The 55,695-nt window shown below is 62.8% G+C and carries 49 protein-coding genes (1 of these 49 only partly in view); 21 read left to right on the forward strand and 28 right to left on the reverse strand.

The genetic code is table 11. The features are described 5' to 3' along the window. Positions 1 to 886, reverse strand: partial view of an ornithine cyclodeaminase gene (locus FYB76_RS16885; RefSeq protein ID WP_154134352.1) — the 5' portion only. 158 nt of this gene lie to the left of the window's left edge; the window shows 886 of its 1,044 coding nt (coding positions 1-886); it begins with the start codon at positions 884 to 886; its stop codon lies off the left edge, out of view. A gap of 139 nt (positions 887 to 1,025) precedes the next feature. Here FYB76_RS16885 and FYB76_RS16890 point away from each other — a divergent pair, with 139 nt between their 5' ends. Next, positions 1,026 to 1,493: an Lrp/AsnC family transcriptional regulator gene (locus FYB76_RS16890; RefSeq protein WP_083859554.1), complete on the forward strand. Its 468-nt coding sequence runs from the start codon at positions 1,026 to 1,028 to the stop codon at positions 1,491 to 1,493. Positions 1,494 to 1,573: 80 nt separating this feature from the next. On the opposite strand, the gene FYB76_RS16895 is transcribed toward FYB76_RS16890, so the two are convergent. Then, positions 1,574 to 3,475, reverse strand: coding sequence for a potassium transporter Kup (locus tag FYB76_RS16895; protein ID WP_088757175.1), 1,902 nt, complete (start codon positions 3,473 to 3,475; stop codon positions 1,574 to 1,576). Positions 3,476 to 3,935: 460 nt separating this feature from the next. Between FYB76_RS16895 and FYB76_RS16900 the strand changes: the two genes are divergently transcribed. Genes FYB76_RS16900 through FYB76_RS16910 form a run of 3 tightly spaced genes read left to right on the forward strand, consistent with a single transcriptional unit; the run spans position 3,936 to position 6,696 of the window. Beyond that, positions 3,936 to 4,961: an ABC transporter substrate-binding protein gene (locus FYB76_RS16900; RefSeq protein WP_154134353.1), complete on the forward strand. Its 1,026-nt coding sequence runs from the start codon at positions 3,936 to 3,938 to the stop codon at positions 4,959 to 4,961. Beyond that, a complete protein-coding gene (locus tag FYB76_RS16905; RefSeq protein WP_154134354.1) occupies positions 4,942 to 5,814 on the forward strand; it encodes an ABC transporter ATP-binding protein in 873 nt (290 codons plus the stop codon). Before FYB76_RS16900 ends, FYB76_RS16905 begins: the two co-directional genes overlap by 20 nt. 15 nt (positions 5,815 to 5,829) lie before the next feature. Further along, positions 5,830 to 6,696: an ABC transporter permease gene (locus FYB76_RS16910; RefSeq protein WP_088757172.1), complete on the forward strand. Its 867-nt coding sequence runs from the start codon at positions 5,830 to 5,832 to the stop codon at positions 6,694 to 6,696. A gap of 54 nt (positions 6,697 to 6,750) precedes the next feature. On the opposite strand, the gene FYB76_RS16915 is transcribed toward FYB76_RS16910, so the two are convergent. Both FYB76_RS16915 and FYB76_RS16920 read right to left on the reverse strand, forming a co-directional pair. Next, on the reverse strand, positions 6,751 to 7,323 hold the full coding sequence (locus FYB76_RS16915) for a methylated-DNA--[protein]-cysteine S-methyltransferase (RefSeq protein WP_154134355.1): 573 nt from the start codon (positions 7,321 to 7,323) through the stop codon (positions 6,751 to 6,753). A gap of 316 nt (positions 7,324 to 7,639) precedes the next feature. After that, the gene (locus FYB76_RS16920) at positions 7,640 to 7,996 is read right to left on the reverse strand and encodes a hypothetical protein (RefSeq protein ID WP_088757170.1); all 357 of its coding nucleotides are present in this window, start codon (positions 7,994 to 7,996) and stop codon (positions 7,640 to 7,642) included. A gap of 360 nt (positions 7,997 to 8,356) precedes the next feature. Between FYB76_RS16920 and FYB76_RS16925 the strand changes: the two genes are divergently transcribed. Next, complete coding sequence (locus FYB76_RS16925) at positions 8,357 to 9,562, forward strand: threonine ammonia-lyase (RefSeq protein WP_088757169.1); 1,206 nt, start codon at positions 8,357 to 8,359, stop codon at positions 9,560 to 9,562. A gap of 33 nt (positions 9,563 to 9,595) precedes the next feature. On the opposite strand, the gene FYB76_RS16930 is transcribed toward FYB76_RS16925, so the two are convergent. Genes FYB76_RS16930 through FYB76_RS16940 form a run of 3 tightly spaced genes read right to left on the reverse strand, consistent with a single transcriptional unit; the run spans position 9,596 to position 11,948 of the window. Beyond that, positions 9,596 to 9,883 (reverse strand): DUF6587 family protein, encoded by a 288-nt coding sequence (locus tag FYB76_RS16930; protein WP_154134356.1) that lies wholly within the window; start codon positions 9,881 to 9,883, stop codon positions 9,596 to 9,598. Continuing rightward, positions 9,880 to 11,706 (reverse strand): ferrous iron transporter B, encoded by a 1,827-nt coding sequence (locus tag FYB76_RS16935; protein WP_154134357.1) that lies wholly within the window; start codon positions 11,704 to 11,706, stop codon positions 9,880 to 9,882. The genes FYB76_RS16930 and FYB76_RS16935 overlap by 4 nt, the downstream gene beginning before the upstream one ends. Further along, positions 11,703 to 11,948, reverse strand: coding sequence for a FeoA family protein (locus tag FYB76_RS16940; RefSeq protein ID WP_154134358.1), 246 nt, complete (start codon positions 11,946 to 11,948; stop codon positions 11,703 to 11,705). The genes FYB76_RS16935 and FYB76_RS16940 overlap by 4 nt, the downstream gene beginning before the upstream one ends. Before the next feature lie 492 nt (positions 11,949 to 12,440). On the opposite strand from FYB76_RS16940, the gene FYB76_RS16945 reads away from it, so the two are divergent. After that, positions 12,441 to 12,911 carry a hypothetical protein gene (locus FYB76_RS16945; protein ID WP_088757165.1) on the forward strand — a complete coding sequence of 157 codons (471 nt, stop codon included), beginning with the start codon at positions 12,441 to 12,443 and terminating at the stop codon, positions 12,909 to 12,911. 14 nt (positions 12,912 to 12,925) lie between these two features. Here FYB76_RS16945 and FYB76_RS16950 read toward each other — a convergent pair whose 3' ends face one another. Further along, on the reverse strand, positions 12,926 to 13,825 hold the full coding sequence (locus tag FYB76_RS16950; protein ID WP_088757164.1) for a LysR family transcriptional regulator: 900 nt from the start codon (positions 13,823 to 13,825) through the stop codon (positions 12,926 to 12,928). Positions 13,826 to 13,973: 148 nt separating this feature from the next. Here FYB76_RS16950 and FYB76_RS16955 point away from each other — a divergent pair, with 148 nt between their 5' ends. Together FYB76_RS16955 and FYB76_RS16960 are read left to right on the forward strand one after the other, a co-directional pair. Beyond that, complete coding sequence (locus tag FYB76_RS16955) at positions 13,974 to 15,248, forward strand: MFS transporter (RefSeq protein WP_154134359.1); 1,275 nt, start codon at positions 13,974 to 13,976, stop codon at positions 15,246 to 15,248. Positions 15,249 to 15,318: 70 nt separating this feature from the next. Next, positions 15,319 to 16,080, forward strand: coding sequence for a hypothetical protein (locus FYB76_RS16960; protein WP_154134360.1), 762 nt, complete (start codon positions 15,319 to 15,321; stop codon positions 16,078 to 16,080). Positions 16,081 to 16,123: 43 nt separating this feature from the next. Here FYB76_RS16960 and FYB76_RS16965 read toward each other — a convergent pair whose 3' ends face one another. After that, positions 16,124 to 16,873: an SDR family oxidoreductase gene (locus tag FYB76_RS16965; protein WP_154134361.1), complete on the reverse strand. Its 750-nt coding sequence runs from the start codon at positions 16,871 to 16,873 to the stop codon at positions 16,124 to 16,126. A gap of 209 nt (positions 16,874 to 17,082) precedes the next feature. On the opposite strand from FYB76_RS16965, the gene FYB76_RS16970 reads away from it, so the two are divergent. Next, positions 17,083 to 18,030 carry a LysR family transcriptional regulator gene (locus tag FYB76_RS16970; RefSeq protein WP_154134362.1) on the forward strand — a complete coding sequence of 316 codons (948 nt, stop codon included), beginning with the start codon at positions 17,083 to 17,085 and terminating at the stop codon, positions 18,028 to 18,030. Between the two features lie 66 nt (positions 18,031 to 18,096). Here the strand turns inward: FYB76_RS16970 and FYB76_RS16975 are convergent, their stop codons facing one another. After that, the gene (locus tag FYB76_RS16975; RefSeq protein WP_154134363.1) at positions 18,097 to 18,453 is read right to left on the reverse strand and encodes a hypothetical protein; all 357 of its coding nucleotides are present in this window, start codon (positions 18,451 to 18,453) and stop codon (positions 18,097 to 18,099) included. Between the two features lie 803 nt (positions 18,454 to 19,256). On the opposite strand from FYB76_RS16975, the gene FYB76_RS16980 reads away from it, so the two are divergent. The 3 genes from FYB76_RS16980 to FYB76_RS16990 all read left to right on the forward strand — a co-directional run bounded on the left by FYB76_RS16980 (position 19,257) and on the right by FYB76_RS16990 (position 21,288). Then, positions 19,257 to 19,661 (forward strand): DUF4148 domain-containing protein, encoded by a 405-nt coding sequence (locus tag FYB76_RS16980; protein ID WP_088757159.1) that lies wholly within the window; start codon positions 19,257 to 19,259, stop codon positions 19,659 to 19,661. 559 nt (positions 19,662 to 20,220) lie between these two features. Continuing rightward, positions 20,221 to 20,511 carry a DUF4148 domain-containing protein gene (locus tag FYB76_RS16985; protein WP_154134364.1) on the forward strand — a complete coding sequence of 97 codons (291 nt, stop codon included), beginning with the start codon at positions 20,221 to 20,223 and terminating at the stop codon, positions 20,509 to 20,511. Positions 20,512 to 20,997: 486 nt separating this feature from the next. Beyond that, entirely contained in the window at positions 20,998 to 21,288 is a 291-nt protein-coding gene (locus FYB76_RS16990) for a DUF4148 domain-containing protein (protein ID WP_154134365.1), read from the forward strand. A gap of 91 nt (positions 21,289 to 21,379) precedes the next feature. On the opposite strand, the gene FYB76_RS16995 is transcribed toward FYB76_RS16990, so the two are convergent. From FYB76_RS16995 to FYB76_RS17010, 3 genes are all read right to left on the reverse strand, one after another. Then, the gene (locus FYB76_RS16995) at positions 21,380 to 22,507 is read right to left on the reverse strand and encodes a mechanosensitive ion channel family protein (protein WP_154134366.1); all 1,128 of its coding nucleotides are present in this window, start codon (positions 22,505 to 22,507) and stop codon (positions 21,380 to 21,382) included. An 86-nt stretch (positions 22,508 to 22,593) separates the two neighbouring features. Further along, the gene (locus FYB76_RS17000) at positions 22,594 to 24,753 is read right to left on the reverse strand and encodes an FUSC family protein (protein WP_154134367.1); all 2,160 of its coding nucleotides are present in this window, start codon (positions 24,751 to 24,753) and stop codon (positions 22,594 to 22,596) included. Positions 24,754 to 25,000: 247 nt separating this feature from the next. Further along, positions 25,001 to 25,900 carry a LysR substrate-binding domain-containing protein gene (locus FYB76_RS17010; protein WP_154134369.1) on the reverse strand — a complete coding sequence of 300 codons (900 nt, stop codon included), beginning with the start codon at positions 25,898 to 25,900 and terminating at the stop codon, positions 25,001 to 25,003. A 183-nt stretch (positions 25,901 to 26,083) separates the two neighbouring features. Here FYB76_RS17010 and FYB76_RS17015 point away from each other — a divergent pair, with 183 nt between their 5' ends. Next, complete coding sequence (locus FYB76_RS17015; RefSeq protein WP_154134370.1) at positions 26,084 to 27,574, forward strand: acetyl-CoA hydrolase/transferase family protein; 1,491 nt, start codon at positions 26,084 to 26,086, stop codon at positions 27,572 to 27,574. A 19-nt stretch (positions 27,575 to 27,593) separates the two neighbouring features. On the opposite strand, the gene FYB76_RS17020 is transcribed toward FYB76_RS17015, so the two are convergent. Further along, positions 27,594 to 28,568, reverse strand: a complete 975-nt coding sequence (locus FYB76_RS17020; protein WP_154134371.1) for a LysR family transcriptional regulator — start codon at positions 28,566 to 28,568, stop codon at positions 27,594 to 27,596. A gap of 134 nt (positions 28,569 to 28,702) precedes the next feature. Between FYB76_RS17020 and FYB76_RS17025 the strand changes: the two genes are divergently transcribed. The 4 genes from FYB76_RS17025 to FYB76_RS17040 all read left to right on the forward strand — a co-directional run bounded on the left by FYB76_RS17025 (position 28,703) and on the right by FYB76_RS17040 (position 31,996). Continuing rightward, positions 28,703 to 29,944, forward strand: coding sequence for an MFS transporter (locus FYB76_RS17025; protein WP_154134372.1), 1,242 nt, complete (start codon positions 28,703 to 28,705; stop codon positions 29,942 to 29,944). 254 nt (positions 29,945 to 30,198) lie between these two features. After that, on the forward strand, positions 30,199 to 30,450 hold the full coding sequence (locus FYB76_RS17030; RefSeq protein ID WP_154134373.1) for a hypothetical protein: 252 nt from the start codon (positions 30,199 to 30,201) through the stop codon (positions 30,448 to 30,450). A gap of 45 nt (positions 30,451 to 30,495) precedes the next feature. Beyond that, entirely contained in the window at positions 30,496 to 31,134 is a 639-nt protein-coding gene (locus tag FYB76_RS17035) for an ATP-binding cassette domain-containing protein (RefSeq protein WP_154134374.1), read from the forward strand. A gap of 31 nt (positions 31,135 to 31,165) precedes the next feature. Next, positions 31,166 to 31,996, forward strand: a complete 831-nt coding sequence (locus FYB76_RS17040; protein ID WP_154134375.1) for a nucleotidyltransferase domain-containing protein — start codon at positions 31,166 to 31,168, stop codon at positions 31,994 to 31,996. Between the two features lie 36 nt (positions 31,997 to 32,032). Here the strand turns inward: FYB76_RS17040 and FYB76_RS17045 are convergent, their stop codons facing one another. Beyond that, positions 32,033 to 32,551: a GNAT family N-acetyltransferase gene (locus FYB76_RS17045; RefSeq protein ID WP_229296997.1), complete on the reverse strand. Its 519-nt coding sequence runs from the start codon at positions 32,549 to 32,551 to the stop codon at positions 32,033 to 32,035. Positions 32,552 to 32,802: 251 nt separating this feature from the next. Here FYB76_RS17045 and FYB76_RS17050 point away from each other — a divergent pair, with 251 nt between their 5' ends. After that, positions 32,803 to 34,407 (forward strand): methyl-accepting chemotaxis protein, encoded by a 1,605-nt coding sequence (locus FYB76_RS17050; protein WP_154134376.1) that lies wholly within the window; start codon positions 32,803 to 32,805, stop codon positions 34,405 to 34,407. Positions 34,408 to 34,445: 38 nt separating this feature from the next. Here the strand turns inward: FYB76_RS17050 and FYB76_RS17055 are convergent, their stop codons facing one another. The 8 genes from FYB76_RS17055 to FYB76_RS17090 are packed head-to-tail and all read right to left on the reverse strand — an operon-like array spanning position 34,446 to position 45,929. Then, on the reverse strand, positions 34,446 to 34,712 hold the full coding sequence (locus FYB76_RS17055) for a PAAR domain-containing protein (protein WP_088757147.1): 267 nt from the start codon (positions 34,710 to 34,712) through the stop codon (positions 34,446 to 34,448). 59 nt (positions 34,713 to 34,771) lie between these two features. Then, a complete protein-coding gene (locus FYB76_RS17060; RefSeq protein ID WP_229296998.1) occupies positions 34,772 to 35,845 on the reverse strand; it encodes a T6SS immunity protein Tli4 family protein in 1,074 nt (357 codons plus the stop codon). Next, positions 35,842 to 37,584 (reverse strand): triacylglycerol lipase, encoded by a 1,743-nt coding sequence (locus tag FYB76_RS17065; RefSeq protein WP_154134378.1) that lies wholly within the window; start codon positions 37,582 to 37,584, stop codon positions 35,842 to 35,844. Before FYB76_RS17065 ends, FYB76_RS17060 begins: the two co-directional genes overlap by 4 nt. After that, positions 37,581 to 38,648 carry a T6SS immunity protein Tli4 family protein gene (locus tag FYB76_RS17070; RefSeq protein WP_229296999.1) on the reverse strand — a complete coding sequence of 356 codons (1,068 nt, stop codon included), beginning with the start codon at positions 38,646 to 38,648 and terminating at the stop codon, positions 37,581 to 37,583. Before FYB76_RS17070 ends, FYB76_RS17065 begins: the two co-directional genes overlap by 4 nt. Beyond that, complete coding sequence (locus tag FYB76_RS17075; RefSeq protein WP_154134379.1) at positions 38,645 to 40,387, reverse strand: triacylglycerol lipase; 1,743 nt, start codon at positions 40,385 to 40,387, stop codon at positions 38,645 to 38,647. The genes FYB76_RS17070 and FYB76_RS17075 overlap by 4 nt, the downstream gene beginning before the upstream one ends. Then, positions 40,384 to 41,451 (reverse strand): T6SS immunity protein Tli4 family protein, encoded by a 1,068-nt coding sequence (locus FYB76_RS17080; RefSeq protein WP_195724659.1) that lies wholly within the window; start codon positions 41,449 to 41,451, stop codon positions 40,384 to 40,386. Before FYB76_RS17080 ends, FYB76_RS17075 begins: the two co-directional genes overlap by 4 nt. 8 nt (positions 41,452 to 41,459) lie before the next feature. Then, positions 41,460 to 43,184 (reverse strand): triacylglycerol lipase, encoded by a 1,725-nt coding sequence (locus tag FYB76_RS17085; RefSeq protein ID WP_154134380.1) that lies wholly within the window; start codon positions 43,182 to 43,184, stop codon positions 41,460 to 41,462. Positions 43,185 to 43,187: 3 nt separating this feature from the next. Continuing rightward, complete coding sequence (locus FYB76_RS17090) at positions 43,188 to 45,929, reverse strand: type VI secretion system Vgr family protein (protein WP_154134381.1); 2,742 nt, start codon at positions 45,927 to 45,929, stop codon at positions 43,188 to 43,190. 337 nt (positions 45,930 to 46,266) lie between these two features. Here FYB76_RS17090 and FYB76_RS17095 point away from each other — a divergent pair, with 337 nt between their 5' ends. Then, complete coding sequence (locus tag FYB76_RS17095) at positions 46,267 to 47,895, forward strand: acyl-CoA synthetase (RefSeq protein ID WP_370516368.1); 1,629 nt, start codon at positions 46,267 to 46,269, stop codon at positions 47,893 to 47,895. Positions 47,896 to 47,904: 9 nt separating this feature from the next. On the opposite strand, the gene FYB76_RS17100 is transcribed toward FYB76_RS17095, so the two are convergent. Further along, entirely contained in the window at positions 47,905 to 49,182 is a 1,278-nt protein-coding gene (locus FYB76_RS17100) for a DUF445 domain-containing protein (RefSeq protein ID WP_154134382.1), read from the reverse strand. 258 nt (positions 49,183 to 49,440) lie between these two features. On the opposite strand from FYB76_RS17100, the gene FYB76_RS17105 reads away from it, so the two are divergent. Beyond that, the gene (locus FYB76_RS17105; RefSeq protein ID WP_088757141.1) at positions 49,441 to 49,701 is read left to right on the forward strand and encodes a helix-turn-helix domain-containing protein; all 261 of its coding nucleotides are present in this window, start codon (positions 49,441 to 49,443) and stop codon (positions 49,699 to 49,701) included. A gap of 267 nt (positions 49,702 to 49,968) precedes the next feature. On the opposite strand, the gene FYB76_RS17110 is transcribed toward FYB76_RS17105, so the two are convergent. Together FYB76_RS17110 and FYB76_RS17115 are read right to left on the reverse strand one after the other, a co-directional pair. After that, positions 49,969 to 51,384, reverse strand: coding sequence for a heavy metal sensor histidine kinase (locus FYB76_RS17110; protein WP_088757140.1), 1,416 nt, complete (start codon positions 51,382 to 51,384; stop codon positions 49,969 to 49,971). Next, complete coding sequence (locus tag FYB76_RS17115; protein WP_088757139.1) at positions 51,381 to 52,052, reverse strand: heavy metal response regulator transcription factor; 672 nt, start codon at positions 52,050 to 52,052, stop codon at positions 51,381 to 51,383. Before FYB76_RS17115 ends, FYB76_RS17110 begins: the two co-directional genes overlap by 4 nt. A 218-nt stretch (positions 52,053 to 52,270) precedes the next feature. Between FYB76_RS17115 and FYB76_RS17120 the strand changes: the two genes are divergently transcribed. After that, complete coding sequence (locus FYB76_RS17120) at positions 52,271 to 52,561, forward strand: DUF4148 domain-containing protein (RefSeq protein ID WP_088757138.1); 291 nt, start codon at positions 52,271 to 52,273, stop codon at positions 52,559 to 52,561. 5 nt (positions 52,562 to 52,566) lie between these two features. Here the strand turns inward: FYB76_RS17120 and FYB76_RS17125 are convergent, their stop codons facing one another. Both FYB76_RS17125 and FYB76_RS17130 read right to left on the reverse strand, forming a co-directional pair. Next, positions 52,567 to 54,900, reverse strand: a complete 2,334-nt coding sequence (locus FYB76_RS17125; protein ID WP_154134383.1) for a bifunctional diguanylate cyclase/phosphodiesterase — start codon at positions 54,898 to 54,900, stop codon at positions 52,567 to 52,569. Positions 54,901 to 54,945: 45 nt separating this feature from the next. Further along, entirely contained in the window at positions 54,946 to 55,536 is a 591-nt protein-coding gene (locus tag FYB76_RS17130) for a hypothetical protein (protein ID WP_229297001.1), read from the reverse strand. Positions 55,537 to 55,695 lie beyond the last annotated feature (159 nt).

A 55,695-nucleotide genomic window follows, 5' to 3' on the forward strand; every position in this document is an offset into this window, starting at 1 on the left:
AACCGACCGAATCGAAGACCGTCACCTCATGGGCATCGCGGCGGCCAGGCCACTTGCCGGCCAGCACTTCCCACAATTCGGTCACGGCAAAGTCCGGCGGCATCTGCTGCACTTCCCCTTCGATACGCGATTGCGGTGCGAATTCCACGACCACGCGCGCTTTCTCCAGCACGCCCCGATGCAATTCGGTCTTGCCGGGGCAATCGCCACCGACGGCATTGATGTGCATGCCGGCTTCGATCATGTCCGGATGCACGATCACGGCACGGCGCTTGTCGGCCGTGACCGTCGTGACGATGTCGGCCCCGGCCACCGCCTCGGCCGTGCTGCGTGCGCGGACCAGCCGCAGCGCAGGCCAGTTCCGCAGGTTGCGTACCAGCTTGTCGGTGGCAGCCGGGTCGACATCAAAGAGCCGCAACTCCGTGATACCCAGCTGGGTATGGAAAGCAATGGCCTGGAAGTCCGCCTGCGCACCATTGCCGATGAGTGCCATGCTGCGGCTGTTCGGGCGCGCCATGTGCTGCGCCGCCAGCACCGAGGTCGCCGCCGTGCGCAAGGCCGTGGTCAGGGTCAGTTCCGACAGCAGGCGCGGATAGCCGCTGGCCACCTCGGCCAGCACGCCGAAGGCGGTGACCGTCAGCAAACCCTGCGCCGTATTGGCGGGATGGCCGTTGACGTACTTGAAGGCATACCAGCGTCCATCCGAAATGGGCATCAGCTCGATCACCCCGCGCGCCGAGTGGCTGGCCACGCGTGCGCTCTTGTCGAACTGCGGCCAGCGCAGGAAGTCTTCGCGCAGGTACTGCACCATGCCGCCAATCACCTCCGGCAAGCAATGCCTGGCCAGATGGGCTTGCAGGTCCGACGTTCCGATGTACTTGACCATGATGCATCAGCCTTTTGTGCAGGGGCTGCCTCGGCAGTGGCGATGGATGAAATCTTATCGACAACGGAGCGAAACAGGCTTTCGTTTTTCGTCATGATTTGCCATGATGACGAAATATTATTTCTCCGCGATGAATCATATGGACAAGATCGACATCAAGATCCTGGAACTGCTGCAAGCCGACGGCCAGATCAGCAACGTCGACCTGGCCGAGCGCATCCACCTTTCGCCGCCGCAGTGCATGCGACGCGTGCGTGCGCTGGAGGAGCAGGGCGTGATCCGCCGCTATGCCGCCCTGGTAGCGCCGGCTGAGGTCGGGCTCAATGTCACGGCCTTCGTGTCGCTCTCGCTGGACCGGGCGCAATTCAAGCAGGTGCGCGCAGTGGAAAAGGTGATCAAGGCCTTTCCCGAAATCGTCGAGTGCTACACCATCTCGGGTGACTTCGATTACCTGCTCAAGGTGGTCTCGCAGGATCTCAAGAGCCTGTCGCACTTCCTCACCGACCGGCTGATGCAGGTCCCCGGTGTGGCCGGGCTGCGCTCCATGATCTGCCTGGAAGAGGTCAAGCCAACCTCACCGCTGCCCATCACGCTGCCGCCACGATAATTCCCGGCGCCTCCGCAAAAAAACAGGGCCGCCCCGAAGGACGGCCCTGCCTTTGTCTCACGCGGCCAGTGCTGTGCCGCTCAGATTTCCACCTTGGTGCCCAGCTCCACCACGCGGTTGGCCGGGATGTGGAAGAAGTCCGAAGGCTTGGCGCCGTTCTGGTACATCCATGCGAACAGGCGCTCGCGCCACAGCGACATGCCCAGCAGCTTGCTCGGCACCACCGTGTCGCGCGCCAGGAAGAAGGAAGTATCCATCAGGTCGAAGTGATGGCCGAACTGCTGTTCGGTCAGCGTCATGACCTTCTGCACTTCCGGCGCTTCCTTGAAACCGAAGGCCGCGCGCAGCAGGTAGACGTCGCCGCCCAGCTCCTTCATGGTCAGGCGCTCGCTGTCGGCCACGTAGGGCACGTCCCAGATGCTGATCTTCAGGAAGAACACGCGCTCATGCAGGATGCGGTTGTGTTTCAGGTTGTGCAGCAGGGCGACCGGGACGGTAGCGATGTTGCCGGTCATGAAGACGGCGGTACCGCCCACGCGATGCGGCGGATGCGCCAGCAGGCCTTCGATGAAGGGCTCGATGGGAATGCCGTCATCCTTGATGCGCATGCGCAGCAGCATGCGGCCCGAGTACCAGGTCATCAACAGGAAGAAGGCCGCGCCGCCGATGACCAGCGGGAACCAGCCACCCTCGGTGAGTTTGAGCAGGTTGGCCGCGAAGAAGGCCACGTCGACCACCAGGAAGCAGCCGATGGCCACGACCACGGCCGGCATGCGCCACTTCCAGATGTGGCGCATCACCACGCCCAGCAGCATGGTGGTGATCACCATGGTGGTGGTCACGGCCACCCCGTAGGCGGCGGCCAGGTTGTCGGATTTCTTGAAGGCCAGCACCACCGCCACCACCACCACCAGCAGCATCCAGTTGATCAGGGGGATGTAGATCTGGCCCTGTTCATCCTCGGAGGTATGCAGGATGCGCATGCGCGGCACGAAGCCCAGCAGGATGGCCTGGCTGGTCAGCGAGAAGGCACCCGAGATCACCGCCTGCGAGGCAATCACGGTGGCGCAGGTGGCCAGCACCACCATGGGCAGCACCAGCGGCTCGGGGATCATCAGGTAGAAGGGGTTGGTGATGGCCTTGGGATTGGCGATCAGGTTGGCCCCCTGGCCGAAGTAATTGATCAGCAGCGAGGGCATGACCGTAAACAGCCACGCGTAGCGGATCGGCTTGATGCCGAAGTGGCCCATGTCGGCATACAGCGCCTCGGCCCCGGTCAGCACCAGCACCACCGAACCCAGCACGATGAAGGCCTGCAGCGAGTGCTCGGCCATGAAGTGCACGGCGTAATACGGGTTGATCGCCACCAGCACTTCCGGCGCCTTGACGATGTTGTAGAGGCCCAGCAGCGCCAGCGACAAGAACCACAGGAACATCACCGGACCGAAGAAGCGGCCCACCACGCTGGTGCCATGCCGCTGGATCAGGAACAGGACCACCACGATCGCCAAGGTGAGCGGTATGACCGCATGCGCCGTACTCGGCGCGGCGATCTCCAGCCCTTCCACCGCCGAGAGCACGGAGATGGCCGGCGTGATGACGACGTCGCCATAGAACATGCAGGCACCGAAGACACCCAGCATCATCAAGAGCTTGGCGCGCGGCGATCCTGAGATGGCTGACCGCAGCGACAGCGCCATCAGCGCCAGCACGCCGCCTTCGCCGTTGTTGTCGGCGCGCAGCACGAACATGACGTACTTGATGGTGACCACGATGGAGATCGACCAGAACAGCATCGAGATGATGCCCAGCACCGCGCCCGGGGAAAAGGCGATGCCATGGTCGGGGCTGAAACATTCCTTCAATGCGTACAGCGGGCTGGTACCGATATCGCCAAACACCACACCCAGCGCCGCCAGGGTAATCAGGTGGAATTTGGTCGACCGGAGGGAAAGGCCTGAATTGGTATGAGATGAACCCATCTTGCTCCCTTTGCTTCTTCAAATAGAGTGCCGGCGGACAGGTTCTGGGGGCAGACGCCACCCTCGGCGGGGAGGGCTGGCCACTGTCCGGGCAGGACGCGTACTTTAGCGCACTCTACCCGTGGTGCGCTCAAAATGCCGCTGACGACCTCCTGGCGTTGCGCGCGCGCCTCTCGCCTGGCTTGCGGAACTTGACAGCCGCGCACGGACGCGGTTCCGGAATTGCACTGCCGAAAAAATCTTCATATCGCCTGGAAGCCGCGCCGGACAAGGGCTTGCGGCCTATACCCCGGCCGCATATCGATATGCGGTAATCGAGTTTTTCTTTCTCCCCTGCCCTTTATATACTCCGAACGAATAAAGAACCGCGTTTTACCAGCATGACGGTTCTAAGCCGACACCGCACATCCACTGCCGGATTCTCCACCGAAGCCGGCCGGACTCCACAGTACAGGACACCATGACTACACGACTCTCTTCCAAGGGGCGCCTGCGGCGTCTGTTCACCACCACCCTGGCGCTGTCGCTGCTGGGCGCGCCGCTGATGGCGCGCGCCGAAGGCAGCATCCGCATCGCCCAGCAATTCGGTATCGGCTACCTGATCCTCGACGTCGTGCAGGACCAGAAGCTGATCGAAAAATACGGCAAGCAGGAAGGCGTGGACATCAAGGTCGAGTGGACCAGCCTGTCGGGCGCCACCGGCATGAACGAAGCCCTGCTGGCCGGGGCCCTGGACGTGGTCTCGGCCGGTGCGCCGCCGGCCCTGGTGCTGTGGGACCGCACGCGCGGCCGCCAGAACGTCAAGGCGATTGCCTCGCTGGGATCCATGCCCAACTACCTGTTGAGCAACAATCCCAATGTCAGGACCATCAAGGACTTCAGCGACAAGGATCGCATCGCCGTCCCGGCGGCAGGTGTGGGCTTCCAGTCGCGCACGCTGCAGATCGAGACCGCCAGGGTATTCGGCAAGGAAGATTTCAAGCGCTTCGACAGCATCAGCGTGAGCCTCTCCCATCCGGATGCCACGGCGGCCCTGATCGCGGGCGGCTCGGAAATCAATGCGCACTTCTCCAGCCCGCCCTTCCAGTACCAGGCGCTGGAAAACAAGAAGGTGCACAAGGTCATCAGCTCTTACGACATCATGGGTGGACCGGCGACCTTCAACGTGCTCTACACCACCCAGAAATTCCACGACGAAAACCCCAAGACCTACCGTGCCTTCTACAAGGCGCTGGTGGAAGCGGCCGAGTTCGTGCGCAACAACAAGGCCAAGGCAGCCGATACCTTCATCCGCGTGCAGAAGTCCAAGCTCGCGCCGGAGTTCGTGCGCAGGATCGTGGAAGACCCGGAAATCAACTTCACCGTCTCGCCCGAGCGCACCTTCGTCTATGCCGAGCAGCTGCATGCGCTGGGCGTGCTGAAGAATCGCGCCAGCAGCTGGAAGGATTACTTCTTCGAGGAAGCGTATGCACAACCCGGCAGCTGAAACCGCCAGCGTGAGCGCCGCCGCCAGTCTGCAGCCGCTGCTGCAGGTGGACCGCGTGAGCCTGCAATACCGCAGCGCCACGGCCGTGGTGCAGGCCACGCATGAAGTCAGTTTCGACGTGCATCCGGCGGATCGCTTCGTGCTCCTGGGCCCCTCGGGCTGCGGCAAGTCCAGCCTGCTCAAATCGGTCGCGGGCTTCCTGCCGCCGGCCGGTGGCGAGATCCGTCTCGATGGCCAGGTGGTGCATCAACCGGGGCCGGACCGCATCGTGGTGTTCCAGGAATTCGACCAGCTGCCGCCGTGGAAGACGGTGCTGCAGAACGTGATGTTCCCGCTCCTGGCCTCGCGCACGCTGGGCAAGCGCGAAGCCGCCGAGCGCGCCCGCCATTACTTGGAGAAGGTCGGCCTGGCGCGCTTTGCTGATGCCTATCCGCATACGCTCTCGGGCGGCATGAAGGCGCGCGTGGCCATTGCCCGCGCGCTGGCGATGCAACCCAAGATGCTGCTGATGGATGAGCCCTTCGCCGCCCTCGATGCGCTGACCCGCCGCAAGATGCAGGAAGAATTGCTGGCGCTGTGGGATGAGGTGCGCTTCACCCTGCTCTTCGTGACGCACTCCATCGAAGAGGCACTGGTGGTGGGCAACCGCATCCTGCTGCTCTCGCAGCATCCGGGCCGCGTGCGCGCCGAGATCAACAGCCACCAGTACGATCTGTCCAGCCTGGGTGGCGTGGGCTTCCAGCAGACCGCCCAGCGCATCCATCGCCTGCTCTTCGATGAAGGCGGCGAAACCGGCTCGGCCAGCGCAGCGGCACCGGTCATCAATTTCAGCGATGTCCGCTTTTCTTACTAAAGACCGAAATACGCCATGCCCCAGACTCCCCCGATCCGCGACGAATACGAACTGCCGCTGACTCCCCTGCCCGGCCTGGTGCTGCAGCGCCAGTTCTCGCTGCCCCAGCGCATCTGGCAACAGGGCTGGGTGCGCAAGGGCGCCATCCTGCTGCTGCTGGCGCTGGTGTGGGAAGGCATCGCGCGCTGGCAGAACAATGACCTGCTGCTGCCGACCTTCCTGCAGACGGCGCAGGCCTTCCTCGACGGTCTCAAGACGGGCGAGCTGTTCGGCAAGACCTGGCTGTCGCTGCAGGTGCTGCTGAAGGCCTATCTGCTGGGCATCGTGGCGGCCTTCGTGCTGACCACGCTGGCGGTATCGACGCAATTCGGGCGCGACCTGCTGGGCACCCTCACCTCGATGTTCAACCCGCTGCCGGCCATTGCGCTCCTGCCCATCGCCCTGCTGTGGTTCGGGCTGGGCCAAGGCAGCCTGATCTTCGTGCTGGTGCATTCGGTGCTGTGGGCGCTGGCGGTCAATACCTATGCGGGCTTCCTGGGGGTCTCGGAGACCCTGCGCATGGCCGGCCGCAACTATGGCCTGCGCGGCCTGGGCTTCGTGCTGCAGGTGCTGGTGCCGGCCGCCCTGCCCTCCATCCTGGCGGGACTGCGCATCGGCTGGGCGTTTGCATGGCGCACGCTGATCGCTGCCGAGCTGGTCTTCGGTGCCACCAGCGGCAAAGGCGGACTGGGCTGGTACATCTTCCAGAATCGCAACGAACTCTATACCGACAAGGTCTTCGCCGGCCTGGCCATGGTGATCCTCATCGGTCTGCTGGTAGAAAACCTGGTCTTCAATACGCTGGAACGCGTGACCGTGAAGAGGTGGGGCATGCAGCGCTGAGCACGCTGCACGGCCAGGCTGGCTGTTGCAGGGAAGTTAGTTGCGTTTTCGGACTTACAGCAGCGACAGCTGGTTGGGATCTTCGCGTCGCCGCGATTGCGCCTTGCGGCGCGGATCGATGACCTGGCCGATATCGCAGCCCTCGGTGGAAATCCCCTCGACGGCCAGCAGCAGTTTCTTGACGTGCAGCCCGCCGGCAAAGCCGGTCAGTTCGCCTCCGGCGCCGATGACGCGGTGGCAGGGCGCGATGATGGAAATGGGATTGCGGCCATTGGCCGCCCCCACGGCGCGCACCGCCTTCTCGTTGCCGAGCTGGCGCGCGATATCGAGATAGGTGCGGGTCTGGCCATAAGGGATGTCGAGCAGGGCCGACCACACCTGGCGCTGGAACTCGGTGCCTTCGAAATGCAGCGGGATGTCGAAGCTGTCGCGTTCGCCGGCAAAGTATTCGCGCAGCTGATGTTCGGTTTCGATCAGGACCGGACGGTCTTCATCCTCCACCATCTCACCCAGGCGCACGCGCAGGGCGTCGTCGTCCTCCCACAGGATAGCTGCCAGGTGATCCCCCTTGGCCACCAACTTGAGCAAACCGGCCGGGGAGGCCATCAGCTTGTACGCATATTCCATTGGCATCTCTTTTGTTGCGTTGAGGGGGCTGATTCTACTGTGTTACCGCTTGAGGTCGTCAAGAATGTTCCAGAAACTTCGATGGCGAAATGGATGCTGGCAGGGGAACATCGCATCCTCATATCGCAATCGACACTACGCTCATGGACAAACCCCACAGGCCCGTGCCCGACCCGTTCGGCATATGGAAATTGCTTCCAACCAAAAATGGCGATTATCAACAAACCCTACGCAGGGAATGGGATGACCGGAGCTTGCTGCAAGCAAAAAAAAAGCGCCGATAACATCGACGCTTGCTTCACGCTATTGAACGGCTTCACACCGTCAACACCGAATGCCCGCTCTCGTTGAACGCGTCATACACGCGCGTGCATACGCGGCAGAACAGATGGCTGCGCTTGACATGGTGATGCCGCAACACCAGCTGCAGCGCCACGCCTTCACAATGCGGGCAAGCCTCGCGCATCGGGCCCACCGGCGTCACGTCAGCGGCCAGGAAGCCGTTGGGGGTCATGATGCCGTCCACGACTTCGCGCGGATCCAGTTCCACCAGTTTCAACAGCAGCGGTGTGGTGCGCTGGTGGTAGCGCGCGCGTTCGCGCGGGGGAACGAGGGGACTGAAGGGCAGGGGCGGGGACGATCGGACATCCGGTTGCCGGGTGGCCATGCTCATGGGTATCTCCTGGGTGAGAACTGCTGAGACTGTTCGGATCTGCGTGAGAAGGAAGGGCGCGCGCCACTTCCGGGTGCCGCATCCGGGCTGGCTGTTGTCTCCTGGTGGAAGCAGCTGGCGGCGCGACGAGTCTTTACTGTAGTCGGCACTGCGGCGGACTTCAATGGCCACTTGCAAAGAAATTTTGTGTTGTCTGGACTGCAATTGCCCAGGTACTGGTTATCACCGAGCAGGCAAAAAGTTACGCGATGGATTTTCGAATTTGCAAGCGGAACGGCCCATGACTTTGCTTTCGGCGCGTTCTTGGTGGCGGTATGCCCGAACTGCTACAAATCACCCCATTGGCTCTACAATCTCGGCATGACAACGCTCAACGACATCGAAGCCGCCGCCCAGCGGCTGCAAGGCCAGATCCTGGAGACACCCTGTGTGGAATCGCGCACGCTGTCCCAGATCGTCGGCGCCCAGGTCTTCCTGAAATTCGAAAACCTGCAATTCACCGCCTCCTTCAAGGAGCGCGGCGCCTGCAACAAGATGGTCGACGTCGCCGCCAGCGAAGGCGGTGCGCGCGGCGTGGTGGCCATGTCGGCCGGCAACCATGCACAGGGTGTGGCTTATCACGCGCAGCGCCTGGGCTTGCCGGCCACCATCGTCATGCCGCGCTTCACGCCCGGCGTGAAGATCGAACGCACCCGCGGCTTCGGTGCCAACGTGGTGCTGCATGGCGACACCCTGGAAGCGGCCCGCACCCATGCCTATGAACTGGCCGAGAAAGAGGGCCTGACTTTCGTCCATCCCTATGACGACGAAGCCATCATCGCCGGCCAGGGGACGGTCGCGCTGGAGATGATGAAGGCCGTGCCGGACCTCGATTGCCTGGTGGTCTCCATCGGCGGCGGCGGCCTGCTGGCCGGCATGGCCGTGGCCGCACGCGCCATCAAGCCGGAGATCGAGATCGTGGGCGTGCAGACACGCCGCTTCCCGACCATGGTCAATGCCGTCAAGGGGACCGAACACCCGGTCGGCGCCAGCACCATCGCCGAGGGTATCGCCGTGGGCACGCCCGGCACGCTGACCCGCGCCATCATCGCGCGCGAAGCCGACGAGCTGCTGCTGGTCGATGAAGGCGATATCGAACAGGCCGTGCTGATGCTGCTGGAAATCGAAAAGACGCTGGTGGAAGGGGCTGGTGCGGCGGGACTGGCTGCGCTGGTGCGCTATCCGGACCGCTTCCGCGGCAAGCGCGTGGGACTGGTGCTGTCGGGCGGCAACATCGATCCGCTGTTGCTCACCGCCATCATCGAACGCGGCATGGTACGTGCCGGACGCCTGGCCCGCGTCAAGGTCAGTTCACGCGACGTGCCCGGCACGCTGGCGCGCATCACCGGCATCGTCGCCGAAGCCGGTGCCAACATCGATGAAGTGCACCACCAGCGCGCCTTTACGCTCCTGGCCGCACAAAACGTGGATATCGAACTGGTGCTGCAAACCCGTGGTCGCCCGCACTTGGCCCAGGTGCTGCAAGCCTTGCGCGCGGCCGGGTTCGAAGCCGAAGAGCTGCACTGAGCACAAGCCTCGCCGCCGCGCCGGATCCGGGATTCAGCGGCGGCGATGGAACTGGATCTTCTGTTCCAGCGGCGGCAGGGCATCACCGCTATCGCCACAGCCATCACACGCACCGCCACCACAGCCACCGCTTTTGGCGGGCGGCAACCAGCGCCGGCCCAGGGCCTGCCACATCCCCGCACGACGACGAATCAGCCAGCTCGCCAGCCGCGCCTGCCAGCGCCAGCTCATCGAAGGCGCCAGCTTGCGCAGCATGTAGAGCGCACTGGCCATCACCAGCGCGGCAATGACCGCGTATTGCCACCACAGCGCGTGATTCATGCCAGCCACCTTGCGATGTTGTAGGTCAGGAAGGAAGCGGCATACGCCAGCAAGAACATGTAGCCGAAGGACAGCGCCACCATGCGCCAGGATTGCGTCTCGCGGCGGATGATGGCCAGCGTGGACATGCACTGCGGCGCAAAGGCGAACCACACCATCAGCGACAGCGCACTGGCCAGCGAGATGTGCGCAGCCAGCGCGCTTTGCAGCGCCGCGCCTTCTTCACCGCCCACCGCATAGACGGTCGCCAGCGTGGCCACGGCGGTCTCCCGCGCGGCGAAGGCGGGGATCAGCGACAGGCTGATCTGCCAGTTGAAGCCCAGCGGAGCGAACAGCATTTGCAGGCTGTGGCCGATGTAACCGGCGATGGAATAGTCGATGGCGGCGCGGGTCGCGCCCTCCGGTGCCGAGGGGAAGGTGCAGATGGCCCACATCAGCACCGTCAGCGCCAGCATCACGCCGGTCAAGCGCTTGAGGAAGATGGCACCGCGTTCCCACAGGCCCAGCGCGATATCGCGCCAGTGCGGCAGACGATAGGAGGGCAGCTCCATCAACAGCGCCCGTTCCTGGCGCGAGCGGCCGATGCGCTTGGCCACCCAGGCCACCAGCATGGCGGCGGCAATGCCCGCCACATAGAGACAGAACAGCGCCAGCCCTTGCAGGTTGAAGATGCCCAGCACCGGACGATGCGGGATGAAAGCGCCAATGAGCAGGGCATACACCGGCAGGCGCGCCGAACAGGTCATCAGCGGGGCGACCAGGATGGTGGCCAGGCGGTCACGCGGATCGGTGATGCTGCGCGTGCCCATGATGCCGGGAATGGCGCAGGCGAAGCTGGAAAGCAGGGGGATGAAGGATCGGCCCGACAGGCCCACCGAGACCATGAGCTTGTCCAGCACGAAGGCCGCGCGGGGCAGGTAGCCGGATTCCTCCAGCAGCAGGATGAAGAAAAACAGCACCAGGATCTGCGGCAGGAAGCCCAGCACCGTGCCCAGCCCGGCCAGCAGGCCATCGGTGACCAGCCCGCGCAAAGGGCCCTCCGGCAGCCACTCACCGACCACGCCGCCGAGCGTGCCGAAGCCATCGGCGATGGCATCGGTCATCGGCTTGCCGATGGCATACACCGCCTGGAACACCAGGAACATGGTCAGCGCCAGCAACAGCACCCCGAAGACCGGATGCAGGGCGATGCGGTCGATCGCATCATCACGGCGATCGGTCGGGGCCGGCATCACCACGGTGTCGGCCAGCAGCGCGCGCACTTCCGCGTGGAGGTCGTCGGGCTCTTGGACCGCCGCCGAGGGGACCGGCGCCTGCGTATCGATGGCCGCCACCAGCGCGCGCGTGCCCCCGCGCTTGACGGCAATGGTCTCGATGACCGGCATGCCCAGGCGCTGCGACAGCGCCGCCACGTCGATGCGGATGCCGCGCCGGGCGGCCGCATCCATCATGTTCAGCGCCAGCACCATGGGCCGGCCCAGGCGGCGCACTTCCAGCACGAAGCGCAGGTGCAGGCGCAAATTGGTGGCATCGGCCACACAGACGATCAGGTCCGGAACGGCTTCGCCAGGATAGCGTCCCTGCAGCACCGCCTGCGTCACGCGTTCATCGGGGCTCACCGATTGCAGGCTGTAGGCGCCGGGCAGGTCGACCACCCGCACGTGGCGACCGGAAGGGGCGGTGAAGGCACCGGACTTGCGTTCCACCGTCACGCCGGCATAGTTGGCGACCTTCTGGCGCGCCCCGGTCAGCTGGTTGAAGAGGGCGGTCTTGCCGCAGTTGGGATTGCCCACCAGGGCGATGTTGAGGGAGCCGCTACTCATGCTGCGGCTCCCGTTGCCAGCCTGACGCGCTCGGCTTCGGCGCGGCGCAGGGCAAAGCGCGTCGAACCGATCTGCACCACGATGGGGTCACCGCCAAAGGGGGCGCTGGCCACCACCCGCACCGGCTCACCGCGCACGAAGCCAAGATCGCGCAGGCGGGCGGCGACCGCGTCGGCGGCGTGCAGGTCGGTCACTTGGTCGACGATGGCGCCGACCCCCTTGGCTAATTCAGTAAGACGCATGGATTTTCTTCTGATCGGGATTCAGGAACGATTCTCATTATATTGCTTCACCCTGAGAAACGCCTGACGAACGGTGACGCGGGTCAGCCCGCCAAGCCGCATCCTGCGGGCTTGCCGGTTCTGCTGCGGCGATATGCCGCAGCAGAACCGGTGCAATCCGCATCAAAGTGTTGGATTACAGATAATGAAAGAAACGCAACTCCGTCATTTTCTTTTATCATTCAAGCAATATTCACGGCATTGGTGTCGCTTCTTCGCCGAATTCCGTTGAAATTTCCATGCGTAAATTTTTGCAGCGCACTATACTTATTTTTGTTTCCGCATGGAAATGAATGACCGGCTGCGCAGGCCGGATGACTGGGAGCCAGCAGGGCCGCGTGGGGGTGGCCAGGTTGGCGCGATCGATTCAAGCAGCTTGCACGGGACCGGGCCTGTGGCCTGAGTGACAACAACAAGATGATTCCACATCCAGCAGGGCCAGCCGGAGCAGACATGCCGCAGCAGATGCCGCTGCGCACCTTGCTCGCGGAGATCAGCGCACTGACGCTGCACGTGCAGCAACTAAGCCGCATGGCCGGGGAAGCCAGCGCACTCATTGAGAACAGCCAGATGCCGGCGCCGATCGATCCCGCACTCTTGGAGAAGCAGCGCCACGAAGCCGAAGCAGAAGCGGATCAGCGCGCGCAGTGGGTGGAGCTGGAAGAGGCCATCCTGCGCATCTTCGACGAGACCTTCGGTCCGCGCACCGATACCCTGGAACGCCAGATGAGCATGAGCCTGATCGCCGAGATCGGCCCGGCGGCCTTCGTGCAGAAGGTGCTGTGGGGCGAGGAGATCAGCGACATCGCCCTGACCATCGCCCTGGAGCGCATGCTGCCCGCGCTGGAACTGCTGGTGGAAGCGCATCCGCGCGCCTTCCTGCGGCAGGCCAACTCGGTCTTGGGGCGCTTCAAGTCCAACTAAGGCTTGTATTCCATTCACTTGTCAGGCGCGCTGCGCTTGAGCGAACGCTGCAAGTGCGCCGCAAAGCGCGAGGCCGCGATCGACTGCCGGTGATAGGCCAGCGACAGTTGCGCGCGCGGTGCCGGCTCGCGGATGTCGATGTAGCGCACCTGGGCCAGCTGCACCTGTTCAATCGCCTCGGGCACGATGGAAATGCCCAGGCCGGCCGCGACCAGGTTGATGGCCGAGGTCAACTGCGGGGCCAGCTGGATCACCTGCGGATCGAAGCCGGCGGCCTGGCAGGCGCTGAAGATATTGTCATAGAGCGCCGACCCCTTGCCGCGCGGGACCATGATGAAATTCTCCCCGGCCAGGTCCTGCAGGTGCAGCGACTTGCGCCGCGCCAGCGGGTGCGAGCGCGGCAGCGCCACCTTCAGTTTTTCCGCCGGCAGTTCGACCACGCCCAGCTCCGCCGAGGGCGTGGTGACGATGCGCACGAAGGCCGCGTCCAGCTGTGAGGCGGCGATATCGGCCAGCAACTGTTCGGTGATGCCTTCGCTCAGGGAGATCTCCAGCTTGCGGTGACGCTCGCGAAACTGCTGAAGGGCATGCGACACCACCGGATGAAACACCGCCGATGAAGTAAATCCCATCCGCAACAAACCCACTTCACCGCTGGCAGCCTGCTGGGCCGCGCGCAGCGCCTGCTCGGCGTCGTCGACCGCCTTCTGCGCGTGCGGCAGGAAGACGCGGCCCACCTCCGACAACTCGACCCCGTGCGAGGTACGCAGGAACAGGGCGCCACCGATCTCGGCTTCCAGGTCCTTGATCTGCATCGACAGGGGAGGCTGGCCGATGCCGACCTTCTCGGCTGCGCGGGTGAAGCTGCGCTGTTCGGCCACGGCGAGGAAATAGCGAAGGTGTCGGAGTTCCATGATGATGAGAGGGCAGGTCTTGTGATATCTGTTTCATAGATGGGCAGGGTGTCTGCCATATATTGGACAATATAGCGGATTTATTCCAGACTGCCTTCCTCCACAACACACCCCGTGCACCGGCCACCTTCCCGGTGCGCACATTGCCATGCAATCCCTCTCGGATTCTCCCAAGGCCGGCACCGCTGCCGGCCACAGCGCCGCCGCTCCCGCCAGGAAACCTGCAGCCAGCCTGCCGCGCGGGGCCGTGCGCGGCTCGGCCGCCTACCGCAACATCGTGCTGGCACTGTTCTGCTCAGGATTCGCCACTTTCTCGCTGCTGTATTGCGTGCAACCGCTGCTGCCGGCCTTTGCCCGTGAATTCCATATCGGAGCGGCCAGCGCTTCGCTGGCGCTGTCGCTGTCGACCGGTTTCCTGGCGGTGTCGATCCTGTTGGCGGGCATGGTCTCGGAACGTTATGGCCGCAAGGAACTGATGTTCGCCTCGCTGGCCACGGCCGCCTGCTGCAACCTGCTGGCCGGCGTGGCCCCGAACTGGGAAATGATCCTGGTGGCCCGTGCCCTCGAAGGCATGGCCCTGGGCGGCGTGCCGGCGGTGGCCATGGCCTACCTCGCCGAAGAAATCGATGCCGGGGGACTGGGTTATGCGATGGGTCTCTACGTGGGCGGCAATGCCTTTGGCGGGATGGTCGGGCGGGTGGCGATGAGTACGCTTTCCGAGCACATCGGCTGGCGTCACGCCATGCTGGCCATCGGTGCGCTCGATCTCGCGCTGGCGGTGGCCTTCGTGATGATGCTGCCGGCCTCGCGCAACTTCGTGCGCAACGGCACGATGCAGCTGCGCGATCACCTGGCCCTGTGGAGGCGCCATCTCGGCCATGCGCGCCTGCCGCTGACCTTCGGCATCGCCGCGCTGAACATGGGCATCTTCGCCACCTCGTACAACTATGCGGGCTTCCGTTTGATGAGCCCGCCGTTCTCGCTCTCGGCCACGCTCACCGGGCTGATCTTCAGCGCCTACATCTTCGGCATCGTGTCTTCTTCATGGGCCGGCTCGCTGGCCGACCGTTATGGACGCGCACCGCTGGTGGCTGCGGGCATCGCCACCTCGTGCGCCGGACTGTTCCTGACCTGCACCTCCTCGCTGGCGCTGGTGATCACGGGTATCGTGCTGCTGACCATCGGCTTCTTCACCACCCATTCGGCTGCCAGCAGCTGGGTCGGGCGCATGGCCAGCAGCGGCCGCGGGCATGCGGCCTCGCTCTACCTGCTGTCCTACTACCTGGGCGGCAGCATCCTCGGTTCGGCCGGGGGCTGGTTCTGGGAACACTCGGGCTGGAATGCGGTGGCGGCCTTCATGCTGTTGCAGGTGGTGACGGCGGCCTGGCTGGCGCGGCGCTTGTGGCGGCAGGGACGTCTCTAGAGGCTTCGTCCTCGCTCACCCTTCGCTTGATCGGCTAACATAATTCCTCATCAGAACAAGAGGGGGAGCAATGGAAGAGCAGATCACCAAATTCCTTGGGGCAATGATCTTGTATGCGGGAGGACCTGCGGCCATCGCATTTGTCCTTTTCAAAACGCTGGGAGAGAAATGGCTGGACAGTAAATTTAGCGAGCGACTCAAATCAGTCGAATATCGATATCAATTTGAACTGTCCGAGCTAAAGCAAAGACTAGATACTGCGGCAAGTGGGTTAAATCGAATTCACCAAAAGGAGTTTGAGGTACTGCCGGAGGCATGGGGGCTTCTAGACGAAGCAATGAACACTCTCAAATGGGTGATCTCACCGCTTCAGTCTTATGTAGATGTAGGCCGTTTGCAGGAGGAGGAGTGGGTAGAGTTTGTTGAAGAACTCACACACTTAAGCAATAGCGAAAAAAAATATCTAAAAAGTATTTATATTTCGCGCGAGCGACAAAAGGCTTATAACAAGATATCTGACAACCACAGAGGAGCACTGGCGCAAAAAGCGATTCGAGAGTTCCAAAACTACTCGGCAAGAAACAGCATCTTTTTGCCAGAAAACCTGCGTGACCAATTCGATCGCATAAGAGAACTGCTATGGTCTGCAAGCGTCACCAAATCAATGGGCCGTGAGATCGAAGATTGGGAAATGCAACAGAAAGCATGGAAAGAGCTCGACGAGAAAGTCGAGCCACTTTTCCATGAAATAAGAAAGTCAATTCAAGACCGAATTGCGCATCAGAGCAAACTCAATATCGACGGGTTGAATATAGACGGCATCCGTCGATAGTCGTCGATATTCGGGGAAGCCTACTTGCGTGCTTTGGGGCATATCACACCTGCGCCATGCCGCCATCCACGAACAGCTCGATGCCATTGACGAAGCTGGCTGCGTCGGAGGCCAGGAAGGCCACTGCCTTGCCGATTTCCTGCGGCTCACCCAGGCGACCCAGCGGCACCTGTGCGGCGAGGAAATCGAACAGGCCCTGGCGCGCTTCATCGGGCACCAGCCCACCGAGGCCAGGCGTACGTACCGGACCCGGGCTGACGACGTTGACGCGGATGCCACGGTCCTTCAGGTCCAGCGCCCAGGAGCGGGCGAAGTTGCGCACGGCGGCCTTGCTGGCGCTGTAGACGCTGAAATTGGCGGTGCCCTGGATCGATACGGTGGACGCCGTCAACACCACCGAAGCGCCATCGACCAGCAATGGCAAGGCCTTCTGCACGGTAAAGAGCACGCCGCGCACATTGGTACCGAAGATACGATCGAAGTGCTCCTCGGTAATCGCACCCAGCGGCATCATGTCGCCACCGCCGGCATTGGCGAAGAGGATGTCGAGCTTGCCTGCGCTTTTGGCGATCTGCGCATAGACCTGGTCGAGCTCGGACAACACCGAGGCATCCGCCCGGATGCCGGTCGCAGCTGCGCCGATGCTGGCCACGGCCGCATCGAGTTCGGCCTGGCGGCGGCCGGTGATGAAGACGCGCGCCCCTTGGGCGGCCAGTTCCTGGGCGGTGGCCAGGCCGATGCCGGTGGTGCCGCCGGTGACGAGTGCGATCTTGCCGTCGAGTTGCTTGTTCATGGTGATGCTCCTTGAAAATGTTTGCTGCCATTGGGAAGAGGGTTGATGCCTGTGCCGCTTCGGCCGGGCCGTCTTGCGGTGAAGGCATGCCTGCACTTTAGCGAGGCGGGCTTTGTGGATAAAGTGTGTAAAATCGAAATGACTATCTACATCGGTGGATAATCAATTCGACTCTTTCCCCACAGCCAAGCTGAAAGGACCCGGGCAACATGGATCAACTGATGGCCATTCGTGGCTTCGTGCGCGTGGTGGAGGCGGGCAGCTTCACGCGCGCCGCTGATTCGCTGGACATGCCCAATGCAACCTTGAGCAAACAGGTGCAGGAGCTGGAGGCGCACCTTGGGGTGCGGCTGCTGCAGCGGACCACCCGCCGCGTGACCGTCACGCCGGAAGGGCGCGACTACTACGAGAAGACCACCCGCATCCTGCGCGACCTGGAGGATATCGACACCTCCTTCAACGTCGCCCGCAGCAAGCCGCGCGGCCACCTGCGCGTTGACGTGGGCGGCTCCACTGCGCGTGACGTGCTGGTCCCGGCGCTGCCCGGCTTCACGGCACGCTATCCGGATATCCGCATCGACCTGGGCGTGTCGGACCGCTCCGCCGATCTCATCAGCGACAACATCGACTGCGTCATCCGTGGCGGTGCGCTGGACAGTTCCTCGCTGGTGGCGCGCCACATCGGCGATGCCGCGCTGTTGACCTGTGCCGCGCCGGCTTACCTGAAGCAGTTCGGCACACCTGCCTACCCGGAGGAATTGAAGAACGGCCACCGGCTGGTGAGCTACCTGTCGCCGCAGAACGGGCGCGCGTTTCCCTTCCGCTTCGCGCGCGGCGCGGAAAAACTGGAGATCAAGGTGGAACACCGCGTGGGCGTCAATGAGAGCAACGCCCACCTGGCCGCAGCCGTGGCCGGGCTGGGGATCGTGCAGACCTTCGGTTATGCCGCACGTGCGGCGCTGGAGAGCGGGGCGCTGGTGGAGATCCTGCGAGCCTGGCGACCACCGGCTTATCCTTTCCATGTGGTCTATCCGCAGAACCGGCATGTGAGCCAGCGCCTGCGGGTCTTCATCGACTGGTTGATGGAAACCCTGCCCGCCCGCATCGCGGCCGAGCCGGAGGTGTCGGTCGGCCACACGCGCAAGCGCCGCAGCTGAGACGCGCGGACAAAAAAAATCCCCGGCCGCAGCCGGGGATAATCCTCAAGACCTCAGATGGTCAAATCAGGGAGTCTTGTCAGTCGGGGTGGCCGGGGATGCGGCCAGGGCTTCATTGCGCTGGGCAGTGGAGTCCTTCTTTTCCTGCTTCAGCTGCGCCTTGGCAGCCTTCTTGTCGGCCTTGTATTCTTGCTTGGCAGCCTTCTTCTGTGCCTTGTACTCGGCCTTGGCGTCGGCATCAGCCTGGCGCTTCTGGACGAACGGGTCGTTGGAAGGCGCTGCCGAAGGCGTGGTCGCAGTCGCGCTCATGGGAGCGGCCGGTGCTGCACCAACAACGTTGCCGCTGGTCGGTGCATTTTGAGCCATAGCGCTGCCGGCCAGGGCCATGAACAGGGACGAAATCAGGATGTGACGAGTCTTCATGCTTACCTCCTTGCGTTGTGTTTATCAAAAAGCCCGAGGCTTCAACAATCAGGAATGTCGGGACGCCGGATCAGTGATCCATGTCCATCACTATAGGCAAGCTTGCTGTTGCGCTATGTCGGACAAGGCCTGATTCTCAGCTTCCCCGATGCCGCAAATTGATGAGCGGTTTCGCGTACCACCGCACAGCTCCACTTGCGTCATGCGTGAAGCTCTGAGCACGCCCTGCGCCGCAAGGTTCGGGCGAAAGTGCAAGCGTCGGTGAGCGATGCAAGCAATCGTAACAAGCAGGAACTGCCAGCCCGGCAAACGCCCCGGGACTGCCGTTTTTCATCATCAGCCGCGAATGAACAAGGGTGAAAAGGCCTGCACGCCGGGCTTCACGCTGGCTCCTCATCTGCCTGAAAAACTTGCTCAAATTTCTTGAACAAGTCATTGGCATTCACTATCCCCTCGATAGAAAAATCTATGTGGCAGCGCAATACTGGAAATGGTTTCAATCGGGCCGATATGAGTGCTTTCGGGACTTATCCCATATAAATCAATAAGTTATCTATTCCCTTAGGTTGGTCGATATGCAGTTTATTGTCAGAACGCCATGTGCAGTTGCAAGACAAAATCCCCGATACAGCCTCGAAAAAACTGATTGTTCGCATATCTGGAATGATGTATTCCGCTTTGTCCGCTTTTTCCGGACGGCTTGAATCCCTAAACTTGGTTCCACGATGACAGCACACAACGACTGAACCACAAGGGTAGTCACAGGTTGAAGTGCTCATCCTCTTACTCACAAAGGAACGATCATGAACACCAAGAATATTGCGAAGAACCTGTTTGCCGGTCTGCTGCTCACCTCCGCCGTTGGCGCCGCCATGGCCGAAGCACCGTATCCCGCCGAAACCCGTATCGTCTCGACCAAGACCCGCGCCGAAGTGATCGCCGACCTGCAACAGGCCCGCGCCAACGGCGAAGTCCTGGTCACCGACCAGTATCCGGCCGACAAGCCTTTCGTCTCCACCAAGACCCGCGCCGACGTGCGTGCCGAATTGAAGGAAGCCCGCGCCAATGGCGAACTGCTGGTGAGCGAACAGTATCCCGTGGACAAGACCTTCCACTCGACCCTGACCCGCGCCCAAGTGCAGCAGGAACTGCAACAAGCCCGCCGCGACGGCAGCGCCATCAGCAACACCCAGGCACCCTCGCTGTAATCGGCAACTGCTGGACCCTATCGCCCCGGCCGGGCACACCCACCCGGTCCAGGCAGCAGCATGCGTAGCGGCGACCCCGCTGCGACAGTCTCTCCCCAGGCGGGCCCCATGAAAGCGACGTTCTCTCCCCTCGGTCGCCGGTAGTGTGGCCCGCCTGCCTTTCCTGCGTCCCGCGTATATCGGCACAGCTGCATCCAGCCGCTTCCACCCTCTGCAGATCGATGCATTTCATCCCTCCCATTTTCTAAGTTTTCTGAAGGACAAGTGCTGTCCATTTTTATCTCGTTTCTCCTCTGTGGAGAGAGGAAATGGCTGTGCTCCTTCCACACTTAAAACCTTAAATTTCGAATTTCACGTTTATTAGTTTTGGTGATATCGAGTTATAAGTTTTTGGCGATGAGCTTGTTCTGAATTCCGGAATGATGAATTCCGGTTTGGCTTCTTTATCCGGACGCCGTGTAACTCTACACTTGAACCCAAGATGACAGCACACAACGACTGAACCACCAACGTCGGCCCAGGTTGACGTGCTCATCTCCTCACTCACAAAGGAACGATCATGAACACCAAGAACATTGCAAAGAACCTTTTCGCTGGCCTGCTGTTGACTACCGCTGTTGGCGCCGCCATGGCTGAAGCCTCCTACGTGCCGGAAACCAAGTTTGTCTCCACCAAGACCCGCGCCGAAGTCATCGCTGAACTCCAGCAAGCCCGCGCCACCGGCCAGCTCCTGGTGAGCGACCGTGACCAGGACGTCAAGGCCGTGGCCTCGACCAAGTCCCGCGATGAAGTGCGCGCCGAACTGGTCCAGGCACGCAACAATGGCGAACTGGCCATCTCCAACCAGTAATTGCTGACGCACCAGCATCACACCGCGCCGGCACGGCCGGCGACAGCGTTTCTCCCCAGGCGGGCCCACGAAAGCGACACTCTCTCACTCTGTCGCCGGTAGTGTGGCCCGCCTGCCATTTGGACGCAATGCAGGATGATTTTCCCTGTATTGCGACCATCCCTGCGGCAAACCTGCCGATCGCGTTTTCCTAAGTTTTTGTGTTCCTTCATTCTTAGAAACGATCGATAGACGTTCTAAGTTTTTTCTTCGTGATCTCTGCGCGGAGGAAGCTGCGAATCTCCTCACGGCGAGGCCGGTCGGCGGCGGCATCCGGCAATCCTGAATTGTTAGTGTTTTACGGAACAATGAATTCCGGTTTTGCGGCTTTTTCTTTGAGGTGGGACTCTCTAAACTTGGTTTCACGATGACAGCACGCGATGACTGATCCAACACCTCCGGAACGGGTTGACGTGCGCATCCTCTCTCACTGAAAAGGAACCCATCATGAACACCATGAACATTGCCAAGAACCTGTTTGCCGGCCTGCTGCTGACCACCGCCGTTGGCGCTGCCATGGCTGAAGCCCAGTACCCCGCTGAAACCCGCTTCGTCTCCACCAAGACCCGCGCCGATGTCGTCGCCGAGCTGCAACAAGCCCGCGCCAATGGCCAGCTGCTGGTGAGCGATCGCGACCAGAACGTCAAGGTCGTGGCCTCCACCAAGAGCCGTGACGAAGTGCGCGCCGAACTGGCCCAAGCCCGCGCCAATGGCGAGCTCTCCATCTCGAATCAATAAGTTGCGGTCGCAAAAAAGGCGCCCGGACCAGCCGGCGCGCCAGATTCCCCTCCAGGCGGGCCCCACGAAAGTGCGGCCCGCTTTGTTTTGTTCAGCTGCTTTTCTCTCCCGGCGCGCCATCGATGATGGTGTCGAGCGCCTCCGGCTGGTTGCGCGGCGACACCTCGGCACGCAGGCGGGGCAGGGCATCCGGATAGTTGCTGGCGATGAAGCCGATCATGTGTTCACGGATCTGGCAGCGCAGGTCGAAGGCCGAGCCCGAATCCCTGGCCGAGACCAGCAGGCGGACCTGCATGTTGCGCTCACTGGTATCGGTCACGTGCATCACGCAGACCCGTTTGTCCCACAGCGGCAGGGTCTGGCAGACACGCTCGAATTCGGCGCGGATGGCCGCCGTCGGCACCGTGAAATCCAGCCACAGGAACACCGTGCCCAGGATGGTGGAGGAGGTGTGGGTCCAGTTCTCGAAGGGATTTTCGATGAACCATTGCAGCGGCACGATCATGCGCCGCTCATCCCAGATCCTGACCACGACGAAGGTGCCGGTGATCTCTTCCACGCGTCCCCATTCGCCCTTGACGATGAGCACGTCATCGATGCGGATCGGTTGCGAAAACGCAATCTGCAGGCCCGCAAAGAAATTGCCCAGCACCGGCTTGGCCGCAATACCGGCGACGATGCCGGCCACCCCGGCCGACGCCAGCAGGCTGGCACCGAACTGGCGCGCGCCGGGCAGGGTCAGCAGCACGAAGGCCAGACCCAGCAAGGCGATGATGAAATAGGCGCTGCGCGAAAGCACGCGGGTCTGGGTCAGGATGCGGCGGGCCTTGAGGTTGTCGGCCACATCATAGGGATTGAGGTTGATGACCGTGGTGCTGACCGACTTCACGCAGCGCATGAGGAACCAGGTCAGCGCCAGGATGAAGGCCACCGAAGTCAGGTAGGAGATGCGGGTGAGGCCCGGCGTGTTGTCCGGCGCCCCGGCCAGCACCAGGCGCAGCATGAAGAGGATCACGCAGGTACGGCTGGCATTGAAGGTGACCTGGGTGGCCGTCGTGGTGAAGGGCCGCCCGCGTGCCAGGCGCCGCACCAGCGCCACCCCCATGCGGTGCAGGAGAATGGCCACCAGCACCGAAACCAGGGCCACGCCCAGCACGATCAGGCCGGAGCGCAATGGCCCCTCGTTCATGTTGTACAGAAAATCGAGATCCAGGCTCATCCGTTCCCTTCCATCCAGAGTGTTGTCGATCCGCTACGTGCGGGGCGCTTTTCCGGTTCGAACAGGGAAGGGGGATTTTGTTTCCGCTAATTGGCCGCAGAGGACGCAGCACCGGCCTCCAGCGCCGCCACCAGCAGGCAGGCCGTCTCCACCGCCGCCGCCTGCGCCAGCTGTACCGGCGCCGGGCGGCTGCGCGTGAGGGCGTGCAGGGTGGCCGTGTCCTGGTCCTGCAGGGCCTGGGCCAGGGCGCGCAGCCACTCCAGCAAGACCGCTTCGGCCGGTTGCGGATGCGCCCACAGGTGGCTGGCGGCAGCGGCCAGCCGGCGCGACAGGGCCACGGCGGTACGTCCGCGCCCCTGGTCGCGCTCCAGCCAGCCGCGTTCGCGCGCCTGGCGCTGCAGCAGCAGGCCGGCTTCCACATTGGCCACGCACGCCGCACGCCGATGCGCGTGCAGTTGCGCCAGGCGGGCCTTGTCGTGCAGCGCATCGCGTCCGGCCAGCGCGTCCGTCAGATAGGCCAGGTTGAGCTGGGCCATGGCCCGCAATTGATGCTGCGGGTCCGCCTGCTGGCGGCGCGGCCAGAACAGATAGCTGGCGGCCACCGCCACCAGCGCACCGATGACATTGTTGCCGGCGCGCAGCGCGGCATTGGCCAGCTCATGCGCCGGATCGCCGCCCACATCGGCCACCAGCACGAACACCGGCGTGAGGAAGGTCGCATACAGGCCATAGCTGACCGGGCGCAGCGCCATGGTCAGCACCGTCAGCGGGAACACCAGCAGCGCCAGCCCCAGCGGCGAATGCACCACCAGGCAGACGGCCACGGCCAGCGCACCGCCGACCACGCTGCCGATGGCGCGCTCCATGCTGCGCGACCAGCTCTCGGCAATGCTGGGCTGCATGACCAGCATGGTGGCCATGGTGGCCCAGTAGCCGAAGGGCAATTCCAGCAGATGCACGATGAGGTAGGTCGCGCCCGCTGCGGCCGCGCAACGCCAGGCGTGGTGCCACTCGGCCGACCCGGCCCGCACGTGCAGCGCGGCCTTGCGGGCCAGTGCACGCAGCCGGTGCAGCAGGGCCGCCAGGCCACGGCGTTCTTCGCGTGCGGTGCGGGCGGCCTGCTTCAGGCGCGCCGGGTCATCGGCGCCCAGCGCCAGCGGGGTATCGAGCTGCTGCAGCAGCCGCCCGGTACCGCTGGGCAGGCGGGCCACCAGTTGGCGCAAGCGCAGCATGATGCGCGCATCTTCATCGGCGGCGATGGCCTCGCCGCGCTGCATCTCGCGCTGCATGGCCTGCAGCTGGCGGGCGATCGCGCCCAGCACGCGGGCACTGCGCTGGCGTGCGCGCAGCGGCTGGTAATGGGTCAGCTGCAGGTCGGCCAGTACGGTGATGCCATCGAGCAGGGCATCGGCCCGCGCCAGGCGCACCAGCAGGTTTTCGTACAGGCGGCGCGACTCGGTGCGTTCGATGGCCACGGCTTCCAGCGCGCGATGGGCGGCGGCCAGGTCGAAGCGCGCATGGCGGCGGGTGTGCGCGGCCAGTTCGGCGGCGTGGACGGCATAGGCGGCATCGTCCAGGTCAGTGGCCGCGGCCAGGCCGGCCAGCTCGGCCAGCGTGCCATAGGCCCGCGCCACCGCCTGGCGCGCCGGGGCGAAGGGGTGGATGCGCCAGACCGTCAGCCCCAGCAGCAGCGCCCACAGGCAGCCGGCGAAATAGATCAGGACGTGGCTTTGTGCCAGCGGCCACAGCACTACCGGGGCATCGGCCATGATGGCCGACACGCCTGCGGCCAGCATCAGTACCAGGCCGGCGGCGGCGCCGTAGATGCGGGAGAACCCGGCCACGCCGGCGCAGGCCATGATGGCCAGCAAACCCGCCTCCACGCTCCAGCCGGCGGCGGTGGCAGCGACCATGCCACCGAGCGTCGAGGCCAGGGCAAACCCGCCCATCGAGGCCAGGCGCGCGCGGTTGGAACCGGCACTGTCGGCCAGGCTGGTGAGGAAGGCACCGATGGCCGCCCACGAGAACAGGGGATTGCCCAGCCACTCGCCCAGCAGCAGCATGGCGGCCGCCCCGCAGGCCGCGCGCAGGCCCTCGGAGAGGTTGGCGTGGCGTAGCGGGAACTGCAGGCGCCAGCGCTCCACCCGGGTGCGGCAGCGGCGGCAGTAGTGCAGCAGCAGGAAACGATAAAGGGAAAAACGGACGGAGAAACGTACGGGAAAACGCGACGACAAGAGCGGCGGCATGATCGTGCTGGGGAGCGGGCAGGTGGAGGAGGGTGGAGCACTTGTGGAGAGTACCGACACCTGCGCACTCACTGCGTCAAGACGTCATTCCAGTTCCGAATTGACGAGTGAGGAGGGGCGGCAGGTATCGGCAAGTCCAGTATAGGAATCCGAAGTATTCATGGCATGACTTAAATTCACCGATTCCATTCCAAAATGGAATGCTGACGCTTTTTGCACCGAGGCGCTTTGCTGCGCCATCTCGCCTTTACCTGCGCACACGGCCACCGGCAAACAATTCCTCGCTCAATGCCATCCATGCCCTCGCCGCATGCGAGAGATAACCACCGCCGCGCGTGACGTAGGCCACCTGCCATTGCACTTCCGGCTCCACCAGCCGCACCGCCTGCAGCTGGTCGGTGGCCAGGCGGTGGATGAAGGGTTCCGGCAGCAGCGCCGCCCCCATGCCGGCCAGGGCCATGGCCACCAGCCAGTCCCACTGGGCGCTCTGGGCCACGATCTCCGGCTGTATCCCCAATTCCCCGAACATGCCGCGCAGGCTGCGGGTGAGGCCGAACTCGTTGTTGAGCAGCACCAGCGGCATGCCGTCGAGCTGCCGGCAGCGCAGGGTGGCGCGGTTTTTCTGGAAACGTCCGGCCTGGGCCACCGCCCACATGGGGTAGCGTGCCACGGGGAGGGTCTGCAGCTCCAGTTCGGGATCGGCGGGCAGCACCGTCATGCCGATTTCCAGTTCGCCATTGGCCACGCGTTCCTCGATCTGCGGGCCGGTGTCTTCCTTCAGGACGATGGCGATCTCGGGATGGCGTTCGCGGAAGGCCTTCAGCACCGGCGTGCAGAGGATGTTGATCATGGGCGGGATGCCGATCTCCAGGCGGCCGCAGCGCAGCGCCTTGGTATCGCGCAACTCGGCGTCCAGCCGCTGCATGGAAGCCAGTATCTGCTGGCCCTGTTCATACACCACGCGCCCGGTATCGGTGAGCTGCAGGCGGCGCCCGTCGCGCACCAGCAGCGGGGCGTCGACCTCGTCTTCGAGCTGACGCACCATCTTGCTGACGGTGGACTGGGTCACGTGCAGGGCATCGGCGGCCCGGCTGAAGCTGGCCTGGCGAACCGTCTCGGTGAAGTAGCGCAGGGCGCGGATGTCCATGGCAGCGGCTTTCGGCGGTGTTTTGGGGTGGCAGGGAAGTATGCATTTTCCGACTGGAACGGCGGAATTTTAATCATACAGTGCATACCTGCCGGCTCCTATACTTGGACCAAACAAGATGCAAGAAGTCCGTCAAGGATGCACTTCTCACCCCCTAAAGAACCCGAGCAGGAGCACACTCTCATGGATAGCCAGCGCATTCGCCAGCCCGCCTTGGCCGGCAAAGTCATGTCCGCCGCCCAGGCGGCCACCTTCTTCCACAACGGCATGACCATCGGCCTGAGCGGCTTTACCCGCGCCGGCGATGCCAAGGCCATGCCGCGCGCGCTGGCCGATCGCGCCGCGCACGAAGAACTGCATTTCACCGTCATCACCGGTGCCTCGCTGGGCAACGGCAGCGATGGCCTCATGGCCGAAGCGGGCCTGCTGGCGCGGCGCCTGCCGTTCCAGGTGGACCCGACGCTGCGCAAGAAGATCAATGCGGGCGAGGTCATGTTCATCGACCAGCATCTTTCGGAGACGGCCGAGCAATTGCGCAGCGGCACGCCCTCGCGCATCGACATCGCCGTCATCGAGGCCGCCGCCATCACCGAAGAAGGGATCGTGCCCACCATGTCGGTGGGCAATTCGGCCAGCTTCGTGGAGCAGGCGCGCTACATCGTCATCGAACTCAACACCAGCATGCCGCTGGCGCTCGAAGGCCTGCACGACATCTACCTGCCGGCCGCACGCCCCGAGCGCAAGCCGATTCCGCTGACGGCAGCGGGCGACCGCATCGGCCATCCGACCATTCCCTTCGATCCCGAGAAGGTGGTGGCCATCGTGCTCACCGAAACGCCCGACAGCCCTTCATCGGTGCTGCCGCCGGACGATGAGACCCGTGCCATTGCGCGCCACGTGATCCATTTCCTCGAATGCGAAGTGGAAGCGGGCCGCCTGCCGCATACGCTGGCGCCGCTGCAGGCTGGCATCGGCACGATTGCCAACGCGGTGCTGCACGGACTGGTGGATTCGCCGTTCCGCAATTTGGTGATGTATTCGGAAGTGCTGCAGGACAGCGCCATCGACCTGCTCGATTCGGGCCAGCTGGCCTTTGCCTCGGCCTCCTCGATCACGCTGTCGCAGGCCAAGTATGAGCATTTCCTGGCCAACCTGGATCGCTATCGCGACAAGCTGGTACTGCGTCCGCAGGAGATCAGCAATCATCCGGAACTGGTGCGCCGGCTGGGCATCATCGGGCTCAATACGGCGCTGGAGTTCGACATCTACGGCAACGTCAATTCCACCCACGTGGGCGGTACCCACATGATGAACGGCATCGGCGGCTCGGGCGACTTTGCGCGCAACGGGCAGCTGTCGATCTTCGTGTCGAAGTCGGTGGCCAAGGATGGGGCGGTCTCCAGCGTGGTGCCCATGGTCTCGCATGTGGACCACAGCGAACATGACGTGGACGTGCTGGTCACCGAATGGGGCCTGGCCGACCTGCGCGGCCTGGCACCGCGCGAACGGGCGGTGAAGGTGATCGAACAGTGCTGCCATCCGGATTACCGGCCGCAACTGCGCGACTACTTCGAACGTGCCTGCCAGGCCGGTGGCCATACGCCGCATCTGCTGGCAGAAGCCTTCACATGGCATCAGCACTACGCCAGCCACAAGACCATGCGGCTGGACTGATAGTTCACATCGCGCCTGGCTAGACGCCGGGCGCACCCCGTCCCACGGCCTGGTGCACCACGGAGGGCATCGCTTCCTTCATGGTGTCGATGAAATGGCGCAGCCGGGCCGGGTAAAAACGTGCATACGGGTACATCAGCGACACCGGCAGCGGCGCCGGCTCCCACTCGGGCAGCAATTGCACCAGGCGCCCGGCGGCCACATCCTCGGCCAGCACCCACGACGATCCGACGGCCACCCCCATGCCTTCGATGGCGATGTTGCGCAGCGCATACAGGCTGTCGGTGACCAGCTGCGGGCGGAAGCCCACCTGGCGCTGCTCACCGGTGCCGGCGTGGGTGAGCGTGATCTCGCGGCGGTAGAAGGCGGGAATGGCGATCCACGGGAAGTCGGCCAGCTCCTCCGGCTGGCGGGGCAGGGCGCGTCCCTGCAGCACGGAAGGCGCCACCACCGTCATGCGCGGCACCTCGGCCAGGTGGATGGCGACCACCGAAGGATCGTTGACTTCCCCGACCTGGATGGCGCAATCGATGCCCTGGCTGATGAAATCGGCCGCCCGGTCATGCAGCAGCCACTCCACCGTGATGCGCGGATGGCGTTGCATGAACTGCAACAAGGGCGCGATCAGCTGCTTCTGGCCAAAGGCGTGCGGCACCACCACCCGCAGGGTGCCTTCGGCGTGCTGGCGGGCGCCGCGCAATTCGCTTTCGAACTCATCCCAGCCGGCCAGCAGCTCCTTGGCGCGCTCGTAGCAGCGCTCGCCATCCTCGGTCATCTTCATGGCGTGGGTGGAGCGCTGCAGCAGGCGCACGCCCAGCGAGCGCTCCAGCGCCTGCAGGCGGCGGCTGATGGTCGGCTGGGTGGTCGCGAGCTGGGCCGCAGCGGCAGACAGGCTGCCCGCCTCGACGATGCGCACGAAGGTCTGGATCAGCTCGATGCGGTCAGTGAGGCCGGTCGCGGAAAAGCTCGGGGTGGGGGCGGCAGGCTTGGTCATACGGCTAACGTATAACAATTCTGCCGTGGGCGCTACTACCAGATGCGAGCCGGGAGGCGGACAATCCGTTCCAACGCTGGCAAAGAGAGGGATTTCCCGGGCCGGCCCCACACCCACCTTATCGAGGTTCCATCATGAACAGCATTCCCAAAACGCATACAGCCGCTCCCGCTGCGGCTTCTTCCCATCCCCATTCCCATGGGCTATCGACCGGCCTCATCGGCCTGTTGGCCACCGGGGCCGGTCTGGCCGTGGCCTCGCTCTACTACTCGCAGCCCATGCTGGGCGTGCTGGCCGATGACATCGGCGCCTCCGAACGCGCCGTGGGCATGGTGCCGATGTCGACCCAGCTCGGCTATGCGCTGGGCATCCTGCTGCTGGCGCCGCTGGGCGACCGCTACGACCGCCGCCGCATCATCCTCATCAAGGCCGCCATCCTGACGGTGGCGCTGCTGCTGGCAGGTGCCGCCTCGGGCGTGGCAACCTTGCTGGCAGCCAGCCTGGCCATCGGCCTGACCGCCACGATGGCGCAGGACATCATCCCGGCAGCCGCCACCTTGGCGCCGGAACAGCATCGTGGCCGCATTGTCGGCACCGTCATGACCGGCTTGCTGCTGGGCATCCTGCTCTCGCGCGTGGTCAGCGGCTTCGTGGCCGAACACTTCGGCTGGCGCGCCATGTTCGTGGGCGCCTCGGCCAGCATTGCCCTGATCGGCCTGGCTGCATGGCGCGGCCTGCCGCGCTTCCATCCGACCTCGCACCTGTCGTATGGCGCGCTGCTGGGTTCGCTGGGTTCCCTGATCAAGAAGCATGGCGCCCTGCGTCGCGCCGCGCTGGCCCAAGGCTTGCTGTCGGTCGGTTTCTCGGCCTTCTGGTCGACCCTGGCCATCATGCTGCATGGCGCGCCCTTCCACCTGGGCAGCGCGGCCGCCGGTGCCTTCGGCCTGGCCGGTGCTGCCGGTGCCCTGGCTGCGCCCCTGGCCGGCCGCATCTCGGACAAGAAGGGTCCGGAACTGGTGACCCGCCTGGGGATCAGCCTGGCTGCACTGTCCTTCGCAGCGTTGGCGCTTTCGCCCTGGTTCTCCACGCAAGGCCAACTGGTGTTGCTGGCCTTGGCAGCGATCGGTTTCGACCTCGGCGTGCAGGCTACGCTGGTGTCGCACCAGACCATCGTCTACGGTATCGAGCCGGGTGCCCGTAGCCGCCTCAATGCGGTGCTGTTCGTCGGTGTCTTCGTCGGCATGGCTTCCGGTGCCGCCCTGGGCAGCCTGGCCCTGGCGCAATGGGGCTGGATTGGCGTGGTGGCCCTGGCCGTGGTGGCAGCGGTGCTGGCCCTGGTGGTGCGCATGTGGCCGGGGGCAGCCAAGGCACGTTGATCCGTCGCCTCGCTACGGTCGTGCCAAGAACAACGGTCCCGGCATCTGCCGGGACCGTTTTTTTTATATATTTTTCAACAGGCTCGACCATTTTTGCCGGATGGGAAGATCTGCTGCTGGCTCCCTCCCGGTGCCCACATCTTTTATAATCCGGGGCAGGAGACAACCCATCGCCAGCATGTTGCCCGCCCATCCACGCGCCCAGCGGCGCTACCCGGCGGCCATGCTGCGAGACACAAAGCAGGGTGAACGGCATGGCACTGTATTTCAAGAACAAGCGGCAAAAGACCTTCCTGGGCGCGCCCGTGGGGTGGCCATTGATGTTCCTGATGGCGGTTGACCTGTGCATTGCTGCGCTGATGTTTTTGTCGGACCATGACTGGAGCGGCCTGATCCTGCTGTATCCACCGCTGGCCTTTGCGCTGGCCATGCTGGCCGATGCCCGCAAGGAGAAGCAGGCCGCTGAAGAAGCCAAGCGCCAGGCGGCCCGTCGGCCGCGCAACTGAAGGCCATTGCGCCTGCCCCCTCTACCGCATCCCTCGATCCCACCGATGACCCAAGCTTCCGACCGCGCAGCGCTGCTGCTGGTATCGCGCCTGAATTTTTCCTATCCCGGCCTGGACTTGTTCCAGGATTTCTCGGCCCGTATCGCGCCCGGCGTGACCTTGGTGCGCGGTGGCGATGGCCGTGGCAAGACCACGCTGCTCAACTTGCTGGCCGGTCTCATGCCGGCGCGCGACGGGGTGCTGGAGCTGAACGGCCTGCGGCTCGACAGCGAGCCCGAGAATTATCGCCGCCAGGTGTTCTTCATCGATCCGCGCAGCGAGGCCTATGACCAGATGACTCCGCCGGAAGTGTTTGCGGCATTGGCCGAACGCTATCCGCAGTTCGATCACGCGCTGTTGCCGGCGCTGACCGAATGCTTGTCCTTGACGCCGCATCTGGAGAAGAAGCTCTTCATGCTCTCCACCGGCAGCAAGCGCAAGGTCTACCTGGCAGCGGCCTTCGCCGCCCGTGCCACGCTCACGCTGCTGGACGATCCCTATGCCAGCCTGGATCGTGCTTCGATCAACTTCGTGGCGGCCACGCTCAACGAACATGCGGGCGATGCCGATCGGGCCTGGGTGGTGGCCATGTATGAAACGCCGGAGGCATTGCGGCTGGCGGGGACGATCGATCTGGGTGACTGAAAACCTGGTCCTGCCTGCTATGATCCCCGGCATGGACGCTACCTCACCCACCGCTGCCGCCGACTGGCAGCACCACGAACATCCGATTGATCCGCAGATCCGTGCCGAGATCGACAAGACGCTTGCGCGCATCGAATCCGAGCACCAAGTGCGCGTGCTGTTCGCCTGCGAGTCAGGCAGCCGGGGCTGGGGATTTGCCTCCCCGGACAGTGACTACGACGTGCGCTTCATCTACGTGCACCGGCCCGACTGGTATCTCACGGTCTTCCCCGGGCGCGACGTGATCGAACTGCCCGTCAATGCGACCTATGACGTCAGCGGCTGGGACCTGCGCAAGACGCTGGCCCTCCTGCACAACGGCAACGCCACGGTGGTGGAATGGCTGTCGTCGCCGGTGGTCTACCGGGCCGATGTCAGCTTCGTCGACAAGATCAATGCCGCGGCCGACCTGGTACATCGTCCGGATCGCGTGTTCCACCACTACCTGCAGATGGCGCGCAAGAATTACCGCGAGTACCTGCAGGGCGAGCGCGTCCGCCTGAAAAAATATCTCTACGTGCTGCGGCCGCTGATGGCGGCGCTGTGGGTGGAGCAGCAGCGCGGCCCGGTGCCGATGCGTTTCCTCGACCTGGTCGAGGCCATGGTGAGCGATACGGCATTGCGCGCGGCCATCGATGCCCTCCTGGTCATCAAACGACGCGCAGGTGAGGCCGAAGAGGGCGCGGCCATCCCCGAGATCAATCGTTTCATCGAACTGGAATTGCAGCGGCTGGAGCACGTGCCGACGCCCCAGAAGGCGGAGCGGGGCGAATATTCGGTGCTGGATCGCTTGTTGCGGGATGTGGTGATGCAGGGGCAGTGAATCAAGCGAAACGTTTGTCCCATTGCCCGTCCAGATTCATGGGAAGTGCAGTATTTTCGCCATGGAAATATCGGCCAGACAACTGCCGTCGGCCAGCTTGATGCGCTTCTCGAATCGGCCTTCCTCGACGAAGCCGAATTGCTGGTACAGACGGAGCGCCTCCGTGTTCCCCTCCCGTACGCGCAATTCCAGCTTTTCCACGTGCGGCTGCTCCTCTGCCCAATGCAACAGCGCGGCCATCAAGGCGCGGCCGATCCCCCTGCCGGTCTGGCCAGGATGAACCACGATGGTCAGCGAGAACACATGCGCCATCGCGCGCAAGGGCATTGGCTCCAGACTGGCATGGCCGACGGGCTGGCCCAAGGCTTCCGCGACCAGATAGCAGCCGTGCTCACGCAGCCAGACGATCTTGGCCACAAAGCCGGCCGGGTCAAGTTCGTCCGGAAATGATATAAGCCGGCCGGGGATCAAGCTGGTCTGGTACTCAGCCTGGAAAAGGAGTGCGGCATCGCCCTCCACGGCAGGTCTGATCCGAAGGGTGGATGCGGCAGTCAAGTTCTCTCCCGGGCGCTGTTCGCGAGACCTCATCATAGCCTCAATACCAAGCAGCACTAGCCCCATCGTATCGGCATGAAGAGACCGCGCGGCCTCCCATCCAACATATCTTTGTCGCGCTTGGCTTCCTGCCACCCGTCACCTAAGCTGAATCAGGCCGGCCGCAACTTGTTGCCACGCATTTGTTGCTTTCCGGTTACGCCGCACCATCGGCTTGCCTGCCGACAACCAAGGATAACAAGGGGGAATTCATGCAACTTTCCAACGTAAGCATTCGTGCGCGCCTGTGGCTGGGCTTCGGCCTGCTGATGGTCCTGATGCTGGCCATGGCGGCCAGCGGCATCGCCCGCCTGGGGCAGCTCAACGGGCAGATGAAGGATGTGATCCATGACAAGTATCCCAAGACCGTGGTAGCGGGCGATATCGTCGACCAGCTCAACCTGATCGCGCGCTCGGTACGAAACATTCTGCTGTTGAAGCGCGAACCGCAGATCAAGAGCGAATACGACCGCATCACCGGGGCCGACCGCGCCATCCGCGAAGACCTGGCGCAGCTGGACAAGCTGCTCACCGACGATGACAGCCGCAGCGCTCTGGGCAAGCTGGTCACGGCCCAGAGCGCCTATTTCGAGAAGCGCGACAAAGTGCTGGCGATGGTGCAGCAGGGTGGCAAGGAAAGTGCCATCGACATGCTCATCGACGAAGTGCGGCCGGTCCAGAGCGCCACCATGAATGCGGCCGATGCCCTCATCAAGCAGCAGCACGAGTTGATGAAAAGCGCCGGTGACGAAGTCGAAAGCACCTACGGCGAGGCCCGCGCGCTGCTGCTGGCGCTGGCCGCCGCCGGGCTCGCCGCTGCAGCCTTGATTGCGTGGATGATCACGCGCAGCATCACCACGCCGCTGGACCGCGCCGTGCGCGTGGCCGAAACGGTGGCCGCCGGCGACCTGACCTCGGCCATCGAGGCGCATGGCCGTGACGAGACCAGCATGTTGCTGCGCGCGCTCAAGAAGATGAATGACCGCTTGCTGGACATCGTCAGCCAGGTACGCGTCTCCACCGAGACCATCGCCACGGCCAGCAGCGAGATCGCGCGCGGCAACCTGGACCTGTCTTCGCGCACGGAGCAACAGGCAGCCTCGCTGGAGGAGACAGCTTCCTCCATGGAACAGCTCACAGCGACCGTCAGGCAGAACGCCAGCCATGCGGGCCAGGCCAACCAGCTGGCCGGATCGGCCTCCGACATCGCACGCCAGGGAGGAACCGTGGTGAGCCAGGTGGTCGACACCATGGGCGCCATCGATGCCTCCTCCAAGAAGATCGTCGACATCATCGGGGTGATCGATGGCATCGCTTTCCAGACCAACATCCTGGCCCTGAATGCCGCCGTGGAAGCGGCGCGCGCTGGGGAGCAGGGCCGCGGCTTCGCGGTGGTGGCCTCGGAAGTGCGGGCACTGGCCCAGCGCTCTGCCACGGCCGCGCATGAAATCAAGGCGCTCATTGCCGACTCGGTGGAGCGCGTGGGCAATGGCAGCAAGTTGGTGGAGCAGGCGGGGCAGACCATGCAGCAGGTGGTCCAGAGCGTGCAGCGCGTAGGGGAGGTGGTCAGCGAGATCAGTGCCGCCGGCCAGGAGCAGAGCGCCGGCATCGAGCAGGTCAACCTGGCCATCGTGCAAATGGATCAGGTGACCCAGCAGAACGCCGCGCTGGTCGAGCAGGCAGCCGCGGCAGCGCAATCCCTGCAGGACCAGGCGGCACAGCTGGCGCGGCTGGTGTCGGTATTCAAGCTGGAAGGTGGCACGCCGGAACTCAAGCGCGTGGCAGCACCATCGGCGGCGCGACTGGCCTACGCCTGAGGTGGGCAGTTCGCCGTGGTGGAGTGCAGGCGGGTCCGCTATGAAGCGCTGAAGGTGGCGGTGCTGGCGATGAGTGTGGCACCGCAGCTGGTCTTGTGGCCTTCGTAGGCGACGGCGACGCCATCGACCTTGTGATGGGGATGTCCTTCGGCGATGGTGCAGTTGTCGTGTCCCTGCTGCGGACAGCTGCAGGCGTCGCCGACCCGTGCGACCGGTAATCCACCGACCTTGAAATGGGGTGCGCTCACCTGCGTGACCTTGCCTCCGTGGGAGGTGGCGTCACCGAGGCGGATGATGTTGGGCATGCGGATTCCTTTCAAAGGGGAAGGGCAGGGGAAATGCAGGGGAAGGGGGCCTGTGCGCGCTATGGTGACGGGCTGGAGGCTTGAGGCGCCATGGTCGGGCGCAGGCGGAAGCTGTTCAGCACTTCGTCCCATAGCTTCATGGCCTGTTCATCGGTCAGCTTGGTCTGTTGGGGATTGCCGTTCTTGTCGCGATAGGCTGTGGTCAATTCGATCTTGAGTGCGGGGGTGTCGAGCGTGCCATCCCCTTCGGTCTCCCAGATGAAACCGTGGCCGCGCAGCCCCCCGCTGCTAGGGGCCGTGACCAGGAATTCCTGGCCTTTGTAGGGGCCGACCTGGCGGTCACCTCGTCTTAGCACGTGTACCGATGTGGCCATTCGGCCCAGCGCTTGCAATACGCCGCCGACGCGGTCCAGCAAGGGGGCACTGTGCGCCCGGCGAGAGAGTGGATAAAACCAGACGGAAACGAACGCGTCCGGGTGGCCTGCGATATCGATGTCGATGGCCGCTTCTTCCATTTCCCATTCTGGGTTGGCGATGAAGCCGCCCTCAAAACAATAGCCGGGCTCAGTGGGAATCTCATGCGTTGCTCGTTTGCGCAGGCCAGCGAGTATTGCTTTCATGCGGTCGATGGCGTCTTCCTGATAGCTCTTTGTGCCGGAGGGCGGTTTGCTCATGCCTGCCTCGCTCTTGAACAAATAGCGCGTGCCGTCGATCCAGCGATATCCGTCTACCTCTGCTATTGATGTAACGAAGCTCTCCTCCCAATAGACGAAAATCCAAGAGTACGGATCTGGTTTGATCAATGTTCGCAATAGGCTAGGTTCTCTTTCATGCTTTGTTGATCTCAGCTTCTTTTCCGTAGTGACCATTTCCGCGTGAAATTCTTCCAAGCTCATGGCTTTTGGTTTATCCAGCCGTGCGAAATCGTAGCGATAATTGCCGCCACTAAGCACCGAACCAGCAGGTACATCGATGAGGAAATGACCAGTACAGAAAGTTGATACGGCAGGAACAGGTTCACTTGCCTGGGCAGTGTTCATGATGTGCAATCCTTGTTGGGGCGAGATGCCGCCGGATAAAAACAACCAGCCGGTGAGGGCAGACGCGGCGATGAAACGGAGCGAATCCCTCATGTGCATTTCCCGGCCGACAGCGCTTTCAAATTCGCCGATGAGTTGACAATCCTGATGATGGAATAAAGGGTCACCGCCTGGGTAATCTTGGCGTTGTAGGAAAACTGATGGTCGTAGCTGTCATGCGATTTCCGCTTTCCTTCATGCTTGAATATCTGGACAACGTGAGGCTTCGGAGCACTGCCCGACTCCGCTGGGACCGTGCCATCACCCGGGCCAGTGCCGTTCTGAAGCGAGAAGTGATGAAGATGATGCCCGCCGAAGCGCAGCTCCAGCATTCCGTTCAGATCATCTTTTTCCAGCCGTGCTTTAGCAGGATCACCAGGCACCATCGGACCACACTTCCAGCTGATCTCGTTCCAGGCAGGCTGCCGTGGGTCGGCGGCGTAATACGCGTAGGTGTTGGGGTGATAGCTGTCTTCAATCTGTTGATGAAGTTTCCTCGCCACGTCCAGCTTCTTTGCAAATTTGTCAAAGTCAGGCCTTGGTGGATTTTTCAGAACCGCTACATTTCCCTCTTTCGCGGCGCGCTCCCTATCCTCCTTCCCCGCCGGATCAATCAAATCCTCCCGCACCAACTTCCACCAATCCTGCGAGTTGTTCAGATAGATCTTCCCGTAGGGATCGTCCTCGCCCAGAAAACTGTCCATCTCCTCGGGCATCCCACGCTGGCCGATGGCAAGATATCTGGCCCGCAGCCAATGCCGCTCCCCGCGATTGCTCCAGGTCCTGTATTGCGCCGTCGGCAGCAGTTCCAATGCACCAGGCGCATTGGCCATCACCGCAGTACAGTCGGCCGCATTGCGTCCCAGGATGACTTGCGCTGCCCCTTCAAACCCTGCCCGCATGCGCTTGTAGGTGGCGGGGGCACCAATGGCCGGCATCACGCCATGCACCACGCCCAGAATGCGTTGAGCCATCCCCGGCAATTGCGCACAAGCCCGTGCCACCAGGCCCCCCATGCTGTGAGTGATCAGGATCACTTGCTCGCAGCGCTTGCCCTTGCTGCGGTAATAGGCGGTGATGCGCTCGATCTCGCGGCCCAATCGCTGTGCCGATACGCCGTTGCTCTGCAGCCAGTTGTAGCCCACCGCATGCACGGGATACAGCACCTCGGACGCATCCCTCAAGTGTTCTTCCGAAATTGCAACAAAGGGCTTTTGCGCGCCCAGCTTGGCTGGATCTTGTCTGTCCATGACCAGCTCCTTCCAGCGCGAGGTGAGCCGCGTTCCCTGGCTGGCAGGATCGAAGATCATCGCCATGCTGGTCTCCAGCAAGGAAAGAATTGGCAGGTAGCTGTCTGCATGCAGCTGTCCCCATCCGCGCCACTTGATACGCTCGGCATCGGTCGCTCCGGGTGCCAGAGCAAGCAGGATCTTGCTGGTATCGTCCGGTGAAGCAGGCCCATCTTCATCCACCTCGGTGATCTCGGGATTGAGCAGACGCTGTCGGTCCGCCGAAGTGCGAAGCAAGTGCTTGAGCAGCAATATGATGGCTTCCCAGGTGCCATCCGGGGGAAACCATGCCGCTCCCTTGTCGCGCCCGCTGACCTTGAGCCGCGTCCCCATGATGCCCGGCACGAACAGCAACGGCACCACCACCTCCGGCGTGGTCAGGCACAAGGCCCTGACCCTCATGTTCTCCCCGGTCAGTACGGATTGCGCCACATCATTGCCATCCTCATCCCAGCGCGTGCCGACCAGACGGGTCGGCTCAACAGGAATAGCTGGACTAGTCATGGCTGGTTTCTTTGGGTAGCGACAACAGGTCGCAGGCGGAAACTACTGAGCACCTCGTCCCATAGGTTCATGGCCTGTTCGTCGGTCAGTTTGGTCTGTTGAGGATTGCCGTTTTTGTCGCGATGGCCCGTGGTGAGTTCGATCTTCAGCGCAGGCGTATCGAGTGTGCCATCCCCTTCGGTCTCCCAGATGAAACTGTGGCCGCGCAGCCCTCCGCTGCTGGGGGCTGTGACCAGGAATTCCTGGCCTTTGTAGGGGCCGACCTGGCGGTCACCTCGTCTTAGCACGTGTACCGATGTGGCCATCCGGCCCAGCGCTTGCAATACGCCGCCGACGCGGTCCAGCAAGGGAGCACTGTGGGCCCCGCGGGATAGTGGATAAAACCAGACGGAAACGAACGCGTCCGGGTGGCCTGCGATATCGATGTCGATGGCTGCTTCTTCCATTTCCCATTCGGGGTTGGCGATGAAGCCCTCTTCGAAGCAATAGCCGGGCTCTGTCGGAATCTCGTGGTTTGACCGCTTTTTCAGGTTGAAGAGAATTTTGCGCATGCGCTCGATAGCGTGATCCTGACGACTCATCGTGCCGGTGCGAGGCTTGCTCATGCCTGCCTCCTTCTTGAAAAGATAGCGTGTTCCGTCGATCCAGCGGTATCCGTACACCTCTACTACACTGGTAATAAATTCCTCTTCCCAATAAACGAAAATCCATGAGTACGGATCTGGTTTCACCAACAAGCGCAATAGACTAGGCTCGACCTTATGCTTCGTAGAGCTGAGAAGCTTCTCTTTAGCCGTCATTTCCGCCTCGAACTCTTCCAGGCTCATCGCTTTGGGTTTCTCCAGCCGTGCGAAATCGTAGCGATAATTGCCGCCACTGAGGACTGAACCCGCAGGCATATCGATAAGAAAATGACCGGCACAGAAGGTTGAAACGGCAGGACTAGGCTCACTTGCTCGGGCAGTGTTCATCATTTGCGATCCTTGTTGATGTGAGATGCCTCCAGATAAAAATAACCAGACTGTGAAGGCCATAGCAGCGATAAAGCGAACAGGATTCTTCATGAGCATTTTTCACCCGAGGGTGTTTTCAACTTCGCCGATGAGTTGACGATCCTAATGATGGAATAGAAGGTGACCGCTTGTGCAATCTTGGCGTTGTAGGAAAACTGATGGTCATAACTGTCATGAGATTTCAGCTTTCCTTCATGTTTGAATATCTGAACAACGTGGGGCTTTGGTGCAGCGCCCGACTCCGCCGGAACAGTGCCATCCCCTGGGCCAGTTCCGTTCTGGAGCGTGAAGTGATGGAGGTGATGCTCTCCGAAACGGAGCTCCAGCATTCCATTCAGATCATCTATTTCCATTCGTGCCTTGGCAGGATCGCCAGGCACCAGCGGGCCACACTTCCAGTTAATCTCGTTCCAGGCAGGCCGTTGCGGGTCTGCTGCGTAATAGGCGTAGGTATTGGCGTGATAGCGGTCTTCAATCTGTTGATGAAGCTTCAGTGCCGCTTCCATTTTTTTTGTGAATCTCTCAAAATCCGATAGATCTTGATCCTCCCGAATCAATACTCTTCCCTCTCTTCTAGCCCTGTCCGCATCTTCCTTCCCCGCCGGATCAATCAAATCCTCCCGCACCAACTTCCACCAATCCTGCGAGTTGTTCAGATAGATCTTCCCGTAGGGATCGTCCTCGCCCAGAAAACTGTCCATCTCCTCAGCCATGCCACTCCGTCCGATAGTCCGATAACTGGCCCGCAGCCAATGCCGCTCCCCGCGATTGCTCCAGGTCCTGTATTGCGCCGTCGGCAGCAGCTCCAATGCGCCAGGCGCATTGGCCATCACCGCAGTACAGTCGGCCGCATTGCGTCCCAGGATGACTTGCGCTGCCCCTTCAAACCCTGCCCGCATGCGCTTGTAGGTGGCGGGTGCGCCAATGGCTGGCATCACGCCATGCACCACGCCCAGAATGCGTTCGGCCATTCCCGGCAGTTGCGCACAGGCGCGGGCCACCAGACCACCCATGCTGTGCGTGATCAGGATCACTTGCTCGCAATGCTTGCCCTTGCTACGGTAATAAGCGGTAATGCGCTCGATCTCGCCACCTAATCGCTGTGCCGATACGCCGTTGCTCTGCAGCCAGTTGTAGCCCACCGCATGCACCGGATAAAGCATCTCGGCCGCGTCCCTCAGGTCTTCTTCCGAAATTGCAACAAAGGGCTTTTGCGCGCCCAGCTTGGCTGGATCTTGTCTGTCCATGACCAGCTCCTTCCAGTGCGAAGTGAGCCGGGCTCCCTGACTGGCAGGATCGAAGATCATCGCCATGCTGGTCTCCAGCAAGGAAAGAATTGGCAGGTAGCTGTCTGCATGCAGCTGTCCCCATCCGCGCCACTTGATACGCTCGGCATCGGTCGCCCCGGGTGCCAGAGCAAGCAGGATCTTGCTGGTATCGTCCGGTGAAGCAGGCCCATCTTCATCCACCTCGGTGATCTCGGGATTGAGCAGACGCTGTCGGTCCGCCGAAGTGCGAAGCAAGTGCTTGAGCAGCAATATGATGGCTTCCCAGGTGCCATCCGGGGGAAACCATGCCGCTCCCTTGTCGCGCCCGCTGACCTTGAGCCGCGTCCCCATGATGCCCGGCACGAACAGCAACGGCACCACCACCTCCGGCGTGGTCAGGCACAAGGCCCTGACCTTCATGTTCTCCCCGGTCAGTACGGATTGCGCCACATCATTGCCGGCCTCATCCCAGCTCGTGCCGACCAGACGGGTCGGCTCAACAGGAATAGCTGGACTAGTCATGGCTGGTTTCTTTGGGTAGCGACAACAGGTCGCAGGCGGAAACTATTGAGCACCTCGTCCCAGAGCTTTATGGCCTGTTCATCGGTCAGCCTGGTTTGTTGCGGATTGCCGTTCTTGTCGCGATAGCCTGTGGTCAGTTCGATCTTGAGTGCAGGCGTGTCGAGCGTGCCGTCGCCCTCGGTCTCCCAGATGAACTTGTGGCCGCGCATGCCGCGACTGCTGGGGGCGCTGGCCAGGAATTCCTGGCCCATATAGGGACCGGCCTGCCGCTCGCCCTTGCGCAGCACGTGCACTGAGTTCGCCATCTGGCCCAGCGTCTGCAGCACGCCCCCCATGCGATCCAGCAAGGGCTTGCTATGCGCGCTTCTTGCGAGCGGGTAGAACCAGACCGAGACAAAGGCATCCGGATGGCCGGCGATGGTGATGTCGATGCCGGCTTCTTCCATTTCCCATTCGGGGTTGGCGATGAAGCCGCCTTCGAAGCAGTAGCCCGATTCTGTCGGGATCTCATGGTTTGAGCGCTTGCGCAAGCTGGAGAGAATTTTGCGCATGCGGTCGATGGTGTAGTCCTGGCGGCTCATTGTTCCGGTTTTGGGTTTGCTCATGCCGGCCTCCTTCTTGAACACGTAACGAGTGCCGTCAATCCAACGGTATCCGTCCACCTGCGCTACTGATGTAATACCGCTTTGCTCCCAATACACAAAGATCCACGAGTGCGGATACGGTTTGAGCAACAACCGCAACAGACTAGGCTCGACGTTATGCTTCGTTGACCTCAGAGTCTTTTCCTTGGCCGCCATTTCGGTCTCGAACTCTTCCAGACTCGTGGCTTTAGGTTTCTCCAACCGCGCAAAGTCGTAACGATAATTGCCGCCGCTGAGTACCGATCCTGCTGGCATATCGACCAGAAAACGACCGGTACAAAAAGTTGAGATAGTTGGATCAGTTTCCTTTTCCTGTACTTTGTTCATGGTGGCAAACTTGGATTGAGGTGAGAGGCATCCAGATAAAAGAAAACTGGCAACGATGACCAGATAGGGAATAAGTCGAAACGATTTATTCATAAGCATTTTTATCCTGGAAGAATTTTTAGAATCCCCGATGTGTTCACGATTCTGATGATGGAATAGAGGGTGGACGCCTGCGCAACTTTGGCGTTGAAGGAAAACTGATGGTCATAACTCTCGTGTGACTTCAGCTTTCCTTCATGCTTGAACAACTGGACGACATGCGGCTGCGGGGCTTGACCAGACTCAGCCGGAACCGTGCCATCGCCTGGGCCTGTGCCGCTCTGCAAAATAAAAAATTGGTTATGGCTGTAGTACTGATCGAAGCTCAGCGTCAACGCGCCATTCAAGTCATCGGCCTCAAGCCGGGCCTTCATCGGATCACCGGACACCACGCGGTTGCATTTCCAATTGATCTCGTTCCAAGCAAGCTGCTGTGGGTCGGCGGCGTAATATGCGTAGGTGTTGGGGTGGTAACTGTCTTTAATCTGTTGATGAAATAGCTGTGCGACTTCCATTCGTTTTCTATACCGATCAAAGTCAGACGTTTCTTCAGTCGTGCGAACCGGTACCTTTCCCTCCCTCTCCGCCCGCTCCCTATCCTCCCTCCCCGCCGGATCAATCAAATCCTCGCGTACCAGCTTCCACCAATCCGACGTATTGTTCAGATAGATCTGCGCGTACGGGTCCTCCTCGCCCAAAAAGCTATCCATCTCCTCAGGCATCCCGCGCTGGCCAATAGCCCGATAGCTGGCGCGCAACCAGTGCCGCTCTCCTTGATTGGTCCAGGTCTTGTATTGCGCAGTGGGCAGCAATTCCAACGGCCCGGGCGCATTGGCCATGACCGCAGTACAGTCTGCGGCATCGCGTCCCAATACCACCTGCGCCATGCCTTCAAACCCGGCCCGGATGCGCTTGTAGGTGGCCGGTGCGCCAATGGCTGGCATCACACCATGGATGACACCCAGAATACGCTCGGCCATTCCTGGCAATTGCGCACAGGCGCGGGCCACCAGACCACCCATGCTGTGCGTGATCAGGATCACGCCCTCACAGCGCTTTCCATTGCTGCGGTAATACGCCGTAATACGCTCGATCTCGTCAGCCAATCGCTGCGCCGAGACCCGATTGCTCTGCAACCAGTTGTAGCCGACCGCATGCACCGGATAGAGCACCTCCGCAGCCTCTCTCAGGTGTTCTTCCGAAATTGCAACAAAGGGCTTCAGTGCGCCCAGCTTGGCCGCATCCTGCCGCCCCATGACCAGCTCCTTCCAGTGCGAAGTGAGCCGGGTTCCCTGGCTGGCAGGATCGAAGATCATCGCCATGCTGGTCTCCAGCAGCGAGAGAATGCCGAGATAGCTGTCTGCGTGCAGCTGTCCCCAGCCGCGCCATTTGATGCGCTCGGCGTCGGTCTTGCCGGGAGCCAGAGAGAGCAAGGTCTTGCTCGTATCATCAGGAAAAGCCGGGCCGTCTTCGTCCACCTCAGTGGTCTCGGGATTGAGCAAACGTTGCCGGTCTGCTGCCGTACGGCCCAAATGCGCGAGCGCCAGCGTGAGCGTCTCCCAGGTATTCTCAGGCGGAAGCCAAGCCGGCCCCTGATCACGCGCACTGACCTTGAGCCGCGTCCCCATGATGCCCGGCACGAACAGCAACGGCACCACCACCTCCGGCGTGGTCAGGCACAAGGCCCTGACCTTCATGTTCTCCCCGGTCAGTACGGATTGCGCCACATCATTGCCGGCCTCATCCCAGCGCGTGCCGACCAGACGGGTCGGTTCTGATCCACTCATCGTCTACTCCTTCACTATGCGCAGCCGCGCAATGCGCATGGCCATATCCTGGCTCAGCGCCGTACGGCCTTGTTCATCGGTAACGCCTTCAATGACGCTGCCGTCATCCAACTCGATGCGATAGCGCAGCTGCGCATGAGGCCGTCCGCTGCCGCGCCGCGCCAGGACGAATCGCTCATCGGTGCGCATCGTGCTGGCCGGCAGTTCCACGCCCGCAGGCGCACTGTCGGCGCCACCCACATGATGGAAATTTGCCGACCGGATGATGTGGTCAGCGCTGCTCTGCTGCGTAATGGCACCGCCACCCAGATCGATCTGCGCGCCCTGTGCCAGCAGCTTCAGACGGGGTGCTTGCAAGACGATTTCATCAGCCGCAGTGAGGACGATGCGCCGCGCTGAAGTCGCCTCGATGTCGCCCTTGTGCGTCTGCAATTGCAGCTTGCCGTTGGCGGCGGTCAACTGGATGCCAAGGCGCTGGGCAAAAAGGCTGATGCTCTCGGCCACGCGCACCAGCAGCTTCCTGCCCGCCGAAAGCTGCGTGTTGCCCACGCTGATCAGATCGATCTCCTTCTGCGCACCGATGGCCACACCCTCGTCGCTGCTGATGGCCACGCCCGCGGGCCCCGTCACCGCCACCACCGGCTTGCCACCGCCACTGCCTTCGGCCTGCGTGTTGCTGCCCGCTTCCCAGGCTTCGAGGCGCTCGCGCAAACTGTCCAGGCTCTGGGGCTGCAACTCATCGGCGTGATGCTTGCGGGCCAGTGCGGCCAGCTCCTGCTGCACGTCCTGCAGCACGCGCAACAGGCCCAGCATCTCGCCGCGATCCAGTTGCGAACCACCGGCCTCTTGCCGGGCTGCCGCACTGATCAGCACACCCTGTCCACCCCGCAAGGCCAGCGCCTGGTCGGTGCGCAGCTCGGCGCCTTCGCCACGGGCATCGCTGTTGCCGTCGATGCGGGGATGGGCAAGCCAGCCCAGGTTCAGCTCGCTGTGCCCATGTTGCGAGGCCAGCTGGACGCTGATCTGGCGCGGTGTGTCGTCCAGTCGCAGCTGGTTGTAGCGATGGCCTTGGATCTCCTTGCTTCTGAGGCCCGCCAGGAAGCGATTTCCCGGGAGGCTGCCGACACGGCTGAAGGTCGGTGGCAGGGACTGGCCGTTGTAAAGCCGGCCAATCACGATGGGCTTGTCAGGATCGCCACCGAGGAAATCGACGAGCACTTCGTCGCCCACGCGCGGCAAGCTGATCGCGCCCCATTGCCGTCCCGCCCAATGACTGGCTACGCGCACCCATGCCGAATCACGTTCGCTGTCGCTGGCGCCGGCAGCCCCCCTATGCTGGTGATCCTGCATGCGTGTACCGTGGAAGCGCAGCTTGACGCGGCCCAGCGCATCGCAGTACAGCTCTTCGCCTGCCGGGCCGACCACGTGCGCATTCTGCAGACGCGGTCTTGGCAGGTCCACGCGCGGGTCAAAGGCAGGTACCAGTGGCGTGCCGCGCCGCACGCACGTGAAGTGGTTGAGGTAGCGCAGCCCCTGCTGGCGGCAACGGCGCCGTAACGATGACAGTTCCTCGCTACTACCCGCCTGATCCGGTACCGCCCGCGGCAAGCGCTCTTCAAGCGAAGCGGGAAGGTTGTTCTCCGCGTAGGTTGCCAGCCGGGTCACGATGAATTCGCGCTCATGCGCAGGATGCTGATCCAATTCTGGATGCCCCTCCACGCTGATCCACTCGCCCACCCGCAGCGCGCGCACCGTGGAGTCAGCCTGGAACTCCTTGGTCTCCAGCGCCAGGCGCTGCATGCGCGTACTGGCCAGTTGGACAAGATCTTCACCATCGTCGGCGACGTGCGGCGCCTCCACGAGATAATCCTCCAGCAGCAGGGCGAAGCGGTCGCCCAGCTCGCCCTGCGCTGTCGACATCTTCACCTGGCTGCGCAGCGGCGCGTCCTGTACATGGTCCCAGGTATGGCGGCTGAGGCTGCCCGCCCGCAGGCGGCGCGTGGCCTCCCAGCGCAGGATGGCATCCTGCGCGCCGGGCGCATGGTCGCGTCGGTAGGAGACATCCCCTGCCGCATTGCGCGGCAGTTGCATGCCGTCGTTGAAGAGCACCAGGGTATGACGCGGGCAAGCGACGTGGCCGGGTGTCGGCGGCTCTGCCGGGCGGATGTGCCAGCCGATGCCGCGCCGCTTCCACAGGCGCCGCAGGAAGTCGGCATCGGATTCGTTGTGCTGCATGATGAATTCACGGACCGGATAACGCTCCGCCAGGAGCGACCAATCCACCTCCAGACAGCTGGCCAGCAGTGGATTGCCCTGTCGCCATTCGCTGGTGAGTATCTGGGTGACATCGGCCTCGCTGGCATGCAGGAAGACACGCGTATTGATGCGCTGGCCCAAGAGACTGAGTGCATCGCGCAGTACCAGCCGATAAGTGCTCAAGTCGCCATCGATCTGCCCTGCATGCACTTCGGCAACGAGACCGCATACCGATCGCAGGCCACCTTGATCGGTCACCAGCTGGACTTCCACCGGCAAGGCCATGAAGTCCTTGAGCGCCAGATCCTCGCGCGGCGACAGGCACAGCAGCTCATGTTCAGAACCGCCGCACAGGGCTTCGTACCCCGTCACCCGACGCACCAGCAGCGCCTCCTGCAAGGCTGCATGCGATCGCGGCAAGCGCAGCCGAATGGCGCGGGTCTGTTGGGTCCAGAGGGCAAATGCGTCGGAGAGCGTGCGGTAGGGCATGCGGACATCCTTGCTGGAGATTCCGTCGAGGCCGCATCCGTGATGCCAGGATGAGGTGCGCTGAACGGCAAATGGCGAGAGGAGGGGCCATGCTAGAAGAGGCCGGCGCGCAATGGTGCGAAAGGAAAAAGCTTTTGCCCGAAACTCGTCCGAGTTCGATGGCGCGCACTGCGCGCATGACATTGTGTTGTCGCCTGACGATCCCCGGCGGGGGCGCTATGATAGACGGCATGCCGGTAACGACCGGCCCATCCGGAGCCCCGCCCGATGCAGGCAGGCCCAACGCCCACCCCATAGGAGACAAGACGTGCCCCCCGACAACGCGCCACGCGCCCCCATTACCGCGGCCCATTACCGCGCCGACGCCCCCGTTGCCCATGACTGGCAGATCCCCGAGCACTTCAACATCGGCCTGGCCGCCTGTGACCGCTGGGCCGATGGCAGCGGCCGGGCAGCCATCATCGCCGAGGATGCCGACGGCAACGTCATCACCTGGAGCTTCGACCAGCTCAAGGTCCTGAGCGACCAGTTCGCCAACGTGCTGGCCGAGGCCGGCATCCGGCGCGGCGACCGCATCGGCATCTACCTGTCACAGCGCATCGAAACGGTCATCACCCACATCGCCGCCTACAAGCTGGGCGCGGTGACGGTGCCGCTGTTCTACCTGTTCGGGCCGGAAGCCATCGCCTATCGCCTCGACAACAGCGAAGCCGCCGCGCTGGTGACCGATGCAGCCGGCATGGACAAGGTCCACCTGGCCGGTGCGCTGCCGGCGCTGAAGGTGGTGTTCTGCGTGGAGCAGTCCGACATCGTACTGCCGCAGACCACCGACTTCTGGGATCGCCTGCGCGCGGCTTCGCCCGTCTTCGAGACGGTCAACACCCTGGCCGATGATCCGGCCATGATCATCTACACCTCCGGCACCACCGGCAAAGCCAAGGGCGCGCTGCATGCGCAGCGCGTCCTGCTGGGCCACCTGCCGGGCGTGGAGGTCTCGCACGACAGCTTCCCGCAGCCTGGCGACCGCTTCTGGACGCCAGCCGACTGGGCCTGGATCGGTGGCTTGCTCGATGTGCTGCTGCCTTCGCTGTACCACGGCGTGGCTGTGGTGGCGCGCCGCCTGGAAAAATTCGATGCGGCGACTGTCTTCGGTCTGCTGGCGCGGCATGGCATCCGCAACGTGTTCTTCCCGCCCACCGCACTGAAGATGCTGCGCGGCACTCCCGATCCGCGCGCGCAATGGGATTTCAGCTTGCGCAGCGTCGCCAGCGGCGGCGAGACGCTCGGGGACGACCTCATCGCCTGGGGCCACAGCGCACTGGGCGTGACCATCAACGAGTTCTACGGCCAGACCGAATGCAACCTGGTAGTGTCTTCGTCCGCCCAGCTCTATCCCAGCGCATCAGGCAGCATGGGACGCGCCGTGCCAGGGCACGACGTGCAGATCGTCGATGAAGAGGGCGCCATCCTGCCGCGCGGCGAGGTCGGCCATATCGGCATCCGCGCACCGGATCCGGTCATGTTCCTGCGCTACTGGCGCAATGAAGAGGCCACCCGCGAAAAATTTGCGGGCCAGTTCCTGCTCACCGGGGACCTGGGCAACATGGATGAAGCCGGCTATATCCGCTACCTCGGCCGCAATGATGACGTCATCACCAGCGCCGGTTACCGCATCGGCCCGGCGCCGATCGAGGAATGCCTGATGCGCCACCCGGCGGTGCGCATCGCCGCCGTGGTCGGCATCAAGGATGCGCTGCGTACGGAGGTGGTGAAGGCTTTTGTCGTCCTGCAAGACGGACATGCCCCGGAACCCGCACTGGTGGCGGCCCTGCAGCAGCATGTGCGTTCACAGCTGGCGGCGCATGAATATCCGCGCGAAATTGCCTTCGTCGATGCGCTGCCCACCACAGCCACCGGCAAGATCATGCGCAAGGCCTTGAAGGAAAGTGCCGGGCAATCCTGCTGAGGCCCGTGCTCAACCCCCGTGCACCAGCCATTGCATCAGCCACGACAGGCCGAACAGCAGGGCACCGATCAAGCCGCCCACCAGCGTGCCGTTGATGCGGATGTACTGCAGGTCGCGCCCGATGTTGAGTTCGATCTGGCGTGACAGTTCGGCCGTGTCCCACTGCTTGATGGTGTCGCTGATGTGGCGCGTGAGCAGTTGCGCCACATCCAGGCTGAGGCTGGCAATGGCCTGCTCCAGGTGCGCGTTGAGCGAGCTGCGCAATTGGGCATCTTCCTGCAGGGCGCGGCCTATCCATTGGGTGGCCGCGCTGGCCTGGGCGTGCAGGGCCGAATCGGGGCGCGCCAGGTCCTGCCGCAGCCACTGGCGCAGGCTCTCCCAGAGGCTGCCCACATAGGCGTTGACGGCCTCCCCCTGCAGGATCTCGCGCTTGATCTCTTCAGCCCGAGCGCGCAGGGCCGGGGCCTCCTTCAACCGCGCCACGAAGCCGGCCAGCTGGCGATCGAAAGCCTGGCGCAGGGAGTGCTGCGGATCTTCGGCGATGCCGGTGAGGAGCTTGTCGAGGATGTCGGCGAGCGTGTCGGCGGACTTCTCGCCGATCCAGTTCGACGGCAGCAGTTTCTCGATCTTGGGATATTCGCGCTGCAGCCATTCCACCATCCGCTCGGCGATGAAAGCGCGCGTCTGTTCGCGATTGAGCAGCTCGGCCAGGGCCACGATGGCGCGATCCAGCAATTGCTGGTGGCGGCCGTCCAGGGTGAGCGTGTCGAGGATGCTGGCCAGCGAGCGCGACAGGTCCAGCTTGCCCAGCGCGGTCTGCAAGGCCTCACGCACGAAGGCCTGGATGCGGCGGTCATCGGTGAGCGTGAGCACCCCTGCGACCGCCTGCGCCATGTAGCCGCCCAGGCGCGCCGCGTTCTCGGGCGCAGCCATCCAGGCCGAGAGCCGCTGCGCCGGATCATGGCGGCGTACCAGCCCGGCCAGCGACTGCGGACTCAGGAATTTTTCTTCCACGAAGACGGCAAGGTTGTCGGCGATGCGGTCCTTGTTGCGCGGGATGATGGCCGTATGGCGCGCCAGGAAGGGCAGGGGAATGCGGCGAAACAGCGCGGTGACCGCAAACCAGTCCGCCAGCGCGCCGACCATCGCGGCCTCGGCCATGGCGCGCAGCAAAGCGGTCCAGAGCGAGGGCGGTGCCAGTGACGCCGCGACGAACAACACGGCAGAACCCAGCAGGCAAGCCAGGGCGAAACGTTTGGCACGATGCAAAGCGAGTGACTTATCCATGGCAGCTCATGAGAAGGAATCCGGCGGTGAACTCGCGGCATGAGACAGGAGTGCAAACTAAAGGCAAAGTTCTAAAGATTTTCGAAAGATCACTAGTAGATCTTCGAAAAATGCGCACTCAAATATCGGCCGCAATCTCGATAAATTTCGATTATTTAGCAAGAGATTCGAGGGTATAAGTGCATTGTCACCGATAGTTTGTGCGTTTGTAATTGTAGCTAATCGACCGTCACCCCTAGCCGCCTGATCCTTGCGCTCATGAAAAATCCAGAGACTCCACCGAGCGCCCGCGTCATCTTCGGACAAAACGTCCGCAGGGTCCGCCGGCTGAAAGAGATGTCACAAGAAGAACTAGCCTTCCGTGCTGACATCAGTCGCACCTACCTGAGCGAAGTCGAGCGCGGGGAAAGGAATATTTCCGTCGACAACATGGAGGCCCTGGCCTTCGCGCTGGAGATGGAACTGCCCGACCTGATGCGCCTGCGGCTGTTGTCGCTGCCCAGCGAGGAATCGCGCTGAGGGCCATGTTCCCCTTGGGGGCGCGTTGCACGCGCGGCTGCTGCACGGCGCCGCCTTGCGGCTTTTTTTAACCTTGTTCTCGACCGTTTTTACGTACGGTCATTTGTACTTCCTGTTTTACGTTTTCCTGTACGTCTCTTGTCTCGTACAGCTCTTTCGCTCGATGACACCCCGTCCTGGCGCCGCCCAAGGCCGACAGCCAGTGTCAGGGTTCAGGGCCGGGTTTCGGGGCCAGCACGCAGGCCCTGGCTTCGTGCAAGGCTTGCCTCAGCCCTTGCCCGGCAAGCTCACCGGTACCTCGGGAAATCGCAGCGTGAAGACCGTGCGCTTCCCCGGTTCACTGGAGGCGCTGGCAGCGCCCCCGTGCAAGGCCATGATGGTGCGCACGATGGCCAGGCCCAGGCCGCTGGAACCGCTGGCGCTGCTGCGCGAGGGGTCGGCGCGGTAGAAGCGGTCGAAGATGCGCTCGATCTGATCCGGCGGGATCCCCGGCCCGGGATTGGCCACCCCGATCAGGGTCGCGCCCGCCACCACGGTTGCCTCCAGGCTGATGCTGCCCTGCGGTGGCGTATAGCGGATCGCGTTGGCGACCAGGTTGCCCACCGCACGGCGCAGCAGGGTGGCATCGGCATGCAGCACGCCGCTGCCGGCCACTGCAATGCGCACCTGCGCCTCTTCGGCGATGCCCTCGAAATACTCGGCGATGCGGTTGAGCTCCTCGGCCACATCCAGCGGCTGTATCTGCAGGACCACGTGGGCGTTGTCGGCGCGGGCCAGGAACAGCATGCTCTCCATCATGCGCGAGAGGCGCTCGTATTCCTCGATGTTGGAACTGAGCAGGGCCTGGTATTCATCCAGGCTGCGCGGCTTGCCCAGGGCGACCTGGGTCTGCACCATCAGGTTGTTCAAGGGCGTGCGCACATCATGGGCAAGATCGGCGGAGAACTGGCTCAGTTGCTGGAAGCTGCGATGCAGGCGGTCCAGCATGTCGTTGAAGGATTGGACGATCTCGTGCAGTTCGCGCGGGGCAGCCTGCAGATCGAGCCGGGTATCGAGCTTGTTGGCCGAGATGGCGCGCGTCTGTGCGGCCATCATGCGCAAGGGACGCAAGCCGCTGCGCACCAGGAAATAACTCAGGAGCGTGGCCAGCACCGTGCCGATGGAGGCCGCCCACCACACATCGGCGCGATAGTCGGCCAGCAGCAGCATGCGATCCGAGGCCGTACGGACCACCAGCACGATGGCCTTTTCGCCCGAGCGCGTGACCGGCATGCTGGCCATGTAGCGCGCACGCAGGTCACCCATGCGCAAGGCTTCGATGTGATCCCAGCTGCGGATCTTGATGGTGGACAGGTCCACACCGGGCGCCGTGCGCGTCGGATCATGACTTTCCATCAGGGTGCTGCCATCGGCGCGGGCGATGCGCACCAGCAGCTGGTCATGGCCGGAGAGGGTGTCCAATACCAGGTGGCGGCGCGTGAGGATGTCCTCCAGTGAGGCCGCATGCTCAACCAGGTGATTGATGGAGCGGCACTTGCCGGCCAGCTCTTCGTCGTCGCGCGCCTCCAGCTGCATGTGCAGCGAGTGCGACAGATAACTGCCTACCGCCGTGAAGAGCACCAGCGCCAGCAGCCCGAAGAGCACCACCAGCCGCAGGCTCATCGAGGCCGTGGCACGTTTCACTGCCGCACCTCGAACACGTAGCCCATGCCCCACACGGTGTGCAGCAGCTTCTGGTCAAATCCTTCATCGAGCTTGGCGCGCAGGCGGCGTACGGCCACGTCCACCACGTTGGTATCGCTGTCGAAGTTCATATCCCACACCTGCGAGGCAATCTGGGGCCGCGACAGCACCTCGCCCGGACGACGGATCAGCATGTGCAGCAACGCGAATTCCTTGGCGGTCAGGTCGATGCGCTGTCCGGCGCGCGTGACCTTGCGGCGAATGACATCGACCACCACATCCTCGTATTCGATCAGGTCCGCTTCACGGCTGGGTCCGCGCCGCAGCAGCGTGCGTACGCGTGCCAGCAGTTCGGTGAAGGCGAAGGGCTTGACCAGGTAATCGTCGGCGCCCAGCTCCAGGCCCTTGACGCGGTCTTCCACTTCGTCACGGGCGGTGAGGAAGAGCACCGGCGTGTCATGCGTGCGGCGCAGTTCGCGCAGGATGTCCCAGCCGTTCATGCCGGGCAGCATCACGTCCAGGATGATCAGCTTGTAATCCAGCGTGCGCGCGTTGTGCAGGCCATCCACGCCGGTCTGTACCCAGTCCACCACGAAGCCGGACTCGGTCAGGCCGCGACGCAGGTATTCGCCCGATTTGGGCTCGTCCTCTACCAACAAGATGTGCATGATCGGAATTCCTGACGGACAAGCCCGTATTGTGACCCAGCCGCATGCGGCATTCATTACAAATGTGTAATGACTGGGCAATGTTTCTGTACGGACCCGCTCCCTAGAATCCCATCCAACGAATCGCCAACGCAGCACGGCGATCGCGCCATCCCTGGCGGCGCACCTTGCGTGTCGCGCCAGTGGTCTTGTGAAACCGAACCCAAAGGAGTCCCCTCATGAAAACCTCGCATCTCGTCCTCGGCGCACTGGCTACCGCCTTCTCCCTGTCGGCCTTCGCCCAAACCACGGTGACCACCCAGGCCGCACGTGACCAGGCCAACCTGAACGCCCGCAACAACTATCCGGTGGTGCAGTTCCAGGCCAGCAAGACGCGCGCTGATGTGGTGGCCGAGCTGCAAGCCGCACGCCTGGGCGAACCACTGCAGAACACCGGCGCCAAGCCTTCGGTTTCCGACAGCAGCACCCAGGGCCAGGCGCTCGATTCCTCGCTCTACAACGGTGCCTGAAGCCCTCAGGCCACGCGCTGCCGGCCTTCCAGCAGGGCGGTGAACTGTTTACCGCTCATGGGCCGGCCGTACCAATAGCCTTGATACAGCGTGCAGCCCTGCGCATGCAGCAGGTCACGCTGTTCCATCGTCTCCACGCCTTCGGCGATGATGGACAGTCCCAGGCTCTGGCCCAGCATGATGATGCTGCGGATGATGCTGGCCGTGGCCGCATCGTCCTGCATCCTGCGCACGAAGCTCTGGTCGATCTTGATCTGGTCGATGGGAAAGCGTCCCAGGTAGGACAGGGACGAATAGCCGGTCCCGAAATCATCGAGCGAAATCGCTACATCATGCGATTTGAGCTCATTCATTTTTTCGATGACCTCATCGATTCTGTCGATCATCATGCTTTCGGTCAGTTCCACCTTCACCGCCTTGGAGCTGATGCGGTGCTGGCGGATGGTCTCGTGGAAGCGCGCCACGAAGTGGTCCACCTTGAATTCCTGCGCCGACACATTGACGGCCACCACCAGTTCACTACCCAATCCCCCGCGCTGCCACTCTTCGAGATCGCGGCAGATGGCTTCCAGCACCTGGTGGCCGATCTCTTCCATCAATCCCAATTCTTCCGCCACCGGAATGAACAGCGCCGGCGACACCATGCCCTTGACCGGATGCCGCCAGCGCACCAGCGCCTCAGCCCCCACCACATCGCCTTCAAAGGTGACCTGCGGCTGGTAATGGACCACGAACTGGCGCTGCGCGACCGCGGTCCGCAATTCCACTTCCAGCGCGCTGCGCTGGCTGGCCAGGGCCTGCATGGCCGGATCGAAGAAGCGGAAGACATTGCGGCCCGCAGCCAGCGACTGCACCATGGCCAGCTTGGCCTGCATCACCGCTTCCTCGGCTGATTGCACTTCACCGCGCAGGATGTTGATGCCGATGTTGAGGGAGTAGGGGAAGCTCACGGTGGACCCGTGCGGCTCGGCCAGTGCGGCGATGAGACGGTTGGCCAGCGCCTCGCAGAAGCGGATGCCTTCGGCCAGTTCGCTCATCGGCAGGTCGCAACCCAGCGCAAAGCGCTCGCCATCGAGCCGCGCCAGCGTCTGGTCGGGGGCAACACAGGCGCCCAGCCGTCGCGCGCATTCCTTGAAGAGCAGGTCCGCATCGTCAGCCTTGACCAGGCCATGCGACAGGTCGGCGCGATGCATTTCCATATAGAAGACCACCAGCGGCAAGCCGTGTGCCTGTTGCCGCCCCAGGCCACGCCGCAGGCGATCGAGGAACAGCTTCTTGTTGGGCAGGTCGGTGACGGGATCATAGAAGGCCAGGCGGTCGATGCGACTTTCTGCTTCCAGCCGTTCGGAGACATCGATGATGACCCAGATCTGGTCGCCCTGGCGCGTGCCGTCGATGACCGCGGTATGCAACTCTGCCGGAAAGCTGCGGCCATCGGCGCGCTTGAGCAGCACGATCTCGCCAGTCGCGCCATGCGGGCGCAGCAGGGTCTGGTTGACGTAGAGGCTTTGCTGCTGCGCGTCCTCGAAGATCTGCGCGCTGGCCAGCGTGGTGAGCCCAGCGCCATTGATCGCGAGCATGGACTGCGCGGCATCGTTGGCGAAGGCGATGCGTCCATCGCGCACGAACAGCACGCCCGCCGGGATATTGCCCAGGATCGCCGCCTGTTCGTCGAAGAGGGTCTTGAGGCTGGTCTGCATGGCATCCATGCGATGGGCCAGGAGACCGATCTCATCTTTCTGCGTGAGGGCGATGCGGGTATCGAATTGTCCGCGTTCGATGCGGCCGGCAGCGACGGTCAGCTTGCTGATGGGCGCGAGGATACGGCGATAGACCAAGAGGCCGATGATGAGCAGCGCCACCACTGCCTGCGCCAGCAGCACGCGTGTCTGGAAGCGCTTGTCTGCAGCGAGCTTGCGCTGCAGCTGGGCATCGGATACCACCACCTGGACGCTGCCCAGCGTGAGCTTGCGGTCCGGCTGCTGCATGGTCAGCGGCAACGTGCGGGTGAGCAGGCTGCCGGCGCGGCGCAGGGGCTCTTCCTTGCGCGCAAGGACTCTCTCCTCGGGGTCCCGCACTTCCACCGAGACCACCTGGGTATCGAGCATGCTTGCCTGCAGCAGGGCCAACATGTCGTTCTGGTCGAGGCTCCACACCGGCAGCACCAGGCTGTGCGCGAGGGTCTGGCTTTTTTCATCGACCAGGGCGGTCATTTCCTTGCTGATCTGCTGCTCGCGCGTGTCGTTGAGGATGGTCAGCGCCACCACCACCGGCAGGCTCATGGCCACCAGCATGGCGCAGGCGATATAGAGGCCGAGGCTGGTGGTCTTCTTGATCATGGCGGGCCGTGCGGGTCAGGAGTTGATTAAGAGGATGGCGTGGACTTATTTGAACCAGTCCATTTTGTAAGTTTCGATGGCCTGTCGTTCGATGGGCGTCAGCCGGTCGTTCTGCAGTTCGATCACGCGCGGGCGCGTGCCGCGCATGGCCTGGCGCACCTGTCGGGTGGAACCGTGTGTCTGGATCAGGTCCAGCAGGGCAGCGTTGCGATGGATTTTTTTGAGGCCGTCCAGCAGGGCATCGCGGATATCGTCGCGGCCCGGGGAGGTGTAGAAGAAGAGATCGGTCGGGTAGTACAGCACCAGGTCCGGGACGATGGCGAGCTGGTGGGCGGGGTCGTAGGTTTCCAGTTCGCTGGTGGCTTCGAAGATGGAGCGGTTGTAGAAGTCGAAGCGTCCGGCCTTGAGCATGTCGAACAGGTTCAGGTAGTTGCTTTGCGCCACCTTGAGCTGGTTGGCCTGCATGATGCTGGTATCGACCCAGCCGATGCCGGAGCCGATGGTGAAGGTGCGCAGGTCATCCAGGGTGCGGATGGTGCGGGCGCGCTCCAGGCTCTCGCGGTTGGCCAGCAGCACGCGGTAGCCGCCGCCGCCGAGGTAGATGGGGAAGGGGATGGCTTCGAGGGTGCGGGTCATGCCGCTGCCGGCGGAGGTCGCTATGAGGTTGCAATGTTGAATTGCATTTAAATCTGACCCACTTTCCTCGGAAATTTGCATCCTAAGTTGACCCATGTTTAGACCACAATCCTGCTCATGATAGCGAGCGGGAGAACGGAGTGATAAACGTGGCCCTAC

The organism is Herbaspirillum sp. CAH-3 (assembly GCF_009668275.1).
GTDB lineage: Bacteria > Pseudomonadota > Gammaproteobacteria > Burkholderiales > Burkholderiaceae_D > Herbaspirillum > Herbaspirillum aquaticum.

Bases quoted from the DNA above. Each gene is read 5' to 3' on its own strand.
- FYB76_RS17070 (WP_229296999.1), bottom strand. From the start codon at position 38,648: ATGAAGAATCCTGTTCGCTTTATCGCTGCTATGGCCTTCACAGTCTGG.
- FYB76_RS16900 (WP_154134353.1), top strand. From the start codon at position 3,936: ATGACTACACGACTCTCTTCCAAGGGGCGCCTGCGGCGTCTGTTCACC.
- FYB76_RS17060 (WP_229296998.1), bottom strand. From the start codon at position 35,845: ATGAGGGATTCGCTCCGTTTCATCGCCGCGTCTGCCCTCACCGGCTGG.
- FYB76_RS17030 (WP_154134373.1), top strand. From the start codon at position 30,199: ATGGCACTGTATTTCAAGAACAAGCGGCAAAAGACCTTCCTGGGCGCG.
- FYB76_RS17015 (WP_154134370.1), top strand. From the start codon at position 26,084: ATGGATAGCCAGCGCATTCGCCAGCCCGCCTTGGCCGGCAAAGTCATG.
- FYB76_RS17075 (WP_154134379.1), bottom strand. From the start codon at position 40,387: ATGACTAGTCCAGCTATTCCTGTTGAGCCGACCCGTCTGGTCGGCACG.
- FYB76_RS16995 (WP_154134366.1), bottom strand. From the start codon at position 22,507: ATGAGCCTGGATCTCGATTTTCTGTACAACATGAACGAGGGGCCATTG.
- FYB76_RS17100 (WP_154134382.1), bottom strand. From the start codon at position 49,182: ATGGATAAGTCACTCGCTTTGCATCGTGCCAAACGTTTCGCCCTGGCT.
- FYB76_RS16910 (WP_088757172.1), top strand. From the start codon at position 5,830: ATGCCCCAGACTCCCCCGATCCGCGACGAATACGAACTGCCGCTGACT.
- FYB76_RS17010 (WP_154134369.1), bottom strand. From the start codon at position 25,900: ATGGACATCCGCGCCCTGCGCTACTTCACCGAGACGGTTCGCCAGGCC.
- FYB76_RS16905 (WP_154134354.1), top strand. From the start codon at position 4,942: ATGCACAACCCGGCAGCTGAAACCGCCAGCGTGAGCGCCGCCGCCAGT.
- FYB76_RS16930 (WP_154134356.1), bottom strand. From the start codon at position 9,883: ATGAATCACGCGCTGTGGTGGCAATACGCGGTCATTGCCGCGCTGGTG.
- FYB76_RS16895 (WP_088757175.1), bottom strand. From the start codon at position 3,475: ATGGGTTCATCTCATACCAATTCAGGCCTTTCCCTCCGGTCGACCAAA.
- FYB76_RS16945 (WP_088757165.1), top strand. From the start codon at position 12,441: ATGCCGCAGCAGATGCCGCTGCGCACCTTGCTCGCGGAGATCAGCGCA.
- FYB76_RS16985 (WP_154134364.1), top strand. From the start codon at position 20,221: ATGAACACCAAGAACATTGCAAAGAACCTTTTCGCTGGCCTGCTGTTG.
- FYB76_RS16920 (WP_088757170.1), bottom strand. From the start codon at position 7,996: ATGAGCATGGCCACCCGGCAACCGGATGTCCGATCGTCCCCGCCCCTG.
- FYB76_RS17130 (WP_229297001.1), bottom strand. From the start codon at position 55,536: ATGACCCGCACCCTCGAAGCCATCCCCTTCCCCATCTACCTCGGCGGC.
- FYB76_RS17025 (WP_154134372.1), top strand. From the start codon at position 28,703: ATGAACAGCATTCCCAAAACGCATACAGCCGCTCCCGCTGCGGCTTCT.
- FYB76_RS17020 (WP_154134371.1), bottom strand. From the start codon at position 28,568: ATGACCAAGCCTGCCGCCCCCACCCCGAGCTTTTCCGCGACCGGCCTC.
- FYB76_RS16940 (WP_154134358.1), bottom strand. From the start codon at position 11,948: ATGCGTCTTACTGAATTAGCCAAGGGGGTCGGCGCCATCGTCGACCAA.
- FYB76_RS17055 (WP_088757147.1), bottom strand. From the start codon at position 34,712: ATGCCCAACATCATCCGCCTCGGTGACGCCACCTCCCACGGAGGCAAG.
- FYB76_RS17000 (WP_154134367.1), bottom strand. From the start codon at position 24,753: ATGCCGCCGCTCTTGTCGTCGCGTTTTCCCGTACGTTTCTCCGTCCGT.
- FYB76_RS17050 (WP_154134376.1), top strand. From the start codon at position 32,803: ATGCAACTTTCCAACGTAAGCATTCGTGCGCGCCTGTGGCTGGGCTTC.
- FYB76_RS17105 (WP_088757141.1), top strand. From the start codon at position 49,441: ATGAAAAATCCAGAGACTCCACCGAGCGCCCGCGTCATCTTCGGACAA.
- FYB76_RS16955 (WP_154134359.1), top strand. From the start codon at position 13,974: ATGCAATCCCTCTCGGATTCTCCCAAGGCCGGCACCGCTGCCGGCCAC.
- FYB76_RS17115 (WP_088757139.1), bottom strand. From the start codon at position 52,052: ATGCACATCTTGTTGGTAGAGGACGAGCCCAAATCGGGCGAATACCTG.
- FYB76_RS16925 (WP_088757169.1), top strand. From the start codon at position 8,357: ATGACAACGCTCAACGACATCGAAGCCGCCGCCCAGCGGCTGCAAGGC.
- FYB76_RS16990 (WP_154134365.1), top strand. From the start codon at position 20,998: ATGAACACCATGAACATTGCCAAGAACCTGTTTGCCGGCCTGCTGCTG.
- FYB76_RS17090 (WP_154134381.1), bottom strand. From the start codon at position 45,929: ATGCCCTACCGCACGCTCTCCGACGCATTTGCCCTCTGGACCCAACAG.
- FYB76_RS17080 (WP_195724659.1), bottom strand. From the start codon at position 41,451: ATGAATAAATCGTTTCGACTTATTCCCTATCTGGTCATCGTTGCCAGT.
- FYB76_RS16980 (WP_088757159.1), top strand. From the start codon at position 19,257: ATGAACACCAAGAATATTGCGAAGAACCTGTTTGCCGGTCTGCTGCTC.
- FYB76_RS16950 (WP_088757164.1), bottom strand. From the start codon at position 13,825: ATGGAACTCCGACACCTTCGCTATTTCCTCGCCGTGGCCGAACAGCGC.
- FYB76_RS17120 (WP_088757138.1), top strand. From the start codon at position 52,271: ATGAAAACCTCGCATCTCGTCCTCGGCGCACTGGCTACCGCCTTCTCC.
- FYB76_RS16915 (WP_154134355.1), bottom strand. From the start codon at position 7,323: ATGGAATATGCGTACAAGCTGATGGCCTCCCCGGCCGGTTTGCTCAAG.
- FYB76_RS16970 (WP_154134362.1), top strand. From the start codon at position 17,083: ATGGATCAACTGATGGCCATTCGTGGCTTCGTGCGCGTGGTGGAGGCG.
- FYB76_RS16935 (WP_154134357.1), bottom strand. From the start codon at position 11,706: ATGAGTAGCGGCTCCCTCAACATCGCCCTGGTGGGCAATCCCAACTGC.
- FYB76_RS16890 (WP_083859554.1), top strand. From the start codon at position 1,026: ATGGACAAGATCGACATCAAGATCCTGGAACTGCTGCAAGCCGACGGC.
- FYB76_RS17085 (WP_154134380.1), bottom strand. From the start codon at position 43,184: ATGAGTGGATCAGAACCGACCCGTCTGGTCGGCACGCGCTGGGATGAG.
- FYB76_RS17040 (WP_154134375.1), top strand. From the start codon at position 31,166: ATGGACGCTACCTCACCCACCGCTGCCGCCGACTGGCAGCACCACGAA.
- FYB76_RS16960 (WP_154134360.1), top strand. From the start codon at position 15,319: ATGGAAGAGCAGATCACCAAATTCCTTGGGGCAATGATCTTGTATGCG.
- FYB76_RS16965 (WP_154134361.1), bottom strand. From the start codon at position 16,873: ATGAACAAGCAACTCGACGGCAAGATCGCACTCGTCACCGGCGGCACC.
- FYB76_RS16975 (WP_154134363.1), bottom strand. From the start codon at position 18,453: ATGAAGACTCGTCACATCCTGATTTCGTCCCTGTTCATGGCCCTGGCC.
- FYB76_RS17125 (WP_154134383.1), bottom strand. From the start codon at position 54,900: ATGATCAAGAAGACCACCAGCCTCGGCCTCTATATCGCCTGCGCCATG.
- FYB76_RS17065 (WP_154134378.1), bottom strand. From the start codon at position 37,584: ATGACTAGTCCAGCTATTCCTGTTGAGCCGACCCGTCTGGTCGGCACG.
- FYB76_RS17035 (WP_154134374.1), top strand. From the start codon at position 30,496: ATGACCCAAGCTTCCGACCGCGCAGCGCTGCTGCTGGTATCGCGCCTG.